This window comes from Thermomicrobium sp. 4228-Ro, assembly GCF_026241205.1.
Taxonomy (GTDB): Bacteria; Chloroflexota; Chloroflexia; order Thermomicrobiales; family Thermomicrobiaceae; genus Thermomicrobium.
Genome location: NZ_JAPFQM010000001.1, coordinates 740968 through 798638 on the forward strand (window position 1 = coordinate 740968; position 57671 = coordinate 798638).

General features: G+C 65.0%; 54 protein-coding genes, 1 tRNA gene, 1 pseudogene and 1 riboswitch (2 of these 57 only partly in view). Of the genes and pseudogenes, 28 read left to right on the forward strand and 28 right to left on the reverse strand.

Annotated elements, in window-relative coordinates; translation table 11 throughout:
• The 3 genes from OO015_RS03720 to tatA form a co-directional block, all read right to left on the reverse strand.
• On the reverse strand, nt 1-172 hold the 5' portion of the coding sequence (locus OO015_RS03720) for a DUF190 domain-containing protein (RefSeq protein WP_265939886.1). It extends 194 nt beyond the left edge of the window; the window shows 172 of its 366 coding nt (coding positions 1-172); its start codon is at nt 170-172; the stop codon falls past the left edge of the window.
• Between the two features lie 10 nt (nt 173-182).
• The gene (crcB, locus tag OO015_RS03725; protein WP_265939887.1) at nt 183-560 is read right to left on the reverse strand and encodes a fluoride efflux transporter CrcB; all 378 of its coding nucleotides are present in this window, start codon (nt 558-560) and stop codon (nt 183-185) included.
• Between the two features lie 144 nt (nt 561-704).
• Entirely contained in the window at nt 705-899 is a 195-nt protein-coding gene (gene tatA / locus OO015_RS03730) for a twin-arginine translocase TatA/TatE family subunit (RefSeq protein ID WP_265939888.1), read from the reverse strand.
• 442 nt (nt 900-1341) lie between these two features.
• Between tatA and OO015_RS03735 the strand changes: the two genes are divergently transcribed.
• Nucleotides 1342-2148 (forward strand): tyrosine-protein phosphatase, encoded by an 807-nt coding sequence (locus OO015_RS03735; protein WP_265939889.1) that lies wholly within the window; start codon nt 1342-1344, stop codon nt 2146-2148.
• Here the strand turns inward: OO015_RS03735 and hemG are convergent.
• Genes hemG through hemE form a run of 3 tightly spaced genes read right to left on the reverse strand, consistent with a single transcriptional unit; the run spans nt 2125 to nt 5592 of the window.
• The gene (gene hemG, locus OO015_RS03740; RefSeq protein ID WP_265939890.1) at nt 2125-3564 is read right to left on the reverse strand and encodes a protoporphyrinogen oxidase; all 1440 of its coding nucleotides are present in this window, start codon (nt 3562-3564) and stop codon (nt 2125-2127) included. The two genes, OO015_RS03735 and hemG, sit on opposite strands and share 24 nt — an antisense overlap.
• 4 nt (nt 3565-3568) lie before the next feature.
• The gene (gene hemH / locus OO015_RS03745; RefSeq protein ID WP_265939891.1) at nt 3569-4531 is read right to left on the reverse strand and encodes a ferrochelatase; all 963 of its coding nucleotides are present in this window, start codon (nt 4529-4531) and stop codon (nt 3569-3571) included.
• 20 nt (nt 4532-4551) lie between these two features.
• A complete protein-coding gene (gene hemE, locus OO015_RS03750) occupies nt 4552-5592 on the reverse strand; it encodes a uroporphyrinogen decarboxylase (protein ID WP_265939892.1) in 1041 nt (346 codons plus the stop codon).
• 203 nt (nt 5593-5795) lie between these two features.
• Between hemE and OO015_RS03755 the strand changes: the two genes are divergently transcribed.
• The gene (locus OO015_RS03755) at nt 5796-7637 is read left to right on the forward strand and encodes a methyl-accepting chemotaxis protein (protein ID WP_265939893.1); all 1842 of its coding nucleotides are present in this window, start codon (nt 5796-5798) and stop codon (nt 7635-7637) included.
• 180 nt (nt 7638-7817) lie between these two features.
• Nucleotides 7818-8645 (forward strand): hypothetical protein, encoded by an 828-nt coding sequence (locus OO015_RS03760; RefSeq protein ID WP_265939894.1) that lies wholly within the window; start codon nt 7818-7820, stop codon nt 8643-8645.
• Nucleotides 8646-8650: 5 nt separating this feature from the next.
• Here OO015_RS03760 and OO015_RS03765 read toward each other — a convergent pair whose 3' ends face one another.
• Genes OO015_RS03765 through OO015_RS03800 form a run of 8 tightly spaced genes read right to left on the reverse strand, consistent with a single transcriptional unit; the run spans nt 8651 to nt 14582 of the window.
• Nucleotides 8651-9454 (reverse strand): 2-keto-4-pentenoate hydratase, encoded by an 804-nt coding sequence (locus OO015_RS03765; protein ID WP_265939895.1) that lies wholly within the window; start codon nt 9452-9454, stop codon nt 8651-8653.
• Nucleotide 9455: 1 nt separating this feature from the next.
• On the reverse strand, nt 9456-10196 hold the full coding sequence (locus OO015_RS03770) for a 2-keto-4-pentenoate hydratase (protein ID WP_265939896.1): 741 nt from the start codon (nt 10194-10196) through the stop codon (nt 9456-9458).
• 9 nt (nt 10197-10205) lie between these two features.
• Nucleotides 10206-10418 (reverse strand): tautomerase family protein, encoded by a 213-nt coding sequence (locus tag OO015_RS03775; protein WP_265939897.1) that lies wholly within the window; start codon nt 10416-10418, stop codon nt 10206-10208.
• A gap of 13 nt (nt 10419-10431) precedes the next feature.
• Entirely contained in the window at nt 10432-11283 is an 852-nt protein-coding gene (locus OO015_RS03780; RefSeq protein ID WP_265939898.1) for an alpha/beta fold hydrolase, read from the reverse strand.
• 30 nt (nt 11284-11313) lie between these two features.
• Complete coding sequence (locus OO015_RS03785) at nt 11314-11865, reverse strand: flavin reductase family protein (RefSeq protein WP_265939899.1); 552 nt, start codon at nt 11863-11865, stop codon at nt 11314-11316.
• Nucleotides 11825-12901 (reverse strand): 4-hydroxy-2-oxovalerate aldolase, encoded by a 1077-nt coding sequence (gene dmpG / locus OO015_RS03790; RefSeq protein WP_265939900.1) that lies wholly within the window; start codon nt 12899-12901, stop codon nt 11825-11827. Before dmpG ends, OO015_RS03785 begins: the two co-directional genes overlap by 41 nt.
• Complete coding sequence (locus tag OO015_RS03795) at nt 12898-13824, reverse strand: acetaldehyde dehydrogenase (acetylating) (RefSeq protein ID WP_265939901.1); 927 nt, start codon at nt 13822-13824, stop codon at nt 12898-12900. The genes dmpG and OO015_RS03795 overlap by 4 nt, the downstream gene beginning before the upstream one ends.
• Complete coding sequence (locus OO015_RS03800) at nt 13761-14582, reverse strand: IclR family transcriptional regulator (protein ID WP_265939902.1); 822 nt, start codon at nt 14580-14582, stop codon at nt 13761-13763. Before OO015_RS03800 ends, OO015_RS03795 begins: the two co-directional genes overlap by 64 nt.
• Nucleotides 14583-14809: 227 nt before the next feature.
• Between OO015_RS03800 and OO015_RS03805 the strand changes: the two genes are divergently transcribed.
• The 18 genes and pseudogenes from OO015_RS03805 (at nt 14810) to OO015_RS03885 (ending at nt 35119) form a co-directional block, all read left to right on the forward strand.
• Nucleotides 14810-16345, forward strand: a complete 1536-nt coding sequence (locus tag OO015_RS03805; RefSeq protein WP_265939903.1) for a 4-hydroxyphenylacetate 3-hydroxylase family protein — start codon at nt 14810-14812, stop codon at nt 16343-16345.
• A gap of 38 nt (nt 16346-16383) precedes the next feature.
• A complete protein-coding gene (locus OO015_RS03810; RefSeq protein ID WP_265939904.1) occupies nt 16384-17364 on the forward strand; it encodes a VOC family protein in 981 nt (326 codons plus the stop codon).
• Between the two features lie 94 nt (nt 17365-17458).
• Nucleotides 17459-18808 (forward strand): ABC transporter substrate-binding protein, encoded by a 1350-nt coding sequence (locus tag OO015_RS03815; RefSeq protein ID WP_265939905.1) that lies wholly within the window; start codon nt 17459-17461, stop codon nt 18806-18808.
• Nucleotides 18809-18960: 152 nt separating this feature from the next.
• On the forward strand, nt 18961-19821 hold the full coding sequence (locus tag OO015_RS03820) for a branched-chain amino acid ABC transporter permease (protein ID WP_265939906.1): 861 nt from the start codon (nt 18961-18963) through the stop codon (nt 19819-19821).
• 13 nt (nt 19822-19834) lie between these two features.
• The gene (locus tag OO015_RS03825; protein ID WP_265939907.1) at nt 19835-20881 is read left to right on the forward strand and encodes a branched-chain amino acid ABC transporter permease; all 1047 of its coding nucleotides are present in this window, start codon (nt 19835-19837) and stop codon (nt 20879-20881) included.
• Nucleotides 20882-20955: 74 nt separating this feature from the next.
• Nucleotides 20956-21399: pseudogene (locus OO015_RS14150) on the forward strand (ATP-binding cassette domain-containing protein); the annotation flags it as partial.
• Between the two features lie 102 nt (nt 21400-21501).
• Nucleotides 21502-21657 (forward strand): hypothetical protein, encoded by a 156-nt coding sequence (locus OO015_RS14155; protein WP_416236586.1) that lies wholly within the window; start codon nt 21502-21504, stop codon nt 21655-21657.
• Nucleotides 21641-22357, forward strand: coding sequence for an ABC transporter ATP-binding protein (locus tag OO015_RS03835; protein ID WP_265939909.1), 717 nt, complete (start codon nt 21641-21643; stop codon nt 22355-22357). The genes OO015_RS14155 and OO015_RS03835 overlap by 17 nt, the downstream gene beginning before the upstream one ends.
• A gap of 101 nt (nt 22358-22458) precedes the next feature.
• Nucleotides 22459-23451: a PhnD/SsuA/transferrin family substrate-binding protein gene (locus OO015_RS03840; protein WP_265939910.1), complete on the forward strand. Its 993-nt coding sequence runs from the start codon at nt 22459-22461 to the stop codon at nt 23449-23451.
• Between the two features lie 303 nt (nt 23452-23754).
• Nucleotides 23755-24474, forward strand: coding sequence for a class II aldolase/adducin family protein (locus tag OO015_RS03845; RefSeq protein WP_265939911.1), 720 nt, complete (start codon nt 23755-23757; stop codon nt 24472-24474).
• 67 nt (nt 24475-24541) lie between these two features.
• Nucleotides 24542-25477, forward strand: a complete 936-nt coding sequence (locus OO015_RS03850) for an amidohydrolase family protein (protein WP_265939912.1) — start codon at nt 24542-24544, stop codon at nt 25475-25477.
• A gap of 166 nt (nt 25478-25643) precedes the next feature.
• The gene (locus OO015_RS03855; RefSeq protein WP_265939913.1) at nt 25644-27206 is read left to right on the forward strand and encodes a 4-hydroxyphenylacetate 3-hydroxylase N-terminal domain-containing protein; all 1563 of its coding nucleotides are present in this window, start codon (nt 25644-25646) and stop codon (nt 27204-27206) included.
• A gap of 36 nt (nt 27207-27242) precedes the next feature.
• Nucleotides 27243-28271 (forward strand): catechol 2,3-dioxygenase, encoded by a 1029-nt coding sequence (locus OO015_RS03860; protein WP_265939914.1) that lies wholly within the window; start codon nt 27243-27245, stop codon nt 28269-28271.
• 167 nt (nt 28272-28438) lie between these two features.
• The gene (locus OO015_RS03865; protein WP_265939915.1) at nt 28439-29782 is read left to right on the forward strand and encodes an ABC transporter substrate-binding protein; all 1344 of its coding nucleotides are present in this window, start codon (nt 28439-28441) and stop codon (nt 29780-29782) included.
• 368 nt (nt 29783-30150) lie between these two features.
• On the forward strand, nt 30151-31029 hold the full coding sequence (locus tag OO015_RS03870) for a branched-chain amino acid ABC transporter permease (protein ID WP_265939916.1): 879 nt from the start codon (nt 30151-30153) through the stop codon (nt 31027-31029).
• Nucleotides 31029-32804, forward strand: coding sequence for a branched-chain amino acid ABC transporter ATP-binding protein/permease (locus OO015_RS03875; protein WP_265941014.1), 1776 nt, complete (start codon nt 31029-31031; stop codon nt 32802-32804). Before OO015_RS03870 ends, OO015_RS03875 begins: the two co-directional genes overlap by 1 nt.
• Nucleotides 32797-33516 carry an ABC transporter ATP-binding protein gene (locus tag OO015_RS03880; protein WP_416236587.1) on the forward strand — a complete coding sequence of 240 codons (720 nt, stop codon included), beginning with the start codon at nt 32797-32799 and terminating at the stop codon, nt 33514-33516. Before OO015_RS03875 ends, OO015_RS03880 begins: the two co-directional genes overlap by 8 nt.
• Before the next feature lie 256 nt (nt 33517-33772).
• Entirely contained in the window at nt 33773-35119 is a 1347-nt protein-coding gene (locus OO015_RS03885; RefSeq protein ID WP_265939918.1) for an ABC transporter substrate-binding protein, read from the forward strand.
• A gap of 68 nt (nt 35120-35187) precedes the next feature.
• Here OO015_RS03885 and OO015_RS03890 read toward each other — a convergent pair whose 3' ends face one another.
• Entirely contained in the window at nt 35188-36174 is a 987-nt protein-coding gene (locus tag OO015_RS03890; protein ID WP_265939919.1) for a ribonucleotide-diphosphate reductase subunit beta, read from the reverse strand.
• 20 nt (nt 36175-36194) lie between these two features.
• Nucleotides 36195-38504: a ribonucleoside-diphosphate reductase subunit alpha gene (locus tag OO015_RS03895; RefSeq protein ID WP_265939920.1), complete on the reverse strand. Its 2310-nt coding sequence runs from the start codon at nt 38502-38504 to the stop codon at nt 36195-36197.
• A 155-nt stretch (nt 38505-38659) separates the two neighbouring features.
• A riboswitch (cobalamin riboswitch) is annotated at nt 38660-38849 on the reverse strand.
• 475 nt (nt 38850-39324) lie between these two features.
• Between OO015_RS03895 and OO015_RS03900 the strand changes: the two genes are divergently transcribed.
• From OO015_RS03900 to OO015_RS03910, 3 genes are read left to right on the forward strand one after another with little or no spacing between them, the layout of a single operon-like run.
• On the forward strand, nt 39325-40626 hold the full coding sequence (locus tag OO015_RS03900; protein ID WP_265939921.1) for a glycosyltransferase: 1302 nt from the start codon (nt 39325-39327) through the stop codon (nt 40624-40626).
• A gap of 19 nt (nt 40627-40645) precedes the next feature.
• On the forward strand, nt 40646-41788 hold the full coding sequence (locus tag OO015_RS03905; protein WP_265939922.1) for a DNA double-strand break repair nuclease NurA: 1143 nt from the start codon (nt 40646-40648) through the stop codon (nt 41786-41788).
• A complete protein-coding gene (locus OO015_RS03910) occupies nt 41785-43569 on the forward strand; it encodes an ATP-binding protein (protein WP_265939923.1) in 1785 nt (594 codons plus the stop codon). The genes OO015_RS03905 and OO015_RS03910 overlap by 4 nt, the downstream gene beginning before the upstream one ends.
• A gap of 13 nt (nt 43570-43582) precedes the next feature.
• Here OO015_RS03910 and OO015_RS03915 read toward each other — a convergent pair whose 3' ends face one another.
• The 5 genes from OO015_RS03915 to OO015_RS03935 form a co-directional block, all read right to left on the reverse strand.
• Entirely contained in the window at nt 43583-46114 is a 2532-nt protein-coding gene (locus OO015_RS03915) for a heavy metal translocating P-type ATPase (RefSeq protein WP_265939924.1), read from the reverse strand.
• Between the two features lie 20 nt (nt 46115-46134).
• A complete protein-coding gene (locus tag OO015_RS03920; protein WP_265939925.1) occupies nt 46135-46446 on the reverse strand; it encodes a metal-sensitive transcriptional regulator in 312 nt (103 codons plus the stop codon).
• A gap of 141 nt (nt 46447-46587) precedes the next feature.
• Entirely contained in the window at nt 46588-47568 is a 981-nt protein-coding gene (locus OO015_RS03925) for a CapA family protein (protein WP_265939926.1), read from the reverse strand.
• 14 nt (nt 47569-47582) lie between these two features.
• Entirely contained in the window at nt 47583-48914 is a 1332-nt protein-coding gene (locus tag OO015_RS03930) for an NHL domain-containing thioredoxin family protein (RefSeq protein WP_265939927.1), read from the reverse strand.
• 27 nt (nt 48915-48941) lie between these two features.
• Nucleotides 48942-49085, reverse strand: a complete 144-nt coding sequence (locus tag OO015_RS03935) for a hypothetical protein (protein WP_265939928.1) — start codon at nt 49083-49085, stop codon at nt 48942-48944.
• 372 nt (nt 49086-49457) lie between these two features.
• On the opposite strand from OO015_RS03935, the gene OO015_RS03940 reads away from it, so the two are divergent.
• Entirely contained in the window at nt 49458-50876 is a 1419-nt protein-coding gene (locus OO015_RS03940) for an aspartate aminotransferase family protein (protein ID WP_265939929.1), read from the forward strand.
• An 81-nt stretch (nt 50877-50957) separates the two neighbouring features.
• Here the strand turns inward: OO015_RS03940 and OO015_RS03945 are convergent, their stop codons facing one another.
• The 6 genes from OO015_RS03945 to OO015_RS03970 all read right to left on the reverse strand — a co-directional run bounded on the left by OO015_RS03945 (nt 50958) and on the right by OO015_RS03970 (nt 54323).
• Entirely contained in the window at nt 50958-51209 is a 252-nt protein-coding gene (locus OO015_RS03945) for a 4Fe-4S dicluster domain-containing protein (RefSeq protein WP_015922371.1), read from the reverse strand.
• 134 nt (nt 51210-51343) lie between these two features.
• Complete coding sequence (locus tag OO015_RS03950) at nt 51344-51553, reverse strand: hypothetical protein (RefSeq protein WP_265939930.1); 210 nt, start codon at nt 51551-51553, stop codon at nt 51344-51346.
• A 110-nt stretch (nt 51554-51663) separates the two neighbouring features.
• Nucleotides 51664-51984 (reverse strand): 50S ribosomal protein L31, encoded by a 321-nt coding sequence (gene rpmE, locus OO015_RS14160; protein ID WP_416236565.1) that lies wholly within the window; start codon nt 51982-51984, stop codon nt 51664-51666.
• Nucleotides 51981-52280: a 50S ribosomal protein L27 gene (gene rpmA, locus OO015_RS03960; protein ID WP_265939931.1), complete on the reverse strand. Its 300-nt coding sequence runs from the start codon at nt 52278-52280 to the stop codon at nt 51981-51983. Before rpmA ends, rpmE begins: the two co-directional genes overlap by 4 nt.
• 18 nt (nt 52281-52298) lie before the next feature.
• Nucleotides 52299-52622 (reverse strand): 50S ribosomal protein L21, encoded by a 324-nt coding sequence (gene rplU / locus OO015_RS03965; protein ID WP_265939932.1) that lies wholly within the window; start codon nt 52620-52622, stop codon nt 52299-52301.
• Between the two features lie 174 nt (nt 52623-52796).
• The gene (locus OO015_RS03970; RefSeq protein WP_265939933.1) at nt 52797-54323 is read right to left on the reverse strand and encodes an Nramp family divalent metal transporter; all 1527 of its coding nucleotides are present in this window, start codon (nt 54321-54323) and stop codon (nt 52797-52799) included.
• 370 nt (nt 54324-54693) lie between these two features.
• Between OO015_RS03970 and argF the strand changes: the two genes are divergently transcribed.
• Nucleotides 54694-55659, forward strand: coding sequence for an ornithine carbamoyltransferase (gene argF / locus OO015_RS03975; RefSeq protein ID WP_265939934.1), 966 nt, complete (start codon nt 54694-54696; stop codon nt 55657-55659).
• Between the two features lie 60 nt (nt 55660-55719).
• Nucleotides 55720-56070, forward strand: a complete 351-nt coding sequence (locus tag OO015_RS03980; protein ID WP_265939935.1) for a hypothetical protein — start codon at nt 55720-55722, stop codon at nt 56068-56070.
• A 273-nt stretch (nt 56071-56343) separates the two neighbouring features.
• Here the strand turns inward: OO015_RS03980 and OO015_RS03985 are convergent.
• Nucleotides 56344-56428, reverse strand: a tRNA-Tyr gene (locus tag OO015_RS03985).
• 336 nt (nt 56429-56764) lie between these two features.
• On the opposite strand from OO015_RS03985, the gene OO015_RS03990 reads away from it, so the two are divergent.
• On the forward strand, nt 56765-57671 hold the 5' portion of the coding sequence (locus OO015_RS03990; protein WP_265939936.1) for an MFS transporter. Its footprint extends 320 nt past the window's final position; the window shows 907 of its 1227 coding nt (coding positions 1-907); the start codon lies at nt 56765-56767; its stop codon lies beyond the right edge, outside the window.

A 57671-nucleotide genomic window follows, 5' to 3' on the forward strand; every position in this document is an offset into this window, starting at 1 on the left:
TATGGAGCGAGCCGCTCGCACCATAGCCAGCGATACCTCGCAAGACCGTCGCCCCAGCGATACCTTCGTGACGAAGGAGGTCCAAAATCGCTACGTAGAGCGGCTTTCCGTGCCAGTGATCACGTTCGCCCACGTAGATACGCAGCCATTTCGCTGCTCCGGCCAAGCGCATGCTCGTCTCCTCACAACGACCAAAGCCACCGAGCTACCACGCTGCCGAACCACGCGAGGACGATCCCCGCGACGAGCGATCCGCCGGCATAAGCGAGCGCTGGCAGGACATCACCGTCCTCGACCAACGCGAGCGTTTCCCAGCTGAGCGAAGAGAAGGTCGTAAAGCCACCGAGCAAACCGACCGCGAGAAAAAGACGCGCTTGACTAGAAAGGAAACCACGCACGGTCAGCTCGAGCACCATACCGATCAGAAAGCTACCGAGCAGATTGACGACAAGTGTACCCCAGGGGAAGAAGTCGACACGCTGCTGCACCCAGGCTGTCACGAGATACCGGAGCGTCGCCCCGAGCGCGCCACCGAGCGCGACCCAAAGCAGCTGCATCATCCCCGCCCTATTCGCTCATCGACCAAGAAAACACCAATGAGGCTCCTCTCAGGAGAGGAGCCTGTCTGCGTTCACCCCTTTTTGGCCGAGGAGTCCTGCCACGCGAGAACGCTGCCTGCGAGGGAGCGATAGCCACAGTGAAACTCAGGCTGTCTTGTCCGGCAGATTGGTCTGCGCCTGCTCCGCCTGCTGCGTCTCCTGTGCTTCACGAGCGGCCTGCCGGAATTCACGGATACTCTGCCCGAGCCCACGGCCGATTTCCGGCAGCTTGCTCGCGCCGAAGATGATGACGACGATGAAGAGAATGATCAGGAGTTCTTGCCAACCCAGGTTCGGCATCGCGCGCCTTTGCCTCCTCCGACGAGTCGGAACGACCGCTCACAACTAATTCAACACCCTCGGCAGCGTGCTGACAAGCGAACTCTGCACCCTGTGATCGGCTCAGAAGTCGCGCACCGTACCGCGTTGTGGGGCGAAGTGGCCCCACCAGCGCTCCCGCGAGAGGTCACGATGACTGGTCCAAGGCCACATCGGCCGTCGACCACCCTCCTTCGACAGCCCCGCGACACCACAGGCCTTCTGAACCCGGCGCCCAGATTGGTTCGCAGTCGCCTCGCCCCCCCGGACGGAGCGCTCCGCCGCAAGCGTGTCCCCGAGCGAGGCCACGCCCCGGTGCGTTCTCACTCATGCGCTGTTCTCCGTCGAAAACCCTCGCCGTCATCTCTTCACCATAAACTGACCGGCTGGCCGAAGTAGAATGGGGAGGAAAGGAGGAGAAACGGTGGAACTCCAAGAACGGACGATCCGCGTCGACCTTCACACTCATGTCCTACCAGGTGTCGACGACGGTGCGCGGGACCTGGCTGAATCGCTGGCGATGCTGCGTGTCGCCGCTGAGGACGGGACAGGCGTGCTCGTCGCGACGCCCCATGCCCGGCGATGCACGGCAGCGATGGCACGCCAGGCGGCCGAGCTTGTGCGGGAGGCGTCGCACCGCGAGGCGATTCCCGTGACGCTGGAACTCGGCATGGAGGAGCAACTTCTCCCGGATCTCCCCGAACGGCTGCTCGCGGGCGAGGCACTCCCGATCGGCGACACTGGCTGGATCCTCGTCGAACTACCCGACTGGACAGTCTGGCCAGAAGACCTCGCCGAGCAGCTCCGTACGATCCGCGCGCTCGGGTATCGTCCGATCCTGGCTCACGTCGAGCGGTATACGCCGATCCAACAGGAACCGGAGCGTATCCTCGAGGCCATCGCAGCTGGAGCGCTCATTCAGGTCAACGCCGACTCGCTTTTCGGGCAAAACGGCCCGGCAGCGCAGCGCACTGCTGCGCACTTGCTCCGTGCTGCAGCCGTGAGCGTTCTCGCGAGCGACGCGCACCGAGCCGACTGGCGAGCACCGCGGTTGCGTGCTGCCTTCGAACGCGTTCGCGATCTCGTCAGCAGTGAGCTGGCCGAGCGTCTCCACTGGGCCGCCCACGCGATCGTGCGTGGCGAGGATGTACCCCCACCGGAGCCTGACCTCCCTGTCTTGCACGCCTCACCGTCGCTCCTGGAGCGGTTACGCAGCTGGGTCGGCGTCTAGCCCGCTCGACTCGCCTGGGCTAAGACCGAGGGTCTCCAGCACGGTATCCGCAGCACGCCAACCACTGGCGATACAGTCGGGAACACCCACGCCGTCGAAGGCAGCACCCGCCACCGCGAGCCCTCGCCACCGGCGCAGTGCCAGTCGCAGTCGCTCCGTCCGATCGCGATGTCCCACCGGATACTGCGGCATGGCTCGGTCGTGGCGGGAGACGACGGCATGGAGCGGATCGGCCCGGAGCCCGACCAGACTCCGCAATTCCTGCAGCGCCAGCGCGACCAGTCGCTCCGAGGGGCCTTCGCCGCACTGCCTCGTCCCCGCTCCCCGGAAGAAGACCCGTGCCACAGACAGCCCTTCGGGGGCACGTGCCGGGAACTTGTTGGTCACCCAGGTCACGGCCGAGATCGCACGAGATTCGCGCGCTGGTACGAGAAAGCCTCGTCCACGGGCGATCGGCTCGAGATCTGCGTCGCGATACACGAACGTGACCGCCGCGCTGGATGCGTACGGGAGCGTGTGCAACCACGCTGCCTCGTCAGCGAGCACTGGTTGGAGCAACCTCACCGCGCTGGCCGCCGGTGTGGCGATCACGACGCCGTCTGCTTCCAGCACCGCTCCATCGCTCAGTACCACGCGATAGCCATGCGGCCGTGTCGGTTCCAGCGATATGGCCGGAACACCGACCAGTACGGCCGTCCGCTGGAGAGACAGAGCGAGCCGGTCGACGAGCCGCTGCATCCCGTCCCACAGCGTCAAGAACGGCGAGGTGACTCCGCTCCGCAACGAGCGGGCGGGATGGTGCCGGCGCCAGAGCGCCCGTAGCAGGCTCCCGAACTGGCACTCGAGCTGCCGGAACTGCGGATAGGTCGCGAGAAGGCTGAGCTGCTCGGCATCGCCAGCATAGATACCAGCGAGCAGCGGCTCGGCCAGACGCTCGTAGAATTCGCGCCCGAATCGCCGCCGGACGAATGCCGCTAGCGACTCGTCGTCGCAGTGACAACGAGCGGGCACGAACAGCTCACCGAGGAGCCGGATCTTCCCCGGAACGGACAGCAACGGGCTCGTCAGGATCGGCCACAGACGGGTCGGGACGAGCAGCGAGAGCCCCTCCGGCAACGGCAGGATACGCCCACCAAGGACGATACCCGTCCCCGCTCGGTCAGCACGCAACCCGACCAGTTCTGGCTCGAGTCCCAGTGCGCGAGCTAACTCGGTCGCAGCTGCTTTCGACGCGACCCAGGAATCGGGGCCATGCTCGATCAGCACGCCGTTCCAGCGTTCACTCCGGATCCAACCACCGAGTCGTTCGCTCGCCTCCACGAGCGTGATCGACACACCCGGGTACTGGCGTTCCAGCCTCCAGCAGGCTGCCAAGCCGGTGATCCCACCGCCAACGACGACGATCTGCGCAGCCATCGCCTCAACCGGTGACACTCCGCGCCTGCTGGAGTGTCCGTCGTACAGCAGTCGCGATCGCCCGGCACAGGAGCGGATGGTCGTTCAACATGGCTGGACGTTCCAAAACGATACCCCGCTCGGCCGCATACTGCTGGTGTGCGATATCGACGTCGTACAGCACTTCGACGTGGTCACAGACGAAACCGATCGGCACGAGCAGGACGCGCCGCACTCCTTCGGCCGCCAGGGCATCGAGCGTCTCCTCGACCGTCGGCCCGAGCCACGGCTCCTCGCTCGCTCCCTGACTCTGGAACGCGAACCGCCAGTGATGGTTCGGAAACTGTTGCGCGACCAACCGGACCGAGGTGAGAATTTCCTCCTCGTACGGATCGCCCCACTCGAGGATACGCGTCGGTAGGCTGTGCGCGGTGAAGAGCAGGACCACCGAGTCACGCTCGCCTGCCGGTACCGCGGCGAGCGCTGCCTCGATCCGCTCGACCCAGGCCGCGATGAAATCGGGCTCGTCCTTCCAGCTCTCGACGGCATGGACCGGCAGCGTGGCTCCGTGCTCGCGGAGGGCTTCGTCCAGGCGAGCCAGGTAGGCACCGACGCTCATCCGCGAGTAGTGCGGCGCCATCACCACCGCGACCAGGCGATCCGCACCATCCCGAAGGATCTCCGGCACGACCTCGCGGATGTAGGGATGCCAGTGCCGCATGCCCACGTAGACACGGTACCGGACGCCGTCCTCGGACTGGACCGACTCGAGTACCTGCTGGACACCCTCCGCCTGAGCACGAGTCAGTTCCAGGATCGGCGAGCGACCGCCGATCATCCGATACCGTTCGGTCAAGTCGGCCAGAAGTTCTGCCGAGTAGGGGCGACCATGGCGAACATCCGCGAGATAGGCGGGCAAATCGTCGAGACTGTTGGGCCCGCCGTAGGCCATCAGCAGCACCGCGACACGCTCCGGAACCATCGACATCTCCCTTCCTCCTGCGCTCTTCACTCCACCGTGCGCAGGGTCGACCAGGCATGCACTTCCGCGACGAGCGTGGCAACCGCGTCCGGCGGCGTGTCCGGGAGGACGCCATGACCCAGATTGAAGATATGCCCAGGACGCCTGCCAGCACGCTCTAGAACCCGCCGTACTGCAACGCGCAAGTCCTCGCGCGGCGCCAGTAGCCAGGCAGGATCGAGATTCCCCTGGATCGCTCGTGTTCCGATCAGCTGCCAGGCACGATCGAGGTCGATCCGCCAGTCGACCCCGATGACGTCAGCATCCGTCTCGGCCACGACATCCAGGAAGCCGGCTGTCCCCGTACTGAACACGATGACCGGCACACCGAGTGCCTGCACGGCGTGGACGATCCGACGCGTCCAGGGGAGGACCGCCTCGCGGTAGAGGTCGGGCGGCAGCGCACCGGCCCAACTGTCGAAGAGCTGGACGGCATCCGCACCGGCGGCCACCTGTATCGCTAGGTACCGCTCGGTCAGCTCGGCCAGGCGGTCGAGGAGTCGCTCCCAGGCGGAACGCTGCTCGAGGAGAAAGCGTTTGGTTGCGAGATAGGTGCGGGAACTTCCTCCCTCGATCAGATAACTCGCCAGGGTGAACGGTGCCCCCGCGAAGCCGATGACCGCCACACTGGACGGAAGCTCGCGCCGGACGAGGCGGATCGCCCCGCCAGTCGCCTCGAAAACTGCTTCGTCCGGTTCGGCCGGCAAGCGTTCGATCTCGCGCGGCGTGCGCAGCGGTTCAGCGATGACCGGCCCATCGCCTGGCGCGAACGAGACGCGTATACCCAGTGCTCCGAGTGGCCAAAGGATGTCGGAAAAAATGATCGCTGCATCGAGGGGAAACCGGCGAAGCGGCTGCAGGGTCACTTCGGCCGCCAGCTCCGGCTGTCGACACAAGTCGAGCAAGCTGTACCGCTCGCGGAGCGCCCGGTACTCTGGGAGATACCGGCCAGCTTGCCGCATCAGCCACACCGGCGTCCTGTCGGTCGGCCGAAGCCGGCAGGCCTGGAGGAACCGTGAATCTTGCATTCTGCTCTCCAGTTCTCGACAGCCGAGCACACACGATGCCAGTCTCGCTGCGGCATTCCAGCACGCCGCTTTCCTGCAGAGTCTACCACTGCGCAGCGGAAACGATGGCGGCCTAGTACCTACCACTCGCTGGTTTAGGAGACCTCGGCTATCTGCTCTCCGCAGCCAGGTGCCGATCGCATCGAAGGGAAAGGAGTGGAACGGTGCAGGGCGAAATGCACAGCGGTTACCGAGAGCGCTGGATCGAAGCGGGGCGCAACCTCACGCGCACGCTCCGGATCACGCACGACAACCTTGCGTTGCGGCGCATGTTCCTCCAGTTAACCCCCCAGGACATCGCGATACTCGCTCGCCTCGCCCCCTGGGCCGACCGTGTCGCTGACCGGATCGCACGCCGCTTTTACGACCACCAGTTCGGTTTCTCGGAGACCCGGCGGTTCTTCGAGCGCTACGCCCGCAAGAAGGGGATCGGTCTCGAGGAGCTCCGTCGAGGGCTCGAGCGGACACAGGTAGCCTACTTCCGCTCCATCTTCGAAGAAGCTGCCCGTGGCGGCGATTTCGGCCCGGACTACTACGCCATGCGCATCCAGATCGGTGCACTCCACAATCGCATCGACCTCCCCCTCAAGTGGTACCTCGGGAGCTATGCGCTGTACTGTGACCTGGTCCGCGACGAGCTGCGCAAGGCATTCCGTTTCCGACCAGGGCTACGGGGACGGGCTGAACGTGCCCTGTTCACTGTCTTCAACTACGATCTCCAGGCCGTGACCGAGGCCTTCTTCCTCGACTACCTCCAGACGATCGGCCTCGACCTCGACGCGATACCAGTCCACGACATGCGCGAAGACCTGACCGACCAGCACGCAGAACTCCGACGTCGGGTCGCCGCAGCAGTCAACAGCCTCACCGCCAGCTGCCAGAACGCTGTCACCTTGGGCCAGTCGCTCGCCCGGACGAGTGACGACCTCACGCGGATCACCGAACGAGTGGCCGAGGCGACGCGGATGCTCGCCCACACCGCCAGTCAGGACCAGCACCTGATCGACCGCGTCGCGGCAGCCCATGCGCAGATCGATCAAGCCGGAATGGCCATCGCCCAAGGCGCTGGACAGCAGGACGCAGTTACCCGAACCCTGCAGGAGGCGATGCGGGAGCTCGCCGGTCGGATCGAGGCGATCGTACGGCGAGCGGACGACGGTGCGACCGAAGGAAGGGATGCGCTCACCACCGCCGAGGAGGGTACCCGGGTCGTCACCGCAACGTTGCACGAGCTCCGTACACTGGCTGTCGGCATACGTCAGCTGGCCGAACAAGGGGAGCGGCTCACCGAACTGGCCGGACAAGTGGGCACGATGGGTCGCGCGATCGAAGAGATCGCCGAGCAGACGAACCTGCTCGCGCTCAACGCGGCGATCGAAGCCGCACGAGCTGGCGAGGCTGGCAAAGGCTTCGCTGTCGTGGCGGAGGAAGTGCGCAAACTGGCCGAACGCGCCAAGCACGCTACCACCGAGATCCTCTCGCTCGTCGCCACGATCACTGGATCGATCGCCGAAGCGGCTGAAACCGCCCGCGAGAGTGCCCAGCGTGCCGAGCAGGGTACGCAGCTCGCTGGCGACGCTGAACGAGCGCTCAGCGCGATCGTGACCAGGGTGCGCTCGCTCGGGGAAGCGATCGCCGCGATCGATCGCGAAGGACAATTCGTCCGGGAATCGACAGAGCGGGTCAACCGGTTGCTCGAATCGGTCTCGACCGTCACGCGTGAGCACGCTGCCGCTGCCGAGGAGCTCGAGGCCACGATGCGTTCGGTGCACGAGCAGTGGCGCGAATTGGAAGCGCACCTCCGTGCCAGTGCGGAGCGGACTGCACAACTGGCAGCCGACAGCGATATCCTCGCCGAAGTCGCACGCGAAGTCGGGCGTTTGGCAGGCCTCATCGATACTCAGTCGGCAACGCTCAGTCAGGTAGCCAGAGCATTCTCGACGTATCAACCGGCGGACACGACCGGCCGTCCCGCTCACCGGGCGATGCTCGTGGCTGCGGAGTGACACACGACTGGAACCTCCTGTCCGGGCACGACGTCTTCGTTGTGAGTTGGAAAGACACCCGGACAGGAGGCCACTCATCCGATGGGCAAGCGAGCATCGCGGTACTGCTCCGCTGGTCGATGCATCCTCCTGCTGCTCCTCTCGAGCCTTGTCCTCGGAGCCTGTACGACGGGAGGCACGATGCCAGCGACTGCGACCCCGATTCCCCATCCCACGGGACCGCACGACCTCGTCTTGCGCATCGAGACGAGCGGTGGGCTGATTCCGCCCTTCCGACTCCTCAACGAACTGCCACAGTTCTCCGTGTACGGAGATGGGACGATCGTCACGCTCGGTCCGCAGATCATGATCTACCCGCCGCCAGTGCTCCCGAACCTCCTGCAGAGCCGCATCAGCGAAGAGGGGCTCCAGATCCTGCTGCAGGAGGCAGCTGCTGCCGGCCTCCTGGCGGGCGATGCGGACTTTCCGCTCGAGGGAGTCGCCGATGCGCCCACGACCTTCTTCACCGTCAACGCGGGGAGCCGCAAGACTCGCGTCACCGTCTACGCGCTGGGTATCGAGGAGCCCGATGATCCTCGTCTCTCACCGGAGCTGCGCGAAGCTCGCCGGAAGCTGGCCGAGTTCGCCACGAAAGCGCAGGACTTCCTGAGCTGGCTCCCGCCGGAGACGATCCTCGAACGCGAGACCCCGTACCCGATCACGCGCCTGCAGCTGATCCTCTTCCCGGTCGACGCGCCGGAAGCTCCGCCGCCAGCCGAAGAGCAGCTCGTCACCACGCGACCATGGCCACTCGCCACCCCGCTCGCGAGCCTCGGTGCCCCCGCACCGTGGGCGGGAACCAACGCTCGCTGTGCGGTCATCGCCGACCGGAACGAGCTTCCGGTGGTACTCGATGCACTCCGGACCGCCAATCTCTTGACCCAGTGGGAGAGCGATGGCGAACGCTTCTCGCTCGTGGTTCGCCCGCTCCTTCCGGACGAGACGGGCTGCACGCCGAAGCGCTGGTGAGCACCTTACACGAAGCGCACCGTCAAGGGCGGCTGCCCGTGCAACTCGACGACGAAGAGATCGCCGCGTTCAGCCGGCAGCGCCCGGGCCAGGGAACCGGACAGCACGATATCGCCGGGCTCGAGCGCGACACCGAACTCGGCGAGCTTGTTGGCCAGCCAGGCGACGCATCGCGCCGGGTGACCGAGCGCGGCCGCACCGATCCCTTCGGTCGCGACCTCGCCGTTCTGGTGGATGATCATGCCGACCGTGCGGAGATCCTCGTGCAGGAGCCGTCGACTCCACGGCCCGACCGTAAAGGCACCGAAGGAGGCATCGTCCGCGATGGTGTCGGCCAGTTTGATGCGCCAGGCTTCGATCCGACTATCGACCACCTCGACTGAAAGCGCGACCGCTTCGGTCGCTGCCAGCACCTGCTGGAGCGTTACCCCCGGTCCCTGGAGGCGGCGACCGAGCAAAAAGGCGATTTCTCCCTCCACCCGCGGCTGGATGAGGAGATCCATCGGGATCTCGACGTGCCCGCCGCTCGCCGGGAAAGAGCGCGAGGCCCAGAGACTTCCGTAGTCGGGCTCTCGCACCCCGAGTTGCTCCTGCATCGCCCGGCTGGTCAAGCCGATCTTCCGTCCGATGATCCGCTCCCCGTTCTGCACCCGGAGTTCGGTCCAGCGAGTCTGTATCGCGTACGCCTGCTCGGGTGTGAGCGGTCCGAGCGTTTCGGTGAGCGGCGGAATCGTCCGCTTCGTCGTCAACGCCGCTTCCAGCTGCTGCGCGATCGCCTCCGTATCGAGCGTCACGACGTGCTCCGCCATTTCATGCCTCCAGTCGAGCCAGCAGGAGCGAACCGCAGGGACCACGCAACTCGAGCACGCCCGGCCTGGCTGGAACCGCTGCCGCTGGCGACCCGAGATAGACCAGCTGCCCAGCCTCGAGCCCGCCGACTGCCGTCGCCAGCCAAGCCAGGTGCGTGGTGATCGGCTCCAACGCAGCGAGCGGGCCGCTCGCGATACGTTCACCGTCGAGGAAGAGCGCGAGATCACCGTCGAGCGGCCAGGGCAGGGCGCGGTCACCGAGCAAGAACGCGCCACCGGACGCATTGTCAGCGATGACGTCAGCCGCGCTGAACCGGTAGCCTTCCCAGACACTGTCGAGGAGATCGATCCCGAGGAAGACCGCGCCGATCGCGAGCGCCACTCGGCCCGGCGGCGCACCAGCCGGTATGCTCTCGCGCAGAACTACGGCGAGTTCCGGTTCGATCCGTGGCTGCACGAATTCTCCGAGCGAGAATACCCCCTCGCGGAGCATCGACCGCGTGATCCGCCCGTAAATCGGGCTCGAGACGCCCATTTGGGCTTGCTTGGCTGGACTCACCAGACCCAACTTGTAGCCGATGATCTCCTGCCCCGCGAAGGACGCTTCTTGAACGCGATAGGCGCCGGCCAGATCCACACCCAGCTCCTCCGCCAGCGGTAACCGGGGCCGGCGCTCCTGTCGGGCCGCCCGAATCGCTTCCAGGAGTTTTTTCTCGGCTTCGCTCAGCATCGCTCGTGCCATCCCCCCTCGTCACCCGGGCTGGGACGACGCAGTGCGATCGCGCTCCGCCATCGTGATCGTCCCGATACCCCATTCGTCGCGGCCGACCTCGTAGATGACCGTGCGCACCTCCTCGACCGGAAGGCCGAAATGTCGCGCCGCTGCCTCAGCGAGGCGGCGGATGAGTTCGGCCTTCTGCTCCGGTGTCCGCCCCTCGACCATGGTCACTTTGAGCACGAGCATCGTCGCACCCCGCTCACAGGTCACCGCGCAGGAAGACGCGGATCAGCGCATTGAAACTGTCGCGCTGCTCGATCTGCACCCAGTGACTGCATTGCCCGAAGACATGGAGTTGCACCCGCGGCAACCGCGGGAAGAGCCAGAGGCTCGTCTCCAGCGGCACGATCACGTCATCACGCCCGTGCACGAGCAGGATGGGTCGATCCAGCTGGCGGTAGGCATCCTCCGGCAAGACCAGCGCGTCGAGATGCTGCTGGCGCGGTGGCGGGAACATCGCCTCGTAACTGCGCCGGACGACCGGATCGAGCGCGGCTTGCAGCCGATCGCGGGCGATCGCAGCGAGATCGCCACCGACCGACGCCGGATCGTAGACGAACCAGCGGATGATCTGGGCCAGTCGCTCGGCGGTCGGCTCCTCGTAGAAGCCCCATGCCACGTCCAGCTGGTGGGTGATCCGATGCGGCGCACCGACCGTACCCATCAGGACTGCTCGGTCGAACCGCTCCCGGTGACGATGCAACAGATGTAGCGCGATCGCGCCACCCATGGAGTTGCCAACCAGGTGCACCCGCTCGATGCCGAGATGGTCCATGAGCGCGATGACCTGCTCGACCCAGAGGTCCATCCAGGCGCGCACCCCGACCGGCGGTGGATCGGGATGTCCGCTCTTGGCGAATCCCCACAGGTCCGGCGCGATGCAGTCGAACAGATCGGCCAGCGCCGGTACCGCGAAGCGCCAGTTCGCCCAGGCCGTCACACCCGGTCCCGATCCGTGCAGGAAAATCACCGGCTGACCGCTGCCGGCCCGATGGAGGTGTGTCGGCCAGCGCCCCGCCTGAACGGTCAGTTCCTGTATCGTACCCGACACGTACCCTCCCTTCCCGCGTGCTACCCGGCCTCACCACCACCACATGCTGGTATCGTGCAGCTGGACTTCGAGGCAACGGAAATCGCCGCCGAAGAAGACGAGCGGCTCCCGCTCCCAGTAGTCGAGCCAGCGTACCCGACCGAGCACCAGGGTGTGGTCGCCGGCCGGAACCCGCTCCCACACGTCACAGACGATCTGTGCCACCGCCCCTTCGAGCAGCGGAACCCCCTCGACCCAGCGAAACTCCGGCTCGTAGCCCGGTTGGGACTTACCCGCGAAGTGCCGGGCCGCCTGCTCCTGGTCCCGCGCCAGGACGCTCACGCCGTAGCGCGCCGCCTCCTCCAGATAGGCGTGCATCCGCGCCCGGCGATCGACCGAGACCAATACGAGTGGCGGGTCGAGTGAAACGGACAGAAAAGCGTTCGCCGTCATCCCGTGCGGCCCCTCCGGCCGCGCGACGGTCACCACCGTCACCCCGGTCGCGAAGCGACCGAGCGTCCGGCGGAAATGCTTGGGATCGATAGCCGGAGCCGCCGCCTCCTCAGTCGGCAGTCCGCTCGGCTGCGGCCCGTTCGCGTGCATCGCTCGCTCCTTCCGCGCCGCGCTTCTTGCGTACGATGTCGAGCGCGACGTCCAAGATCCAGTCCTCCTGGCCAGCGACCGCCTGGCGGCGCCCCAGCTCGACCAGGATCTCGCGCGGATCCAAACCGAATTCGGCCGCGATGTGCCGCGCGTGGAGGAGGAACGTCGAGTAGACCCCCGCGTACCCGATCGTGATCGCATCCCGGTCGGGAATCGGCTGGTACGGCATGATCGGTGCCACGATGTACTCGGCAGCATCCATCAGCTTGAACACGTCGAGACCGGGATTGATTCCCAACTTGTCGAGGACAGCCGCAATGAGTTCGGTCGCGGCATTGCCCGCGCCAGCGCCGAGCCCGCGCAAGCAGCCATCGACCTGGTCGGCCCCCTCCTCGATCGCAGCCAGCGTGTTCCCGATCGCCAGCCCGAGATTGTTGTGGGCGTGGAAGCCGACCTGGATACTGAGTCGCTCCTTGAGCGCCGCCACGCGGCGTCGCACATCGTCCGGCAGCATCGCACCGGCCGAATCGACGATGTAGACGCAGTCCGCGCCGTACGACTCCATCATCGCGGCCTGCTCGGCCAGGAACTCGGGGGGACGCATGTGGGCCATCATCAAGAACCCGACCGTCTCCAGGCCCATTTCCTTGGCCATGCCGAAGTGCTGCTCGGAGATATCGGCCTCGGTGCACTGGGTCGCGATCCGGACGATCTTGATGCCGCGCTCGATGGCTGCCGCCAGTTCCTTGCGCGTCCCGATACCCGGGAGCAGCAGTGCGGCGATCTTGGCGCGCTTGGCCGTCTTGGCAGCTTCCTCGATCAGGTCGAGCTCGCTCGTGCCCGAAAAGCCGTATTGGATCGAGCTCCCGCCGAGCCCATCACCGTGCGTCACCTCGATGACCGGAACACCAGCCTCGTCGAGCGCAGCGACGATCGCCCGCACCTGCTCGCGGGTGAACTGGTGCCGCATCGCGTGCGAGCCGTCGCGTAGCGTGGTATCGGTCACCCGCGGCGGCTTGAGCGTCTTGGCGTTCATGCTGCCACCTCCTCGCGGATCCCGAGCAGGTGCCGGGCGAAGAGCTCGCCGACCCGCCAGGCGGCCGACGTCATGATGTCGAGGTTCCCCGCATAGGGCGGCAGGAAGTCACCGGCCCCCTCGACCTCGAGCAGCATCGCGATCACCGTCCGCTCGCCCCAGGGCGTGCGGCGTCGATCGAACACCGGCGCGTCCTTGAGCCGGTACCCCGGCACGTACTGCTGCACCTCGGCGACCATCTGGTCGACCGACGCGACGACCGCTGCCTGTTCGAACTCCTCGGTCGCCGGAATCACGTAGACCGTGTTCCGCATGATGATCGGCGGCTCAGCGGGATTGAGGATGATGATCGCCTTCCCCCGTTCGGCACCACCGATCGCCTCCAAGCCGTGCGCCGTCGTGAACGTGAACTCGTCGATGTTCTGCCGCGTGCCCGGCCCGGCCGACTTGCTCGCGACGGTCGAGACGATCTCGGCGTAGCGAACCGGCACGACACGGTTCACCGCATAGACCAGTGGAATCGTCGCCTGCCCACCGCAGGTGATCAGGTTGACGTTGTCCTTCTCGAGATGCGCCCCGAGGTTCACCGGTGGCACCACGTACGGCCCGCGCGCGGCCGGGGTGAGGTCGATGGCGATCTTGCCGGCCTCGCGGAGCATCTTGGCGTGCCGGACGTGTGCCTTCGCGCTGGTGGCATCGAAGACGATCTTGATCTCCGGGTCGTCGAGGATCGCCGCGATCCCCTCGTAGCTCGTCGGCACACCCAACTTCTTCGCACGGGCGATCCCCTCCGACTGTGGATCGATCCCGGCGAACATCGCCAGCTCCATGTGTCCCGGATTGCGCAAGAGCTTGTACATCAAGTCGGTGCCGATGTTGCCAGTTCCGAGGATCGCGACCTTGACTGCTTGCCGTTCTCCCATGGCCATGCCTCCTGGTAATACCCGAGTTCTTCCGAGACCCGTCGGGCGGCGTCGACGATCGCGGTCGTGAGTCGCTGCCGGTTGGGATAGAAGCGATAGGCCGGCACCGAGAGGCTCATCGCCGCGATCACCTGCCCGCTCTCATCGTAGATCGGCGCTGCAGCACAACAGAGCCCCACCATCACCTCTTCCTGGTCGTAGGCGAAGCCCTGCTGGCGGACACGCTCCAGCTCCTCGCGCAGCTGCTCGACGGTCCGGATCGTGTTCGGCGTAAAGCTCACGAGGCCTGTCCGCTCGACGATCCGGAGGACTGTCTCCCACGGCTGGTGCGCGAGCAGCACCTTGCCGACACCGGAACAGTGCGCCGGGAGTCGCTTCCCGACGCCCGAGAGCACGATCTCCAGCGCCCGATCGCCCTGCAGTTTTTCGACGTACAGCACCTGCCCGTCGACCAGCACCGCCAGATGCGTCGTCTCGCCCCAGCCAGCGACCAGACGCTCCATGACCGGTCGCGCCGCTCGCAACAGCGCACTCGAATCGAGGAGCGTCTGGGAGAGCTCGAACAGCGACCAGCCGAGCCGGTACCGCCCGCTCGGTGTCCGCTGCAGCAACCCCTCAGCCGCCAGCGTGCGGAGCAACGCGTGCGCGCCGGACTTCGGGATGGCCAGCGCTGCCGCGACCTCGGTCACACCCCATTCGGGCTGGCGCGGGGTGAAGAGACGGAGCACCTGTGCCGCTTTCTGAACCGTCTGGAGCATCGCGCCCTCCATGCCCTGACGATACCAGCGCGGTGCCAAACGAACAAGGACGGTGTTCAGAATGCCCGAACTCATGGGCCCGGAGGCGTCGCCTCTGCGCGGGCTGCCGAAACGAGTTCAGTATACCCGAACGCGACAATTGACAACGATCGGCCAGAGCGCTACGATGCTCGTAAAGCTTGGCAGAAACGTTCGACGTACCGAGCGAACGCGCGAGGAGATGACCGATGATGCAAACGGTACAATCGCCAGCTCGCCCGATGACGGGTGAGGAGTATCTGGAAAGCCTGCGCGACGGCCGGAAGGTCTTCTTCCGCGGCGAGTGGGTCAAGGATGTCACCACCCACCCCGCGTTCCGCAATGCCGCACGCTCGGTCGCCCGGCTCTACGACGCGTTGCACGCCCCAGAGACCCGCGATATCCTGACGAAAGTCGATCGCCACGGTATCCTGACGCACAAGTTCTTCGCACCCGCTTACTCACCCCAGGATCTCCAGGAGGCGGCCGAGGCGATCGCGGTCTGGCAGCGGATGAGCTTCGGCTGGATGGGCCGCACGCCCGAGTACAAGGCCGCCTTCATGGCCACGCTCGGCGCCGACCCGGACTACTACGCGCCGTTCGGGGAGACCGCCCGCCGCTGGTACCGCGAGTACGCGTCGCGCGTTCTGTTCATGAACCATGTCATCGTCGATCCCCCGATCGACCGCAACCGGCCGCCGAGCGAGGTGCGGGACGTCTACATCCACGTGGTCAAGGAGACAGACGGCGGCATCATCGTGAGCGGCGCCAAGCAGGTTGCGACTGCCTCGGCGCTGACCCACGGCACGTTCGTCGGTGTCAACAGCGGGAGCGCCGCCCGGCTGCAGGAGGGGCGCGACGAGGATGTGGCACTGGTCTTCTTCGTCCGCATGGACAACCCGCGCCAGTACCTCATCTCCCGTGCCTCCTACGAGCTGAACGCCGAGAGTCCGTTCGACAACCCGCTCTCCAGCCGCTTCGACGAGAACGACGCGTTCCTCGTGCTCGACGAGGCGTTCATTCCCTGGGAGGACGTCCTCATCTACCGCGATGTGGCCAAGTGCAAGCGCTTCTACGCCGACTCCGGCTTCTTCAACCGCTTCAACCTGCAGACGACGATCCGCTTCATGATCAAGCTGGAGTTCATGATCGGGCTCCTGCAGAAGGGCTTGGAGTGCAACGGGACGGCCGACTTCCGCGGTAACCAGGTACTGGTCGGCGAACTCGTGGCGCTCCGGCACCTCTTGTGGGCGATCGTGACGGCGATGGTGCACGATCCGGAGCCCAGTCTCGGTGGCTCGGTCGTCCCGCGCCTGGAGTACGCTGCCGCCGCCCGCGTGTACACCAACTTCGCCTGGGATCGGATCCGCCAGATCTACGAGCGCATCCTGGGCGGTGCCCCGATCATCAACGTGTCGAGCTACCGCGACTTCCTCAACCCTGAGGTGCGCCCGCTCCTAGACCGTTACCTCCGAGGAACCGGTATGACCGCGGAGGAGCGCAGCAAGCTTTACAAGCTGGTGTGGGACGCGGTCTACTCGGAGTTTGGCGGCCGGCACGGACTGTACGAGCTCAACTACGCGGGGAACCACGAGCAGAAATTCCTCGACCCGCTGCAGTGGGCCGAACGGCGAGGCTTCCTCAAGCAGTGGAAGGCACTCGTCGACGAGTGCCTGAGCCAATACGATCTCGAGGGTTGGCGTGATTCGACCTGGGTGTGGGAACCGAACGGTCGCGACCGGTGAGGTGTGGGGGTTCGTCTCTACGATTGGGAGGTGGAGTCATGGCTGAGACCCGCGTTCCCGTCGTCGCGCAGCTCGCGCACGTCGAGCTGTACACGCCGAAACCGGAGGAAAGCCTCTGGTTCTTCACCAAGATCCTCGGCATGAGTGTCGTCCATCGCGAAGGACAGTCGGTCTATTTGCGCGGGTACGAGGACTGGTATCTCTGGACGCTCAAACTGACCGAGTCACCACAAGCTGGGCTCGGGCACGCCGCCTGGCGAGTTTCGGCACCGGAGCTCCTCGATGAGGCAGCTGCCAAGCTCGAGGCTGCCGGGTACGGGCTCGGCTGGCAGGAGAGCGAATACGGCGGTGGGCGGGCCTTCCGGTTCCGGATGCCCGACGGTCACCGGATGGAACTCATCTGGGAACTCGAGTACTACCAGGCACCAGAGGACCAGAAGAGCCCGCTGAAGAACCGCCCGCAGCGGCGACCGCTCGATGGCGTGCCGGTGCGCCGTCTCGATCACATCAACTGTTTCGTGAGCGACGTGGAGACGCACGAGGCGTTCCTGCGGGAATACCTGGGCTTCAAGCTCCGCGAGACCAAGATCGACGAGAACGGGAAGAAGGTCGGCTCCTGGCTGTCCGTGAGCCCGCTCGTACACGAGATCGCGACGATGCGGGACGGCACCGGTCAGGGGAACCGACTCCACCACATCGCCTTCTGGTACGGCTACCCCCAGCACTGCTACGACGTCGCGGACGCCTGCCGCGATTGGGGGATCACGATCGAGGCCGGGCCTGGGAAGCACGGTACCACGCAGGCGATGTTCCTCTACGTCTTCGAACCGGGTGGCAACCGAGTCGAACTCTGGGGCGACGCCGGGTACCTCATCTTCGATCCGAACTGGCAGACGATCGTCTGGGACGTCTCGCACGAGGCAGATCTCTACTCCAGCACGGTGTGGCTCGGTGCCCCGTCGATGCCGGAGTCGTTCTATACCTACGGCACACCGGAGAAGGTGATGGTCGGCGTGTGATGTACCTTGGAGCCAGGCGGACGGTTCCGCCTGGCTCCAAGGTTGCGGTCAACTGAGGGTCGGGTGAGTAGCTCATCAGGTGAGGAGGAGAACGATGAATCGAGCCGATCGTATCCAACTGGTGGGGAGCCGCCTGCGGCGGCGCACGTTCTTGGGTGTGCTCGGCGGGGCAGCGCTGAGTGGTCTCCTCGCGGCCTGTGGTGGAGGCGGTGCTACCCCCACCCCAACGAGCGCACCACCCACGCCGACACCGGCTCGAGCGACACCGACGCCGGCGACTGCGCCGACACCGGCTGCCGCAGCCACGCCGACGGCCATCAGCTCGCCAGCTGTTGCAACCGAGCCGATCCGGATCGGCCTCATCCACGGTTATACGGGCGTGTTCGCCGCCCTGGCCGAAAACCTGACCAACGGTATCCGTCTCCACTTCGAATCGATCGACAATACGGTCGCTGGCCGCAAGGTCGAGTTCGTGCAGGAGGACGATGCCTCCAACCCCGAGCAAGGGCTGACCAAGACCAAGCAGCTCGTCGAGCGGCTTCGGGTGCAGCTTATCATCGGCTATATCCATAGTGGAGTCGCTCTCGCTTGTCGCGATTACCTGCATCAGTCGGGTATGCCGACCATTATCGACAATGCTGGTGCTGCGGCACTCACGCGCGATCCGCAGCGGCGTAGTCCGTATATCTTCCGTGTCTCGTTCGCGAACGGTCAGTACGAGTGGCCGCTCGGCCCCTATGCGGTCGAGCAGCTTGGATATAAACAAACGGTTGTCCTTGCACCAGACTATGCAGCTGGTAAGGAGAAGGCAGCAGCTTTCAAGCAGGCATTCCTCAAGGCTGGTGGGCGAGTGGTGGAGGAAATCTATCCACCGCTCGACACGACCGACTTCGCTCCCTTTCTCCAGCGCATCCAACAGATGCAAGCGGACGCTGTGTGGGCCTTCTTCGCAGGCGCTGATGCCGTGCGGTTCGTTCAGCAATACACCGACTTCGGCCTCAAAGACCAATTCCCCCTCATCGGCGTGGGTGATCTCGTCGACGAGGCTTATCTCGATCAGCAAGGAGACGCCGCGCTCGGTGTCGTGACGTCCTTGCATTACTCGCCGTACATCGATTCGCCGGAGAACAAGACCTTCGTCGACGCCTATCGAGCCAAGTACGGGCGTATTCCCAACCAGTTCGCCTATCAGGGTTACCTCGCAGGTCGCGTCGCTGCTGAGGCGCTCGCCAAGGTGCAGGGCCGGATCGAGGACAAGCAGGCGTTCCTCAAGGCCCTCAAGGACGTGCAGTTCGTCGGTCCAGCTGGCCCGTTCCGGTTCCATCCGGAGACCCAGAACGTGATCCTGACGGTCTACTTCCGACGCGTCGAGCGACTACCGGATGGGAGCCTCGGCAACGTCGTGATCGGTAAGCGCGAGAACGTCGACGACTTGTCCTTCTAGCATCTGCTGCAGGCAGCGGGTCTCGAATGGCGCCCGTTGCCTGCAGTTTCCGATTTGGCACAACACTCACCGCTTTGTATGGTTATGGCATAAACGACTATCGAAGGCGATGAGTTGCGCGAGCCGGTGCGTGGACGAGAAAGGACGGGTCTGTGCCGATCACTACTGCTAGCCTGGTCATCGGGCTCTCCTATGCCAGTTTGCTCTTCCTCGTATCGGTCGGCCTCTCGGTCGTGTTCGGCCTGATGCGCTTCGTGAACCTGGCGACTGGGTCACTCTATCTCATCGGCGGGTACGTGGCCTGGTCAGTCGCTCGTCGCACCAACAGCTTTGTCCTCGCGCTGATCGCAGGAGCACTCGCCGCGCTCGTTCTGGGCATTCTGATCGAACGCGGCTTCCTGCAACGCCTGCACCGGCAGGAACTCCTGCAGGTCGCCTTGACGCTCGGTATCGCCTACATCGTCCAGGACGTGACGCGCTGGGTCTGGGGCGGAGACCCGCTCCGCTTGCGTCCGCCCGCAGTCTTTCGTGGATCGATAGAGTTGTTCGGGTCGATCGTTCCGACTTACCGTGTCGCCTTGATCGGCATCGGGGCGAGCATGGCGATCGTGGTGTGGTATCTCCTCGAACGAACCAAGTGGGGTGCCTACGTCCGCGCTGGGGTCGATGACCTCGAGATGGTGGAATGCCTCGGTATCAATGCGCGTCGTGTGTTCGCTGTCGTCTTCGCGCTCGGCGCATTGCTCTGCGGGATCGGTGGAGCCCTCGGGACACCAGTTACCGGCGTCGCTCCTGGGACCGACATTCAGCTCCAGCTCATGGCGCTCATCGTGGTCGTGCTCGGCGGATTGGGCTCTGTCTCCGGTGCGATCATCGCGAGTATCGTGGTCGCGCTCGTCGATACGATGGTGCGGACATTCTGGCCAGAGGCTTCCTTCTTCGCCGTGTGGGCCCTTGCTGCCTTCGTCTTGATCATGCGCCCACAAGGACTGCTCGGCCGCGTCGCGTGGTAACAGGGGGCAGTGGATGAACGCGATCACGTTCGGCAAGCACTGGAAATCGGTGATCTTCGCGCTCCTTGCGCTCTTCCTCGTTCTCGCTCCAGCGATCCTGCCAACCTACCCAGTCAGTGTCTTGACGGAAATCATCATCTTCACGCTCTTCGCGATGTCGCTCAATATCCTGCTCGGCTACGGCGGGCTGCCTTCGCTCGGCCATTCCGCCTTTTTCGGGACTGGCGGCTATGCGGTCGGCTTGCTCGCCAAGTACTACGGCATTCCAGCCGCTCCGGCACTGTTCATCGCCGTGGTGGCGGGCATCATCGTTGCCCTGATCACCGGCCCCTTTGTCCTCCGAACGCACGGCGCATACTTCCTGATCCTCACGCTGTCGCTGACCCAGGTCCTGTTCGGTATCGTCTGGCTCTGGCGCAACGTCACAGGCGGCGACGATGGTCTCCCCGGTATTCCGATGGCGAAACTGCCCTTCCTGGCAGGGCGCGTGTCCGATACCGTCAACTTCTACTATCTCACGCTGCTCATCGTGGGCATCGCGATCGCGGCCATCGCCTGGATCCTCCGTTCACCCTTCGGGCTCGCCCTCGTCGGGATTCGGGAAAACGAGCGTTATCTCGAGGGGCTCGGCTATCCGACCTGGCGGATCAAGTACGTCGCCTATGCTCTAGCCGGGGGCTTTGGAGCACTGGCCGGCGGATTGTTCGCCTACTTCAAGGGATTCGTCGGACCCGGACAGCTCAGCTGGCTCCTCGCCGGCGAAGGGATGGTGATGGTCATCCTCGGCGGCGCTGGTACCTTCTGGGGACCGGCGGTCGGTGCGCTGCTCGTCTTGCTCCTGCGCTACGAGGTGAGTGCCTTCACCCAGCGGTGGGTCATGATCCTCGGTATCGTCTTCATTCTGAACGTCCTGCTGCTGCCGCAAGGGATCGTCCGTCTCCCGGAGCGCATCCGCGACGTCCGTGCACGGCTGCGTCGCGAAACGATACTCGTCCCGCCGATTCAGGAAGCCTCGGCTCCGGCAGAACGCTCTGTCGAGCGAGTCATCGAGAGGTCGTGACGATGACAACACCGGCACTGCGACTCGAGCATGTCAGCAAGGTCATCGGTGGGCTCACCATCCTGGAAGACATCTCGCTCACGGTCCAACCCGGCGAGCGGCGGGCCGTGATCGGGCCGAACGGCGCCGGAAAGACGACGCTCCTCAACGTGATCGCTGGTTTCCTCCCGGCAACACGGGGACGTGTCCTCGTCTTCGGTCGCGACGTGACCCGTTTGCCTGCTCATCGTCGCGTCGATGTCGGTCTTCTCAAGACGAACCAGCAGCCGGCCGTCTTCCAGGAACTCACGACCCGCCAAAATGTCCTGCTCGCGCTCTTGCGCGGCCGCCATCCCCTTCTGGGATTGGCCGGACTGGTCGAGCGCGACCGGGAGGTCCAGCGGCGAGCCGAGCAGGTGCTCGAGGAGTGGGGACTCCTCGACGTTGCCGACGTCGAAGTGAAGCATCTCCCGCACGGCTACCAGCGGCGCGTCGAGTTGGCTGCTCGCTTCGCGCTGCGTCCCAAGCTGCTGCTGCTCGACGAGCCGGCCGCTGGCCTCGCTGTCGACGAGATCCCGCCGTTCATCGAGCGGCTCAAGCAACTTCCGCGCGATATGACTATCGTGCTCGTCGAGCACAGTATGCGGGTCGTCTTCTCGTTCGCTGACCGGATCACGGTGTTGCACCACGGTGCCGTCCTCGCCGAAGGCACGCCCGAGGAAATCCAGGCCAACGAGGAAGTGCAAGCTGCCTATCTCGCAGGAGCGATGCGGGGGCGCGATGCTGGAGCTGCGTGATGTCTATGGTGGCTACGGTGAAGGCTTCGTCTTGAACGGCCTCTCTCTCACGGTGCAGGAAGGCCAGGTCGTCGGGCTCCTCGGCCGCAACGGTGCAGGCAAGACGACGACGATGCGTGCGATCATGGGCCTCTTGCCGCGGGTCGCCGGTGCGATCACGCTCCGCGGCGAGTCGTTGATCGGCTTGTCCCCGTACGTCATCTCGAGCAAAGGTGTGGCCCTCGTCCCGCAAGGCCGCCGGATTTTCCCCTCGCTCACTGTTACCGAAAATCTCCTGATCGGTGCCCGCACCCCTCGACCGGATCAGCGCGTTCGTTGGACGCTGGATGAGATCTATCAGCTCTTCCCAATCCTGAAAGAGCGCGGCAAGGTCCGCGGCACGCTCCTCAGCGGTGGCGAGCAACAGATGCTGACGATCGCCCGATCGCTCATGACTCAGCCGCTCGTGCTCCTCTGCGACGAGCCCTCCGAAGGCCTCGCACCCGTCATGGTCCAGCGCGTCGGGGAGATCCTGCAGCGGCTCAAGCAGGCTGGACTCTCCATCCTGCTCGCCGAGCAAAACCTCGATCTCGCTCTTTCGGTGATCGACGTGGCCTACATTATCGAGGAAGGGCGAGTCATTTGGCACGGGCCGAAGCAGGAACTTCTCGCCAACCGCGACCTGCAGGAAACCTACCTCGGCCTGCGCGTCGAGGTCTGACCGAGTGGCTCGCACCAGTACTGGCCTGCTGCGTTCGAAAGCAGCCAGACGATCGGCCATCGAAGGGTGTTCGGCAGAGGTCCGCGAAAGGACGGGACTCGGTGACGCGCCTGAGGCTCAGTTTCGCTGCAGCACCCTACGACCGGATCATGCCGTTGGTCGACGGACGCGTCTCGCCACGCGGCATCGAGTTGATCTACTTGCCGCAGGTCGTCGAGGAAACCTTCTGGCGAATGGCACGGTTCCAGGAGTACGACGTCGCGGAGTTTTCCCTCTCTTCTTATCTCATCGCCCGCGACCGGGGTGAACCACGCTTGACCGCGATACCTGTCTTCCCTTCGCGCATGTTCCGTCATTCAGCGATCTACGTGAATACGCGCACTGGTATCCGCCAACCACGTGACCTGATCGGTCGCCGCGTCGGCATTCCCGAGTACCAGCTCACGGCACTGCTGTGGGTGCGCGGCATTCTGGCCGACGACTACGGGGTACGCCCCGAGGATATCGAGTGGTATGTAGGGGGAGAGGAACGCGCCGGACGGCGCGAGAAGCTCCCGCTCGAACTTCCCTCCACCATTCGGCTGCATCCCATCCCGGAGGGGACGACGCTCAACGAGCTCCTCGTGAACGGTGCACTCGATGCGCTCATCGCCCCCCGGGCCCCCTCGTCCTTCCTGACCGGGCACCCAGCTGTGGCACGCCTCTTTCCGAATTACCGGGAAGTCGATGCCGACTACTATCGCCGGACGAGGATCTTTCCCATCATGCACGTCGTCGTGATTCGCGACGACATCCTGGAGCGCTACCCCTGGGTCGCCCGGAACCTCTACGAGGCATTCGAGCGGGCACGACAATTGGCGTTCGCCGAACTCCGGCAAACAGCTGCACTCGCGGCCATGCTGCCCTGGCTTCCGGCGGAACTGGAGCGAACCTGCGCCATTCTCGGCGATGAGTACTGGACGTACGGCGTCGACGCCAACCGGCACGTGCTGGAGACAGCCATCCGGTACGCAATCGAACAGGGGTTGATCCGCCAGCGTTTCACGGTGGAAGACCTCTTCGCCCCTTCCACCCTCGAAGAGTTCGTCATCTGAAGCCGGCGGAGATTCTCGCCCGGCCAGCCGCGGGGTACCGTCTCCTCCGCTCCCCAACCAGTTCGGCGTCGTGCTTCATGTCTCAAGTTTTCCGCTATACCGAACTGGCTGCTTGTTCCGCGCGCCATGACCCACTACGGTAGAACAGGAACGCCGATCCAGGCCAGGCAAACCGTGACGGGAGGAGAGCCATGCAGGGTTCGCGACGATGATTCCTGAGGACACTCGGGATCGGACGCGCACAGTTCCGGTTCACCCAGTCTTCCGTGATGCTGTAGTGGTACGCGCGTTCAGGAGCGATCGATGAGCGACCTGCGGGAAGTCGTCGCGCTCGGCTGCCGGATTCTCGCGCTGGAAGGGCAGGACGACTACATCTGGGGCCACGTTTCGGCCCGCGACCCGGACGGTCGCGGGGTGTGGATGAAGGCGAGCGGACTGTGGTTCGAGGAGGTTACGGCCGAAGACGTGCTCCTGGTCGGCTGGGACGGAACCGTCTTGGCCGGCTCGGGGAAACGACACTCGGAATACCCGATCCATACCGAGATCATGCGGGCTCGGCCAGATGTCCATGCGGTCGTCCACTCGCATCCGGTTCACGCCCTCGCCTTCGCTTCACGCGGCGTACCGCTCCGGCCGATCAGCCATGAGGTAACCGTCTTCGTACCACCGGATGTCCCGCGCTTCACGCTCACCGGCGATTTGATCACGACCGAGGAACTCGGTCGAGCGCTCGCCGAGGCGCTCGGTGATCGGCCAGCCATCTTCCTGGTACATCATGGGATCGTCACGGTCGGTCCCGATGTGCCCACAGCGGTCTTTCGCGCTTTGCTCCTGGAGCACGGGTGCCGGAAGCAGCTCTTGGCGATGGCAGCGGGAGGCCCGCAGACCTGGTCGAGCGACGAGGAGGCGCTGGTGAAGCGTCAGCACTGTTACAGCGCTCCGCAGGTGCACGCTGCCTGGGAACTGCTCGTTCGGCGTGTCCAGCGGCACGCTCAGCCATACCGAACCAGCCGCACGGGATGAGCCAGGCCGGCACAGAATGACAAACCGTCAGTGGATGTCTGTGGATGCGAAAGGAGTGCAACGCAGCATGATCGACTGTCACATCCATGCCATTCCCGAAGGCATGCTCGAATGGTTGCGCGCCAATGCCGAGCGCGCCCAGGCACGCTTCGAGCAGCGCGATGCGGCGAAGGCACCGTTCCTCGTCGTCGGCGGACGCTGGCCATTCGAACTCAAGCCCGTGTTCCACGACCGGGAGCTCTTCCTCCATCACCTCGACGCGGCCGGTGTCGAGCGAGTGCTCCTCTCGCCCATCCCCCAGCTGTTCTTCTACGAAGCCGACCCGGCACTGGCTTGCGAGGCGGCACGCGCCTACAACGAGGCCCTGCTCGCCTGGCGCGACGCTCATCCTGATCGGATCGAGCTCCTCGCGACCGTCCCGCTCGGGACGCCGGAGACAGCGGAACAAGAGCTCCGTTGGGCGATGGACCGCGGCATGCGCGGTGCGATCGTCGGACCGGGCGTGGGCGAAAAGCTCTTGAGCGACCCGGCGTTCGAACCCTTCTGGCAGGCAGCCAACGAGCGACAGGCGATCGTGTTCCTTCACCCGCTCCTGAGTCGCGATCCGCGGCTCGCGCGACCACAGCTGCCCAACCTGGCCGGCGTTCCCTGGGAGACGACGGTCGCCGCGATCGACCTCATCTTCGCGGGTGTACTCGACCGGTATCCCAGGGTCCGTATCCTGCTCGCGCATGGCGGTGGGTACCTCCCCTACCAGATCGGGAGACTGGACAAGGGCTACGAGGTCTGGGAAGTCATCCGGCGTCAACTGGCTGTGCCACCGAGCGAATATCTCCGGCGCTTCTGGTACGACACCGTCCTGTGGCGGCAGGAGACGCTCGCCTACCTGCGGGCTATCGTCGGGCCGGACCACATCGTCCCCGGCTCGGACTTTCCCTTCGACCTTTCCGTCTGGCCACCGGCGGCAGCACCGGAAGGAGAGCACACACTGTTTTCGGTATAAGTCGTTCGATTTAGCAGAAAGTTTTAGGCATCATCCTCGACATTTGTTCCAGTATTTTGAACACATGGATTGCAGCTCATACGGTCTTCGTGTTACATAGAGTACGAGCGAGAAGATTTTCGCCTGACTCTCCACCGCGAGCGTGCCAGACAGATAAGGAGGCGGCGTGGCCGATCGACCGTACACCGGTGCGGAATATCTCGAGAGCCTCCGCGACGGGCGCGAAGTCTACGTTTACGGTGAGCGTGTCAAAGACGTGACGACGCATCCGGCTTTCCGCAACGCGGCTCGGATGATCGCGCGGCTGTACGACGCGCTCCACGATCCAGAGCGACGACAGGTTCTGACGGTACCGACCGATACCGGTAATGGTGGCTGGACGCACCCGTTCTTCGTCGCCCCCAGGACTCCCGAGGACCTGCTCCGTGCCCGCGACGCGATCGCCGAGTGGGCCCGGATGACCTACGGGTGGATGGGACGAACACCGGACTACAAGGCCAGCTTTCTCGGCACCTTAGGCGCCAACACCGCCTTTTATGCTCCCTACGAAGAAAATGCGCGCCGCTGGTATTGCCTCGGGCAGGAACGTGTTCTTTACTGGAATCATGCCATCGTGCACCCGCCAGTCGACCGGAACCGCCCCCCACATGAAGTGGCGGACGTGTACGTCCATGTCGTGCGCGAGACCGATGCGGGGATCGTTGTGCGTGGGGCGAAGGTCGTCGCGACCGGCTCAGCGCTCACGCACCACAACTTCGTGGCGCACTATGCGACCCCGACCGTCGGCGGCCTCAAGGATCCACGCTTCGCGCTCGTCTTCTGTGTACCGATGGATGCTCCCGGGCTGAAACTGTTCAGTCGCCCGAGCTACGAGGCAGCGGCAGCGGTCATGGGCTCACCGTGGGACTACCCCTTGTCGAGTCGCCTCGACGAAAACGACGCGATCATGGTCTTCGACGACGTGCTCGTCCCCTGGGAAAATATCTTCGTCTACCAGGACGTCGAAAAGGCCGACGGCTTCTTCCCGGCCTCCGGTTTCATTCCACGCTTCGCTTTCCACGGTTGCACGCGCTTCGCGGTCAAGCTGGACTCCATCGCGGGAGTACTGCTCAAGGCCGTCGAGGCAGCCGGAACCAAAGACTTCCGGGGCGTGCAGGCACGCGTCGGCGAGGTGATCGCCTGGCGGAATCTCTTCTGGGCCCTCACCGAGGCGATGGCACGTGACCCGATCCCCTGGTGTGACGGCTACGTGTCACCCAAGATCGAATACGCCCAGGCCTATCGTGTCCTCGCGCCCACCGCCTGGTCACGCGTCCGGCAGATCATCCTGGACGATGTGGCGAGTTCTCTCGTCTATCTGCCGAGCCATGCGCTCGACCTCAAGAATCCGGTGGAGCGTGCCTACCTCGACAAGTACGTGCGCGGCTCCAATGGCTACGACGCGCACGACCGGATCAAGGTCATGAAACTCCTCTACGACGCGACGATCTCGGAGTTCGCGGGACGCCATGAGCTGTACGAGCGGAACTACGCCGGGAGTCACGAGGACACCCGGCTGCAGACGTTCCTGATCGCCGAGGCGACTGGTCTGGCGGAGCAGCTCCGCGAGTTCGCCGAGCAGTGCATGGCCGAGTACGACCTGGACGGCTGGACAGCACCGGATCTTCTCGACAACGAGGACGTCAGTTGGGTGCTCCAGCGAGTGCTCCGGCAGGCGACGGAGGCATGAGGAAGCCAGCGGTATCGACGGAGGGGAGGTGAACCCGTGACTGCTGCAGCGGACTACGGCTATATCTTCGACGTCGCACAGCTCGCGCACGTCGAGCTCCTGACGACCGACCTCGAGCGGTCGCTCTGGTTCTTCCGCGACCTGATCGGTATGGAGGAAGTCGCCCGGAAAGACGGCTCGGTCTACCTCCGGGCCTACGACGAGCGCTACCTCACCTCGCTCAAGTTGACGCCGTCAGAGACACCGGGACTGGGCCACGCAGCCTGGCGGGCACGCTCACCGCAGGCCCTCGAGCGGCGCGTCAAGGCGATCGAGGCGACCGGCCTCGGGCAAGGCTGGATCGACGGCGATGTCGGCCATGGTCCGGCGTACCGCTTCACCACTCCTGAAGGGCATCAGATGGAGATCTTCTGGGAGGTCGAGTGGTACCAGGCACCCGGTGATCTCCAGAGCCGCTTGCCCAATCGGCCACAAAAGCGGCCGAACCGCGGCGTACCCGTACGCCGGCTCGATCACATCAACCTGTTCGCGAAGGACGTCAAGCGCTGCGGGGACTTCATGATGGAGGCCCTCGGCTTCCAGCTCCGCGAGTACATCGAGGCGCGCGCTGGCGGGTACAAGGGCGTCTGGCTCTCGGTCAGTCCGCTGGTGCACGAGACCGCCTTCATGTACGACGAAGCCGGTCCGGGTGGGCGACTCCATCACATCTGTTACTGGTACGGGTACCCGCACCAACTGTGGGAGGTCGGCGACCTGTTCCGCGAGCACCACATCCATATCGAGCTCGGTCCGGCCAAGCACGGTATCACGCAGGCGATGCCGCTCTACGTCTACGAACCAGGCGGGAACCGTGTCGAACTGTTCGGCGATGTCGGATACCTAATCTTCGAGCCCGACTGGAAACCGATCCGCTGGACCGAAGACCATATCGAGCGTGCCGCCCAGGAAGGTGGGCTCCCCTGGCTCGGCGGCAGCTTCCCGCTCGAGTACTGGGTCTACGGAACACCGACGGTCGAGCAGGCGGCTCGGACAGCCCAGCCGGCCGCTCAGGCGCCAGCTGACTGAGCAGATCAGTGAGAGGAAGACGCTGAGCTCAGCGTCTTCCTCTCCGCCCCTCGCTCGTAGCTCGTATACAGGCTACAAGCCCGATGCGGGCAGGCTGTGGGTGTTCGAGAAGACGGTGCGATCGGAAACGCTGGAAACGGTTGTTGACGGATGTGAGGGAGAGACGAATGATGTACCGGTTCACGCGTCGCCAGGTTCTGTCGATCGCTGGAGCAGCCGGTTTGTCTGCGCTCCTCGCTGCCTGTGGCGGGAGCGAACCGACACCCACACCGGCCCCGCAACCGTCGCCGACTCCAGCAGCGTCCCAGCAACCGTCACCCACTCCAGCAGCGGCCACGTCTCCGGCACCCAGCACCTCGCCGACTGTGGCCGCGACCAAGCCGCAGAAGACGCTTCGCGTCGGTTTCGCGATCTCCAAGAGTGGTCCGTATGCAGCTGGCGCTGGCATCACGATCTATCCCAATTACGTGCTGTGGGCGAAGGACGTCAACGATGCAGGTGGCATCGAACTGGACGACGGCATCTACACGATCGAACTGATCGAGTACGACGACCAGAGCAGCCCGGAAGAGGCGATCAAGGCGATCCAGCGACTCGTCCAGCAGGACAAAGTCGACCTTCTGTTGCCGCCCTGGGGCACGGCGATGAACCTGGCTGTCGCTCCGGTCTTCCACCAGCTCGGCTATCCGCAGCTCGGTGTCGCGAACCTGAGCGACAAGACACCGGAACTCGTCAAGCAGTGGCCGGGATACTTCACCTTCCTCGGCACATCGAGCCAATACTCGGAGGCGATCGCTGACCTCCTGAACGATCTCGCTGCACAGGGCAAGATCGGCAAGAAGGTCGCGCTGATCCATGTCGACGACGAGTTCGGGCTGGAACTCTCGGCAGCGGCCCGGGAGAAGTTCCAGAAGACAGGCTTCGAACTCGTGTACGACCAGGGCTATCCGCTCGGTACGGCCGATTTCCAGCCGATTCTCACCGACATCAAGCAGCGGCAACCAGACGCCTTCGTTGCGTGCAGTTATCCGGCCGATACGCTCGCCCTGCCGCAGGCAGCGATGGTCCTCGACTTCAACCCGCCGGTCTTCCTGACTGCGGTCGGCACGGCATTTCCGATTTACCTGGGTCAGTTCGGAGACAACGCTGAAGGCGTCATGGGACTCGGTGGGATCAACCCGAAACAGCCGGGACTCATGGATTACTACAAGCGCCACAAGCAAGTGACAGGTCAGGACCCAGATCGCTGGGCGAGTCCGATCTGTTACGCCTCGCTCCAGGTTCTCCAACAGGCGCTCCAGCGTGTCGGCAAGGTCGACCGTCAAGCGATTACGAAAGAGATCGCTACCGGTTCGTTCGAGACGATCATCGGCACCATCAAGCTCGAGGGCAACATCTACTACGGCAACTGGTTGCTCGGGCAGTGGCGGAACGGCGAGTTCCTCGCCCTGTGGCCGAAAGAGAAGGCAGCGGCGAGTCCGGTCGTACCGAAGCCGTCCTGGAAGAAGTAGCGCGAGCGACGTGGAGCGAGAGAGGAGGAAGAAGGGCACTGCTTCCCTGGGGCATCCCGCTCGCATCCGGAGCGGGCGGGATGTCGCTTCCTCCTTCCCTCGTCCGCTGCTACGCGACGATACGACGACAGGCTGGCGATCGACCGTTTTTGCTGGCATTCCGCTCGCAGGCGGCCGATCCTGTCAGGAACGGCGTGCTGTTCCCATTCTCGATGGCCGCGATAACCGAAACTGATAACCGATTTCGCGATTCGTCTCTTGCGCACCCGTGCCGATCCGATTACAATCGGCTTGACAGCTAAACTTCCACCATTTTGCCGAACCGGACAAACTGGCCAGAGACCGCGGCCGATGGCAAGGGAGGGAGAATGACCTCGTTACTCGACGCTCTCGTCACCGGGCTCGTCTACGGTGGCGTGTATGCGCTGCTGGCCCTGGGTTTGACGCTCCAGTACGGCGTCGCGCGGATTCTCAACCTGGCCTACGGCGACTTCCTCATCGCCGCTGCCGTCTTCGCGACGCTCCTCTACCAGCGCTACCAGCTCAGTCCTCTCATCGCGCTGGTTCTGGTCGTGCCGATCAGTTTCTTCGTGCATCTCCTGGTCTACCACCTCGTGTTCGTGCAACTCGAGCGCCGGAGCGGTTCCTGGCGCGCGATGGAAGCCTCGAGCATCCTGCTCGCCTTCGGCCTCTCGTTCGTCGTCTCCGGGGCGATGCTCGCGGTGTTCGGTGGTCAGCTGTTCTCCTATTCGTATCTCCTCGTGCCGGTGCACATCCTCGGGAGCGTGGTACCAGCGAACCGGCTGCTCGCCTTCGTCCTCGCGCTGGTGTTCGGTGGACTCGCCTATCTCCTGCTGGTCCGCACGCGGATCGGGACAGCGATCCGCGCCATCGCGGTCGATCCGGACGGCGCCCCGCTCGCCGGCATCGACGTGCGGCGCTGGGCCGGCATCACGTTCGCGTTCGGCGGCATCATCTGTGCAGCCGGCGGTGTCCTCATCAGTATGTTCCAGACTTTCAATGTGCCGATGGGTGTGTCGTTTACCCTGAAAGCGCTCGTCGTCGTCATCATGGGTGGTGTCGGCAACGCTGTCGGGGCTTTGGTGGCAGGACTCATACTCGGCGTGACAGAATCGTTCGTCGCCCGCTATGTGAGTCCCGGTTTGACCCTCGCTGCCGTTTACGGGCTCTTCGTCCTCGCTGTTCTCACGATGCGCACAGGGATTCTCGGGAGGGCACTCCGGTGATGGCATCGTTCGCGCGCACGGCGGCTCTGCCACTACTCTTGATCCTGGCTGCACTCGTGCCGTTCACGAACAACGACTTCTATGTGGCGCTCGGCATCTCCATCCTGATGTACGCCACGCTCGCGACGACGTGGGGCATTTTCGCAGGTCCCACCAAGTACATCAGCCTGGCAACCGCTGCGTTCTTCGGTGTCGGTGCGTATACCGTCGGCCTTCTCTACGAGAAGGTGCCGATACTTCTCCTGTATCCGCTGGCCGCTCTCATCGGCGCGGCGCTCGCGACCTTCGTCGGCCTCACGACACTCCGTATCCAAGGGATGTACTTCACGATCTTCACCTTCGGCCTGGCCGAGCTGATCCGCCAGTTTATGACCTGGTACCAGCGGAACGTGAGCGGTTCGGTCGGTGTGTACATCTTGACGGATATCTCAGCTCGGCAGATTTACTGGAGCCTGACCGCACTCCTGGCCCTCACGCTGTTCGGGAGCTGGCTCTTGAGTCGGTCCCGCTGGGGACTCGCCCTCCTGATGATCGGTGAAGACGAGCTGGCTGCTCGCCATAGCGGTGTGCGCACCACTGCCGTCAAAGTGATCACCCTCGCGGCCACCTCGGCAGTGATGGCTGTGGTAGGTGCCATCGTCGCGCCACGCTGGACCTACCTCGACCCAGGTATCGCTTTCAATCCGACGCTCTCTTTCATGCCTGCCGTCATCGCCCTCCTCGGTGGCATGCAGCGGTTCTGGGGACCACTGGCCGGCGCCATTCCGCTCGTCATCCTGTTCGACCAGCTCAATGCCCGCTACCCGACCAGTTACACGTTGATTCTCGGCCTTCTCTTCATGGTCATCGTCTTCGTCCTCCCGGACGGTATTCTCGGCTTGCTCCCCAAGTTGCAGCGGCTGCGCGCTCCGGCCGCCACCTCAGTGGCACCGTCACCAGCCACCGGTAGGCTCAGCGAACCGGTCACGCCAGCTGCGTCAGCCCGCCAGGTGAGTCCCAGTGTCGACGGCACCAGTGGTGTCGTGACGACGCATCCCACCACCGGCACCACGGTGCTCGAGGTGCGTGACCTCCGCAAGACATTCGGCGGGATCATCGCCGTCGACGGTCTCTCGTTCGACATCCGCGAAGGGGAAGTGTTCGGCATCATCGGCCCCAACGGCTCGGGCAAAACGACCGTCCTGAACCTGATCTCGGGTGTCTATGAGCCGGATCGCGGCGACATCGTCTTTCTCAGCCGGCCGATCACCGGGAAACCACCGGAGGACATCGCTCGCCTCGGCATCGCGCGGACGTTCCAGCTCGTCCGCGTCTATCCGGCGCTCACGTGTCTGGATCACGTGATTCCCGCAGCCCTCTTCGGTGGCCATGCCCGGACACTCACGGAAGCGCGGGATCATGCTGTGCACATCCTCGAGGAGCTGGGCATGGGCGAATTCCTGCATGTCCCGGCCGGTCAGCTCAATTTCATCGATCAGAAGCGACTCGAACTGGCCCGCGCGCTCGCCCTCCGTCCCAAGCTGCTGCTGCTCGACGAGTGGCTCGCCGGCCTCAATCCCTCGGAAATGGCCATCGGCATGGAACTCATCGAGTCGCTGCGCGGCCGTGGCATGACCATCGTCCTGATCGAGCATTTGATGCAAGCGGTGCGCCGGCTCTGTGACCGCTGCATCGTCATGAGCTTCGGCCAGAAGATCGCCGAAGGTGTCCCCGACGACGTGTTGCGGGATCCGGAAGTCGTTCGCGTCTACCTCGGAGAGGCTGATGATGCTTGAGATCCGCGAACTCACTGTCCACTACGGGTTGCACGAAGCGCTACACGAGGTCTCGCTCGCCGTCGCACCGGGGGAAATCGTCGTCGTGCTGGGGGCGAACGGCGCCGGGAAGTCGACGCTCCTCAAGGCGATGATGGGTATGCTGCGACCGACGCACGGCCATGCCACCCTTGACGGACTCGATCTCACCAGCCTGATCCGGCGCCGCCTGACGCACCAGATCGTCGAGCAGGGACTGGTGCTTGTCCCGGAACGCGGTGGGACATTCACCGACCTCACCGTCCAGGAGAACCTGACACTCGGTGCCTTCCCACGGCGCGCGCGAGCGCGCGAGGGCGAATTGCGGGAGTTCGCACTTGAACTGTTCCCGCGCCTCAAGGAGCGCCTCCACCAGCGGGTGGGGACGATGAGCGGCGGCGAGCAGCGGATGGTCGCAGTGGCGCGCGCGTTGCTTTCGGCACCCCGGTTCCTCCTTCTGGACGAGCCGACGCTCGGCCTCGCCCCGGTGCTCGCCAAGCAACTTCTTCGGGTGCTCCCGCAGATCGCCGCCGAGGGAATCGGCATTCTGCTCGTCGAGCAGAACGCCCAGCTGAGTCTTTCGGTCGCCCAGCGCGGCGCGGTATTGAGCAATGGCCACCTCGTCCATGCGGCGAGCGCGGCCGAACTGCGCGACGATCCCGCAGTCCGCGCTGCCTATCTCGGGAGCGAGTGAGCCCGTTCCACAGCGGATCGCATTGCGTTCAGCATATCGGAACGCCTGGTTGCAGCCACGACGGTTTTCCTTTAAACTGTACTGCAAGTAGCACAGTGTATCTCCTGAACTCACCACTCTGCCGAATGAGTGGTATAGGCACCCGTGCAGCCTATGTTCCGAGAGGGGGTGTCGAAAGGCACATTCGAAACCTGCTCAGCGAACTCCGCGTGGTAGCTCTGGGGTGTGATGCGACTCGAATGGGGAGGAGAAGATCATGCGTGTTTCGCGACGGCACTTTCTCGTGACAGCTGCAGCGTTCGGAGTGTCTGCGCTGCTCGCTGCCTGCGGTGGCGGTGGTGCGACTCCGACACCAGCGCCGCAACCGACTCCCACGACTGCTCCCAGTGGTCAGCAACCCGCAGCCAGCCTGACGCCGGGCACCGCACCCGCGGCATCCCCCACCGTCGTCTCGACCCAGCCGACCAAGACGCTCCGCTTTGGATGTGCGGTTTCGCTCAGCGGGCCGTTGGCGGCTGGTGCCGACGTCACGATCGTCGCCAGTTACAAGCTCTGGCAGAAGGACGTCAACGACGCGGGTGGCATCCAACTCAGTGATGGCCGCTACATGATCGACATTATCTGGGCCGACGACCAGAGCAATCCGGAAGAGTGCATCCGCCAGACCCAGCGCCTGATCACGCAGGAGAAGGTCGATTTCCTGATTCCTCCCTATTCCACCGGTATCAATCACGCTGTGGCACCGATCTACCACCAGAACGGGTATCCGCAGGCCGCAGTGGCGACCTGGGTGACAGCCGAAGACGCAAAGCGGTTCCCCTATTTCTTCAGTTTCCTCGGTAATCCCGATGTCTATGCGGTCGACGGCATCGTCGGCCTGCTCAAGTACCTGAACGGACAGGGCAAGATCGGTAAGCGCGTTGCCATGCCGTACGTTGACGCCGAGTTCGCGCTCGACTTCGTCAAGCCGCTGCGCCCGGCGCTCAAGGACGCCGGCTTCGAAATCGTCTACGACCAGGGTTATCCACAGGACGTCAGCGACCTCCAGTCGGTCGTCACCGAAATCATGCGCCTCGAGCCGGATGCAGTCGTCGGGATCACCTATCCGAACGACACGATGCTCTACGTCCCACCGATGAAGGTGCTCGGCTTCAACCCGCCGATGCTGTTCCTCGCCAACGGCCCGAACTACTACTTCTTCTACGGAACCTACGGCGACGATGCCGAGGGAGTCATGGGCCTCGGCGGTATCGACGTTCGGAACAAGCAGATCGTCGATCTCTACAAGCGCTTCGCTGAGTTCAACGGCAAGGAGGCCGACCGCTGGGGCGGACATGTCTACTATATGGTCGGCCAGGTGATCCAGCAAGCGTTCGAGCGCGTCGGGAAGGTGGATCGCAAGGCGATCGGCGAGGAGATCAAGAACGGCACCTTCGACACAGTCATGGGGCCGGTCAAGCTCACCAACAACGTCTTCCTCGGGCACTGGCTGATCGGCCAGTGGCAACGTCAGCCGGACGGCAAGCTCGAGTACGTGGCGGTCATGCCACGTGACCGGGCTGGAGCCGAGCCGATGGTCCCCAAGCCCAACTGGAAGAGCTGATCGGTGCAGGTACGGGGAACCGGGGGGCGGGTACCGTCCCCCGGTCCCCTCTCGCCTGTTCCGGCGCTTCACGCCCGCTCGCGGCCGACCTCGTAGTGCACGTTCCGCGCCTCGAAGAAGTTGACGATCTCCGGTACGTCGATCTGTGTCACCATCCAACGCAGCGGATTGGGATCGCCGAACGCGACCGGCAACCCCAGCTCTTCCAGGCGCCGGTCAGCGATGTACCGGACATACCCGTTGAGCGATTCGGCATCCAGGCCGATCAGCGGTCGCGGCAGGACAGCCCTGTTATACGCTTCCTCGAGACGCACCGCCTCGAGAATCAGCTCGCGCACCTCGTGACCGAACTCCGGTGTCATCAGCTCGGGATGTTCCTCGAGGATCGTCGTGATGAGGTGGATACCGAACGAGAGGTGCAACGACTCGTCCTTGAGTACCCAATCGACGATGCTGCACAACCCGCGCAAGAGATTGCGCTGGCGGAAGGCCAAGGCCAGAGCGAACCCCGAATAGAAGAAGATCCCTTCCAGGACGACGAAGTACCCGACGAGATTGCGCACCAGTCGCTGCAACCCGTCGACCGTCTCGACCTCCGGCGCTACGAGCCAGGCCTCGGTCAGGCGCCGCTGGAACGCCTCCTTCGCTGCCACCGCAGGATGGTCGAGGTGCAATCCGAACACGCGCTGCCGGTCGACCGGCAAGGTCTTGATGACGTATTCGAACGCCATGACATGGTTCGCTTCCTCCCATGCCTGCCGAGCGAGATAGAGACGGGCTTCCGGCGCGGTGACGACCCGGTACAGACTGAGGAGCAGGTTGGTCGTCACCAATGACTCCATCGGATTGAAAAAGCCGAGGAACATTTCGACCGCGCGCTTTTCCTCGTCTGTCAACCGCTCGTGCCAGTCACGCACGTCGTCGTGGAGCGGTACTTCCTCCGGGAACCAGGTGTTGTGCTTGGCCTGCTGCACGTGCGCATACGCCCAGGGGTGACTGAGCGGGAATAGCTCGACTGCTGCCAGCGGGTCACCGCCGAGGAGTTTCCGTCCCATCACCTTCCTCCGTCCCGAGGCTATTGGCAACTCTCGCAACTGCTGTCGAGGCCACAAGCTGCACCCGCCTGGGCCAGAACCTCCTGCTCAGCCAGCTGTACCCACTGTGGCCGACGGCGCGCCTTGTTCACCGCAACCGTCGACTGCTCCACCTCCATCCGTGGCCGGACGAAGCAGTAGTAGGTACTCTTGAGGCCCTTCCACCAGGCAGTGAGATAGACAGCGCTCAGTTGGCCGGGTCGATCGGCTGCGTGGTAGAGGTTGCGGCTCACCCCCATGTCGACCCACTTCTGCACCCGGGCAGCCACCTCGATGGAGGCCTCCGGCGGGATCTGGTACGCGGTCGGGAAGCGTTCGACGAGATCCGGCGGGCAATCCGGAACGGCGCGGAGATCACCGCGTGCGGCGATCAGATCCGGGAGGAGCCGCTCCCACAGTTCCCGACGCTGCAACTCCTCGACGAGCACCGGATTGACTTCGAGGAACTTGCCGGACAGCGTCTGGCGGCTGAAGACGTTCGCATAGTACGGATCCAGGCTCGGCGTCGTGCCTGCGATCAGGGCGATCGTCGCCGTCGGTGCGATCGCCATGACGGCCCCGTTCCGCATCCCCTGTCGCACCCGTTCCCGCAGACTTTCCCAGTCGAGTGTCGACGAACGATCGACGTCTACCGGGAAACCGCGCTCCCGTGCCAACTCCTCGAGCGTATCGATCGGCAGGACACCGTCCGCCCAGCGGGAACGGGCGAAGTTCGGGAACGCACCGCGCTCCTCAGCGAGCTGGGTGCTGGTCAGGATCGCGTGATAGCTCAGGAACTCGGCGATCCGATCGGCCAGTTCCGCTGCTCGCGGATCGGCGTAGGAGAGACCGCGGCGGGCCAGCAACTCGGCGAATCCCATGAGCCCCAGCCCCACCGGGCGGTTCCGCTGGTTGGCTCGCGCTGCCCGCTCGGACGGATAGAGGTTCAGGTCGATGACGTTGTCGAGTGCCCGCACGGCCAGCCGTACTGTCTCGGCGAGCTTGTCCCAGTCCAACTGGCCGTCCGGCGTGCAGTGCCGCGCCAGATTGACACTCCCGAGGTTGCAGACGGCGACTTCCTCACGGTTGGTGGGGAGAAAAATCTCGGTGCAGAGGTTGCTCGAATGAATGGTGCCCACACCACGGAGCTGCGAGCGGAGATTCCCGGCGTCCTTGAAGGTGATCCACGGGTGGCCCGTCTCCATGAGGCTCGCCAGGATGGCCAGCCACAGTTCACGAGCTGGCAGACGACGCCAGGCCCGCCGGGGCAGGAGACCAGCCTCGGCCTGGGCGCAGAGGTCGCGATAGCGCCGCGTGAACTCCTGTCCGTACAGGTCAGGCAGCTCCGGGGCGATCACTGGGTCGAAGAGGTACCAATACTCGTCGGTTTCCACACGCCGGAGGAACTCGTCGGGGATCCAGAGCGCGGTATTCAGCTGGTGCGTCCGCCGATACGGATCGCCGGCGTTACGGCGCAGATCGAGGAACGCTTCGACCTCGAGGTGCCACGGCTCCAGGTAGACGCACATCGTCCCGCGCCGCCGTCCGCCCTGGCTGATCGACGCGATCAGCGCATCGTAGAGGTGCAGGAACGGGATGAGACCGCCGCTCGTCCCGTTGATGCCGCGCACCGGCGCACCGACCGCGCGGATGCGACTGACCGCTGCGCCGATCCCGCCCGCGTATTTGGCCAGCATCCCGAATTCAGACGCCGAGCCCAGGATGCTCTCCAGACTGTCCTCGACGTCGGCCAGGTAGCACGAGGCCAGCTGGTGATGCGGCGTTCCGGCGTTGAAGAGCGTCGGTGTACTCGGCAAGTAGCGCAGGCTGCTCAGGAGGTCGTACCAGCGGAGCGCCCAGGCCGTCCGCGTCTCCGGCGGCTCGGCGAGCGCCAGTCCCATCGCGACGCGCATGAAGAGTGCCTGGGGACGTTCCAGGATCTGCCGGGTTTCAGGGTCTCGGACGAGGTACCGGTCAGCTAGCGTCACCAACGCGCTGTACCCGAGCAGCCGGTCACGTGCCGGGTCGAGCGCCCTCGCCAGCTGCGCCAGATCGAACTCGCGCAACCGGGGATCGAGTGCACCGCAGGCGATGCCGCCCTCGAGGAAACGACGGAAGTGCTCCGGATAGGGCAAGACCTGGCCGTCATCGGCCTCGTCCGTGACCAGCGTGAGCAGCAATGCAGCCGCTTCGCGCTCCGCCTCCGGGCGTTCGGGAAGCTGCTGGAGCGCTGCCAGGATCCGCGCTTCCAGAGCGGCGCGTCGATCACCACGGTGTCGCAGGTCGAGCGTGCTGGAAAGAGCTGTTACCATCGCGTACCACCCTCCGCATCCACATCGCTCGCGTCCGGGTGCGAGGGCGGAACGCGACGGACACGGTGCTCCCCCGGGTCCGAGCACCTAGCCAGGAACCGCTGGCCGAGCGGCTCCACACGTCGCTCCGGCCCGCACCCACCCGCGAGGCGCGGAACCACTCTCCTGGGACGGGTCGGTCTTCGGGCTCGCGGATCGTCCTACTCGCTGCGCCTTCCCAGCAGGTGTGCCGCCAGTGGCTTTCCTGATCCTTGCGACCAGGTGCAGCGTTCGTCCCCGCTCACCGCTGCGGGGCAGCGCCGGATTCGCACCGGACTTCCCGGCACCCGTCCCGATAACCACGAGATCTTGTTGTGCCCTCATATCGGCACTACTAGATCTCGTGGTCTCACCGAGAGTGTACGGACGAACAGGCTGGCTGACAAGATGTTCCAGGGAGGCACAGCCGCCGCGGTCGGGCATTCCGCTCTGCGAACCGGCGGGTTGCGAGCTGGATGCTGCACGTCTCTGGTGCCGGATCACGCGGGCGGATACGGCCTCGTTGCACACGGTGATCGCGCCGTTCCCGCTCGCGAGGAGCAGCGCTGCCCGTTGTCGGCCTCCTGCCCGGGTACAGCACCGTACTCGCCCCGGCGACACGCGCATCGCCCACCGGGTCGTGCGCGCCCGCGACCGGTGGAGGCCTCTGGTCACCCACACCCGTGCGGATACACCAGCCGGCTCGCGTCGCGTGCCTCTGCCGGTGCGACGAGACATGGACGGCACGATCCTGCTAAGATGACGGTAACTCTCGAAGTCGAGCAAGCGATGGAGGAGGACGATGAGTCAGCCGACAGTTGTCTTCTTTCCCGAAGGCGCCTATGGGCCGACGAACAACTGCATCGGGATCGGGCGAGCGCTCCAGGAACTGGGCATCCGCGTCGTTTTCGTTGTCGAAGAGTCGTTCGCTGGGACACTCGAAGCCAAGGGGTTCGAGGAACGCCTCATGCGGCTCACGCCACCGCCGGAGCAACCAGAGGAGCCAGGGCAGTTCTGGAAAGATTTCATCGCGAACACCGCCCCGCACTTTCGGGAGAGTACGTTCGAACAGATCCGGACGCTGATCGCCCCGATCTGGGAATCGTTGATCGACGGCGCACTCTACGTCGAGCCACGCCTTCGCGAGATCTTCGCTGAACTCCAGCCTGACGTCATCGTCGTGGACAACGTCGTCGCGTTTCCGGCAGTCGTGACCGCCGGCGTCCCCTGGGTCCGCATCGTCTCCTGCAACCCGCTCGAACTACCCGATCCGGACCTCCCGCCGGCGCTGAGCGGGCTACCGACCGGTGATCGCTCGCAGTGGGAGGCATGGCGCACCGAGTACTGGGCAACGGTCGGTCCGCTCCACGCGAAACTCGATGCGTTCTGTCGCGAGCAGGGCGCACCGCCGCTCCCTCCACGCGAGTTCATCTGGGAGAGTCCGTGGTTGAACCTCTACCTCTACCCCGCTGAACTCGACTACCAGCGGTCTCGCCCGCTCGCACCCACGTGGCACCGGATCGATTCCTCGGTGCGCGATACCGAACCGCCCTTCGAACTGCTCGAGCACCTCCGTGATCCGAGACCACTGCTCTACGTGAGTTTGGGCAGTCTCGGTTCGGCCGAGCCGGAACTCATGGGCCGGTTGGTCGATCTGCTCGGCCGTACCGACTACCGGGCGATCGTCAGCCTCGGCCCCCAGAAAGGGAGGCTCACGCTGCCCGAGAACGTGTGGGGTGACGAGTACCTCCCGCAACCGTCTCTCCTGCCACTGGTCGACGCCGTCATCACCCACGGTGGCAACAACACGACGACGGAATGCATGCACTTCGGCAAGCCGATGCTCGTCCTCCCGCTCTTTTGGGACCAGCACGACAACGCCCAGCGCGTCCAGGAATGCGGCTTCGGCTACCGCTTCCACCCGTACCGGTTCTCCGACGGCGACTTCTTCCGCGCCCTGCGCGACCTGCTCACCGACGAAGAGCGCAAAGGACGGTTGGCCGCAGCGAGCGCACGCATTCAGGCAGCCGATGGCCGTCGCCGGGCGGCCAGGTTGATCGCCGAACTCGCTCGCACCGAGCAGCCAGTGTTCCGAACCGACTGACCTGCCACGAGGCCGGGCGATGGTGGACACCTTCGTCGACCTTCCAGCAGCACTGGTCGAGGAGCTCCTCGGGAAGACGCCGGTACTCAGCCGCACCGTCGTCGCCCAGCTCGCCGCTCGTCGAGCGCAGCGCGAGCGCTTGCGGGAGTGCTTGTCTGCTCGCGGCCTGCTCGGCGCCATCAGCGAGCTCCCGAGCGTTCCCACGGGGACGAGTTGCGGTATCGATGGGTCGGTCGCTGTCGAGCGGCTGCTGGCGCACGACTTGCTCGTCGCTGGTGCGCTCGCTGTCGAGGGGCTGACACCACCCTCGAACGAGCGACACTGGCCCGAGCCGCGCCATGAACTCTGGGTCGAGCTCGAACCACACGCCGATGCCAACGATGTCGTGGCGCGGGGTGTCATGGCAGCGCTCGAGGTCGAACTCGCGACCCGCGCGCCGCACGATGTAGTCTTCCTGGACGGTTCGCTCGCAACACCGCTCATCGCGTTCGATCAGGCGTTACGCGCGATCGCCGAGTTTTCCGAACCGACCCCGAGCAGCCGGTTCTTCCTGACGCGCTTGCCAGAGTGGCTCGCAGCCCTGCTCCGCATCCTCGAAGCCCAGTCCCCTCAGCAATGCTGGATCGGCATACCGAAATACACGTCGCGCCGCGAGATCGCCAGCATGCTCGGTGTCGACGACCCGATCGACGATCGCGCGCTCCTCACAGCTCTCCTCGACGAAGGGGAGTTCACGCGCCCCGTTCCGCTGCACGCACGTCGACCGCATGGGTTCGGGATCGCGCTCTTCCCGCCGGAGCAACGGGCGACGGTGAGCACACTCGTGGCACGCCTGCTCGCGGTCGTCACCGAGTTGCGGGTCATCTACGTGCGCCCGCACCGCTGGCTCCCGGCGCTCCGGCTGGAACTCCACCAGACGATCGCCAGCGATCCGCAGCGGCTCGCTCGCGTCCTCGAGGTGGTCCGTTTTCAGTGCGCGCGGGGAGCACTCGTCGAGCCCTTCCCGCTGTTCCTGGCCGATCGGATGGTACGGCACCTGCGACGCGCGACGCGGACGCTGCGGCATGCGATCCGCGAAGCAGCGGCCCGCGAGTACCCGCTCCTCGAGGATGTCTTCGTCATGCTCGAGAGCTATCGGAGCGAAGGGTATCGCACACCATGAACGACGACTCGCTCCTTCTCGACGATAGCCTCGAACCGATCGGCGTCGTCGGTTCTCCCTCGTCGACGGGACACATCACGCTCGAGTTACTCGGCTCCGCGACACGCCGCAAGCTGGTCGGCGAGCTCGTCTTGCTGCCGTTCACCCAGGACGGCATCAGACACTATGCTCTCGGGCAGATTACCGAAGTCGTGCTCCGCAACGTCTGGCACGAAGATCCGACGATCCGGAGTCTCGTCCGGCAGCGCGGTCGCATCGACGCGGTGAGCGAGCGACAAGATACCCACCAGGGGATGCTCGAGATCAGCGCGGTGTTCGCGGTAGAGCGGGACCACATCCGACCCGGTGTCCTGGGTACCGTGCCACCGACGGGTACACCGATCTACGCGGTCAGCGACGAGGTGCTGGATCGGCTCTTACGTCACGCGCAGGCGGACTTGTTCTATCTCGGCCGCGTCTACGGTTCAGGGCCGAAGCTTCCGCTCTGGTTCAAGCATTTCGGCATCGGTCCAGGTGGCGCTGGCGAGGCTTATCACATCGGTATCTTCGGCAAGACCGGCTCGGGAAAGTCGGTTCTCGCCAAGATGCTGCTGGTCGCCTACGCACGGCATCGCCCGATGGCCATACTGGTCATCGATCCACAGGGCGAGTTCAGCAAGGATCTGCGCGGCCAACCTGCGCCGGGCGGTTTCGCGTTGCCGCTCCGCGCGGTGCTCGAGGAGGCTCTCGGCCGAATCGTCGTCGTCCTGTCGGTCCGGGACCTCGTCCTCGACACGTGGGAACTCTTCGAGGAACTCCTGACCACGTCGCAACTCTTCGACAAGCTCTCGTTCGGTGCTGCGGAGAATCGGCAGCTGGCGGCTCGCGAGATCGTGCAGCGGTTGCGCAAGCACGGCCTGACGCTCGAGAGCATGCATGACCGCCACGCATTCGACCGCGCCTGGGAGACGTTGTGCGATCCGAACGTCCAGCGCATCTTCTACCGCTCGGAGCCAGCACGAGCCCGCCTGCAATGGATGATCCAGCGTGCCGACCCTGCTGCGCTCTATAGCGAGCACTGGCGACCGCTCGGCCTCTTGTTCAGCGAGCGCAACAATCCACGAGCCCGCACGATCGAGCGGACGCTGCGCGGGCTCTTCCGGCCACAGGATCGGCTGATCATCGCCTTGAACCTTTCCGGCAGCGAGGCCGGCTCGCCCAGCCAAACGCCAGTGCTGTGGAACGAGACCATCCAGGAGATCGTCATCCGCCGGCTGCTCGAAGGCATCCGGGCAGCAGCCGAGCACGCCTACCAGCAGTCGGAGAATCTCAATACGCTGATCCTCATCGACGAGGCACACCGCCTCGCACCCGCCGGCTACCTCGAACCGAACTCGGTCCGTGCCCAGATACGCGACCTCCTCAAGGACGCCGTGCGCACGACGCGGAAATACGGAGTCGGCTGGTTGGTCATCAGCCAGACCCTGGCCAGCCTGCACCCCGAGATCATCTCGCAACTCCGCATCGCCTTTTTCGGCTATGGCCTCGGCCTCGGGCAGGAATACCGCGCGCTCGAGAGCTTCGCGGGCGGCGACGAGCACGCGCTCGCGCTCTACCGGCTCTTCCGCGACCCCCACTCGAGTTTCGATCCCACCAGCCGCGTCTATTCCTTCATGACGGTCGGGCCAGTCTCACCGCTCTCGTTCGCCGGCACACCGCTCTTCTTCAATGCGTTCACCGACGTGGCGGAGTTTCTCGCGGCCAACCGGCTCGCGCTCTCCCTGCCGACCGCTGCACCGTAGACGCACCCGGCGCTCACTGCACCCCAGCTGGCTGCGTCCGGCCACTAGCTGGTACCACGCCCGCCGCGTCTCCGGCCGCCACCGAGGGCCGGAAGCGCCGCAGCCGCAGCGAGTTCGAGACGACGAAGACCGAACTCATCGCCATCGCGAGACCCGCCAGCATCGGGTTGAGGAGGCCGAGCGCCGCGACCGGGATGAGGACGGTATTGTAGGCGAACGCCCAGAACAGGTTCCAGCGGATCGTCGCCAGTGTCCGGTGCGCGAGCTCGAGTGCAGCGAGCACGCCGCGCAAGTCCGGTCGTACGAGCACCACGTCTCCTGCCTCCAGCGCGACGTCCGTCCCGCTCCCCATCGCGATTCCGACATCCGCCGCTGCCAGCGCCGGCGCGTCGTTGATCCCGTCACCGACCATGGCGACGACCTCGCCCGCTTCCTGCAAGGAACGGACGACGCTCGCCTTCTGGTCGGGCAAGACTTCGGCGCGGACGTCGTCGATGCCGACGGCACGGGCGACGGACTGCGCGGTCGTCGCGTTGTCGCCGGTCATCAGCACCACGCGCAGGCCTCGGGTCCGCAGCGCCTCCACCACGGCCCGCGCCTCCGGGCGAGGTCGATCGGCCAGCGCGATGAGGCCGGCGACCACACCGTCGACCGCCACAGCCACGACGGTCTTCCCCTCGCGCTCCAACTCCGCGGCACGGTTGACGACTGGCTCCAACGCCACACCACGCCCGGTGAGGAAACGCGCGGTCCCGACCAGCACCGTGCGGCCAGCGACGACCGCCTCCACCCCGCCACCCGGCACCGCCTGGAACCGCTCGACCGGCAGAAGCGTGCCTGCGGCAGCCTCGACGATCGCTCGGGCGAGCGGATGCTCGCTGCGCGACTCGGCTGCAGCCGCGAGCGCGAGAAGGTCAGCGCGCTCCCAACCGGTGAGTGGCACGATATCCGTCACACTCGGGCGCCCTACCGTGACCGTCCCGGTCTTGTCGAAAACGAAGGTCGTCAGCCGCTCCATGCGCTCGAAGACGTCCGCCCGCTTGACGAGGATCCCCAGCTCGGCACCACGGCCCGTCCCGACCATGACCGCCGTCGGGGTCGCGAGTCCCATCGCGCAGGGGCACGCGATCACCAGCACCGCGACGGCTGGCAAGAGCCCACGCAGCGGATCACCGGTCGCCAGCCACCAGGCGGCGAACGTGACGAGCGCCACCGCGATGACGGCCTGCACGAAGACGCTCGCGACCCGGTCGACCAGCGACTGGATCGGTGCCTTCGAGCCCTGCGCCTGTTGTACGAGACGGACGATCTGGGCCAGTACCGTCGCTTGCCCGACCGCCGTCGCTTGCAGGACGAACGCACCGGTCGTGTTGAGCGTCCCGCCCCAGACGCGGTCGCCCGGCCCCTTCTCGACCGGCACGCTCTCGCCGGTCAGCATGCTCTCGTCGACAGCCGAGTGTCCCTCGACGACCACACCGTCGACCGGTATCCGCTCACCTGGCCGCACGATGACGAGGTCGCCTGGCAGCACCGCGCTGAGCGGGATCTCCTGCTCGACACCACCGCGCCGGACGCGCGCTGTCTTCGGCTGGAGACCCAGCAGGCGGCGCACTGCCGCCGAGGTCTGTCCGCGAGCCCGTCCTTCGAGATAGCGACCGAGCAGGATCGCCGCGATCACGACCGCCGCGACATCGTAGTAATAGTGCGTGCTGTGCAGGTGCGGCGAGAGCCAGGCCTGCAGCGTGCTGGCGAGAGACGAGAAGAAGGCGGCGCTCGTCCCGAGGCTCACCAGCGTATCCATCGTGAACTGCCGGTGCCGGAGGTTGCGCAACGCCGCGAGGTGGAAGCGCCGGCCGAACCAGCCCCAGACGGGCACAGTCAACCCGAGCAGGAGCAGCCCCGACCACGGCGAGGCCGGCAAGAACATGTTCAGCACGACGACCGGTACGGCGAAGAGCCAGGCCAGGAACACCTCGCGCCGCAAGCGGGCGAGCTCGGCAGCCCGGCGCTGCTCCGCTTCGTCACGCTCCACTTCCAGGCCCGCCGCGTGACGTTCCACAACGTGTGCGCGGTACCCTGCTTCCTCCACAGCGTGGAGGAGCGCGTCGAGGCTGGCGACCCGCGGGTCGTACCGCACCAGTGCCTGCTCCGTCGCCAGGTTGACACTCGCCTCGGCGACACCGGGGACACGGGTCAACGCCCGTTCGACCCGTCGGACGCACGAGGCGCAGGTCATCCCCTCGATCGCGAGCTCGACTGTCGCCTCGTTTTCCGGCTCCGCGACGGTCTCGAGCCCGAGCGGTCGCGCCTGATAGCCGGCCCGCTCGATGGCCGCGGCGAGTTCCTCGACCGCGATGTCCGGCCGCGCGAGCGTCACGCGCGCTTCCTCGGTCGCCAGGTTCACGTCTGCCGCAACGACGCCCGGGACAGTAGCCAGCGCACGCTCGACGCGGCGGACGCACGAAGCACAGGTCATCCCCGCGATCGCCAGGCGGACGACCGGCCCCGTCTCCGTCGTCTGTCCATGCTGCTTCGTCTCGCTCATCGTCATGCGCACTCGTCCTCTCACCCGACGCTCCGGGTGAAGCGCTCGATCGCCTCGGTCAGCTCCTGGATCGCTGCTTCCTTGTCCTCGGCATTCAGGACACAGCCGCGAATGTGGTCTTCCAGGAGCACCAGCCCGACGCTCCGCGCTGCCGCGATCACCGAGGACAGCTGGATCAGGATGTCGACACAGTAGCGATCTTCTTCGACCATGCGGATGATGCCGCGCACCTGCCCCTCCATCCGGCGCAGGCGCGCGAGAATCCGCTCCTTGTCCGCGCGGTAGGAATCGACCCGCCGCTCGCAACCCGTCTCGTCCACTCGCTCGTCCATCGCACCCTCCAGATACCCCTCCCGGGTATGCAGGGCAAGCATACACCAGCTGGCTTCGCTCGGCAAGACCGGACGCAGTGTGGCGTTGCCTGGACTGACAGCTCTCCGGGAAGCCACGCGATGGACCACCGAGAGCCGTGCTCAGGGGAAGACGCGCAGCCCTTCGGGAACGAAAGCGGAACGGGTGCCAAGTTCAGCGCACAGCCTGCGCATCCGTTCGCACTGGCGAGCTGCCCGGAGCGGATCGGAGCGGCGAGCCTGGAAGTCGGCGATGACGGTGGGAACCAGCACGAATTCCACGAGCGTCCTGCCTTCGAGCATCGCGACGAACACGAACGACTCGTCGTTGCGCTCCACCTCGTCGACGGCATAGTCGTCGACGAAATCGCCGCAGCTGTAGAGAATGGCACCGCCGAGATAGAACTCGATACCACGCGTCACGTGCGCACTGTGCCCGTACACGATCCGCGCACCGGCAGCGATGAGCGCTCGCCCGGCACGGACGTGTTCCGGTAACGGCCGTTCACCCCAGTTCGGTCCCCAGTGGTAGGAGACGATGACGAGGTCATGCGTCGCGGCAGCCTCCTCGACGATCGCCAGCAGCACCTGGAAACGCCCGTCGGCCAGGTCACAGGGAGCGAAGAAGATGCCCGGCTCCGTCGGGCTCGCTTCCCAACCCGGCTCGTTGTCCGTTACCGCGACGAACGCACAGCGCAAGCCCGCAAGAGTCAAGGTGGCTGGACGACACGCGTCGTCCAGGTTGCGCCCCGCGCCCGCATGCGCGATTCCAGCTGCATCGAGCGTCTCGAGCAGGTCGCGCAGCGCATCGTCACCGAAGTCGAGCACGTGGTTGTTGGCGAGCGAGAGGGCGGTGATCCGGGCGGCCTGCAAGACTGCGACGTTCTTGCGGTCGCTCCGGAAGACGAAGCGCTTGCCCGGCCACGGCTCACCCCGGTCGGAGAGGACACACTCCAGGTTGGCGAAACACGCATCGGCTCCCCTCAGGACAGGGAGAACGTCGCCCCAGATGGAGGCTGGGGGCCGAGTCCGTAGGACACGGTTGACGAGCCGCCCCAGCATCACGTCACCTATGAAGGCGATACGGTAACGACTACTGGACATCGCGCACGACTCGATCAGTGCGCTGGCGGACCCAGGCCCCGCAGCTCGAGCGTCGCGACCGTCCCACTCGCTCGATCGACGACCCGCACCGCATGGTTGTTCGTATCTGCGATGTAGACAGCATCTCCTGCGACAGCCAACCCGCTCGGTTCCCAGAAGCGGGCACGGTCGGCCGGCCCGTCCTCGTGGCCCGGCTGACCGTCACCGAGCCAGGAACGGCAGACGCGGGTCGCCGGGTCGAGTCGCTTGACCTTGTGGTTGTAGGTATCGGCCACCAGGAGCTCGCTTCCCGTCCAGGCGACGTCGAGCGGGTGCTGCAGACGCACCTCGTCACCAGCCCCGTCACGATCGCCGAAATCGAAGAGTCCTGTGCCGACGAGCCGCCCGACCTTGGGATTCACGGCACCCGGCAGGTCGACAGTCCGCACCGCACTCGCCTCCGGGCAAGCGACGTACAGCACGCGCCCGTCGCTCGACAGCCCGGAGGGCTGGGCGAACCAGGCCCGCTCCAGCGGGCCTCCCTGGATACCCTCCATCCCCGAACCAGCGTACGGTTGGAGGAGACCGCTCGCCAGGTCGAGCACCCAGATCTGATGACTCCCGGCCATGGCGATGAAGAGCAGCCCCTCGCGATACCAGAGTGCCCAGGGGGAGCGGAGGTCGAGCTGACGTGCCGGCCCCGCCTGCGGATAGCTGTGGCCGAGCCGTCCGGTTCCCGCGACCGTCTCGACCGTCTCGCGTTGGAAGTCGATGCGCCGGATCGCGTGGTTCCCACGGTCAGCCACGTAAGCCACCTCGCCCACCATGACGACGCCCTGCGGTTCGCAAAAGCGGGCTGCCTCGAAGCGACCGTCGCGGAGTCCCGGTGTCCCGTCACCGATGAGCCCTGTCACCGTCCCGTCGAGCCGGGCGAGCACCAGCCGGTGGTGCCCGCTGTCGCTGACGACGAGGAGGTCACGGCCCGGTTCGGCGGCCAGCTTGCCCGGAAACGCCAGGGGTGTCCTGGGTCGCGGCTCGGGCGCAAGCCACTCGGGCAGCCCTGCCAGTGCGACGCCAGCTCGCTCGAGCAAGCGTCCGACGGCACGCACGAGACTTTCGGCCGGAATCTCTCCCTCGTGCACGCCGAGAATATGCCCGTCAGGGCCGACGAAGACGAGCGTCGGCCAGGCACGGACAGCATAGGTGCGCCAGAGACGCAGCTCGGGATCGTGCACGACCGGATGCGTGATCGCTTCGCGGAGGACGGCCTGGCGGACGTTCGCTGCTTCTCGCTCGTTCGGAAACTTGGGTGAGTGCACCCCGATGACGATCACCTGGTGGGGATAGCGTTCCTCGACCGCCCGCAACGCGGGCAGGACGTGCAGGCAGTTGATTCAACAGTAGGTCCAGAAGTCGAGGATCACCAGCCGCCCGGCGAGGTCGGCGAGCCGGAGCGGCCGCTGCACGTTGAACCAGACGAGTCCAGGTGGGAATTCTGGAGCATGGACTGGCCCGTAGGGATCATTCCAGCGCTGCACGGAAGCCTCCTCGAGACGAAACGAACTCGAACGCATCCAATCGTAACCCGGAGCCTGGATCAGGGGAGTGCCGAGCGACGCATCAGCTTCTCGGACAACACACCGCCTGTGGTTATCCGCACACCCCATTCGATCACCTGAGGAACAGAGCTCTCGAACGCTTGGCTACGAAACTCGCCGAACCGTACCGTTCTTCGCGCTCGGTTTCCCGTTTCGGCCCCTTGACAGCCCCCCGGGGGACTCGCTTAGACTCCAGACGTGCGGTCCACTCGTGACGGTGCCCCACCGTCTCACCCACCGTCAGGTCGGATACGCCCGGGCGTGGCTGCCCCCGTCACTGCGCAGCCATCGGCGCGAAACTGGAGGGACTGTATGAGTACCGATCTTTTGGTGGGCGATGCGTATTTCGCCCGCAGCCGGCAGCTGTTCGAGCGGATCAGCCGCACGATCGCCGGTGGCGAAAGCTCCTATGCACGACTCAAGAAGGGTCTCGAGCTCTGCTTCGACCACGGTGAAGGTTCGCACTTCTGGGACGTCGACGGTCACGAGTACATCGACTACTCCCTCGGCTACGGCCCGCTGATCTTCGGTCACAAACCGCGCCGCGTGATCCAGGCCGTCCTCGAAGCGATCGAACGCTACGGGACCATCTCGACCTTCCCGTACGAACTCGATGCCGAAGTCGGCGAGCTGTTCACCGAACTGGTACCAGGAGTCGATCTCCTGCGGTTCGCCAACTCCGGTACCGAGGCGACGATGGCAGCAGCTCGCCTGGCACGTGCCTATACCGGTCGACCGAAGATCGTCCAGATGGAGGGAGCGTATCACGGCTGGGCCGACACGCACTTCTGGTCGAGCCACCCCGACGTCTGGCGCCCACAGCTCCGACCGTATAGCCCGCGTCCGATCCCCGGTTCGCGCGGTATCCCCGAGGTCTACGGGGAGGCGCTCCTGATCGCCCAGTACAACGACCGTGCGAGCCTCGAGCGCCTGTTCGCCGAGCACGGCGAGGAGATCGCGGCTGTCCTCGTCGAGCCCGTGCAGTGCAACTCGGGTGTGATCCTCCCTGAGCCGGGGTATCTCGAGTTCCTGCGGGAGATCACGCGGGCCTACGGTGCGCTGCTCATCTTCGACGAAGTGATCACCGGTTTCCGGCTCGCTCCCGGTGGAGCACAAGAGCGTCTGGGCGTGATCCCCGACATCGCGACCTATGCCAAGGCACTCGGTGCTGGCTTCCCGATCGCCGCTTTCGGCGGCTCACAGGAAGTCATGCAGCTCGAGGCCACGAACCAGGTCATGCATGGCGGTACTTACACCGCCAACGTCGTCGCGCTGGCGGCAGCCCGCGCCGTGCTCAGCGAGATGAAGACCCGGCGGGAGGAGCTGTGGGCCGTCCTCGACGGGTTCGGCGAGCGCGTGCGCGAGGGACTCCGGGAAGCCTGCGAGGCAGCTGGACTGCGCTGCATCGTCCAGGGCATCGGGCCGGTCTGGCACATCTTCTTCGCCAAGCCGGATGCGCCGGCGCTCGACCGGATCCGGAACTACCGCGAAGCGCACGCCTACGCGAGCATCGACATCTACGACCGGTTCAACCGGGCGATGCTCAAGCGTGGCGTCTACTTCCATCCGTATCACCTCGAGCGCTGGTTCATCTCGACCGCGCACAGCGAGGCGGACGTGCAAGCGACGCTCGAGGCAGCATACGAGGCAGCGCTCGAAGTTGCACGCTCGCTCCGTGAACAGCCGGTCGCCGATCCAACGAACCTGGCGATGCCGGGTATCGCCCAGTAAGACGCCCGGTGAGCGGTGTGCTAACGGAAGGCGGGCGAGGGTCCTCGCCCGCCTTCGTTCTTATCCGCGTCGGCACTCCGACTAGACGCGCTGCTTCTGGAAGTACTCGCGGTTCTTCTGGAGGTAATGCCGCCACTGCTCGGGGAGGTCGTCTTCGAAATAAATCGCCTCGACCGGACAGACCTCAGCACAGACGCCGCAGTCGATGCACTCGTCCGGGTTGATGAAATACTGCTCCGCCTCGGGATCCGACTTGATGCAGTCGACCGGGCACACTTCGACGCAGGACGCGTCCTTCACCCCGATGCAGGGTTCAGCGATCACGTACGTCATCCGCTTCCTCCCTCAGCTTCACCGGCGCCCTCGCCGGTACTCGCTAACCGCCGTTGGTTGCGTTGCCAGTATACACACCGACCGGGAATCGAAAAGCGGGGCGCCTCATGCGCCCCGCGCCGTTCCGCGCTGCGTCAGCGCGGGATCGCGCCCCGCGAGTAGAGCCACTTCACGAAGCGCAGTCGATGCCACTGCTTCCGGGAATCCATGTATTCGATGTAGGGATACATGTCCCGCAGCTCGCGCAGCCGAGCGATCTGCTCAGGCGTGAACCCGAGCTGCTCGAGGCGCAGCAACTCGGCCTGCTCTTCGGGGCGCGGCGTCAATGCCTTCGAACCGGTCATGACCGCCTCCCTCAGTTCACGCGCCCCTCTGGGCGGTGTCGCGACGTATCCGATCCAGAAGATCGGACAGTCCGCACCGCAAGTATAGCATGCCGCAGCTCGCCGCAGAATCAGCCCTCGCCGCCCTCGGAAGCCTCGACCGACTCTTCTCCTGCCTCCTCGACGAGCAAGGCACGGCGCTCCAACCGCTTGCGTCGCCGCTCCTCGCGCTTCTTCCGCGGCTGCGCCTGCGCCTTCTCGAGACGACGCATGAACCGCTCGACCTGCCCGGCCGTGTCCACGATCTTCTGCTCACCCGTGAAGAACGGATGGCAGTTCGGGCACAACTCAATCCGCAATACCGGCTTGGTCGAGCCCGTCGTCCAGGTATTCCCGCAGGTACAGATCACCGTCGCCTGCGGGTAGTATTCCGGATGAATTCCTTTCTTCATGCTCCGACACCCCCAGCAGCTGCCGGCAGGGTCCGCCCGACTAGCTCGGGGTAGACACTGACGCGCCGCTTGTCTCGCGAGATCGGCTCGAACTTCACGTAGCCATCGATCAAGGCGAAGAGCGTAAAATCACGCCCTATCCCGACATTCCGCCCCGGGCGGAAGACCGTCCCGCGCTGGCGAACCAAGATGCTGCCCGCCCGCACGAATTGACCATCGAAACGTTTGACGCCGAGGCGCTTCGCGTGACTGTCACGCCCGTTCCGTGTCGAGCCGCCGCCCTTCTTGTGTGCCATCGTTCACCCCCTCTGTGCTCACGAGACCGCGCCGGCCTCGATCGCCTCCACCTGCAAGCGGGTATAGCGCTGCCGATGCCCCGTCTTGCGGCGATAGCGCGTCTTCGGCTTCATCTTGAAGACGATCAGCTTCGGCCCTTTGACCTGGTCGAGCACCCGCGCCACCACGCGCGCTCCCGGCACGGTCGGCGTGCCCACCGTCACCGCGCCGTCCTGCTCGACCAGCAGGACGTCTTCGAGCGTCACTGACTGCCCCGGCTCGACTGGGAGCTTCTCGACTTCGATGATATCGCCGACGCGCACTCGGTACTGCTTACTTCCGCTGCGGACGACCGCGTACACGTCACTTCCTTCCCCGGATCGCAGGTCATACGCATCGATCGTGGGTTACACACCCACAGATGGTAAGCCTAGCGCGAACGCGTCACGCCGTCAAACCGAGATACCTTTGTGCCCCGAGCGAAACCGGCCCGGGATCGCGGTGATCCCAGGCCGGAACGTCCTGACCGCTCCGACTCAGAACCGCACCAAGGGCTGGTCGAAGATCTGCACCCACAGGAAGTTGACGAAGAAGAACCCGAAGAACACCGTGTTCGCCACCAGGATCACGTAGGACCACCACCGCAGTCGTGCCGGCTGTGGCAGACGTCGGTTCAAGTACATCAGCAGGAACGGGAAGACGAGCGCGCCGAGATTCGACATGTTCGCCGAGATGAGAATGAGTTCCGTGGGCAGAGCCTGGAAGATCAGGAAACTGATCACCGCGAGAAGCACCAGCATGAACGGGTAGTAGAAGCGACGCGGGTCACCGGCGATCGCACGCCGGAAGGCCGGGCTCAATCCATACAGTGCATCCGACATGTTGCGAACCAAGGACTCGAAGATACCCAGCTGGGTACTGAACAGGATGAAGAACCCGACGATGAGCGCCCAGGTGTAGAGGAACCCTCCGTATTCACGGCCGAGCACGTCGGCTGCGAAGGTGGGCATCGTCGCGCGGGTCGGTTTCTCGATGCCGGGCAGATTGACCAGGTGATACACGAGCAGCGTCGTCAAGTACATACCGAGAATCGCGCCACCGAAGAAGACCACCCACTGGTCGAGCAGGAGGAGCCGGAACCAGCGCTTCCACCGTCGCTCGTTCTCAGGCGTGTGCGGGAATGTCACACCACTCGACAAGACCTCTTCTTGCTTCCCACCGACGAGGCCAGCGATGAAGCCGACGCGCGCACCCATCCCGTAGCCATGGTCACGGTAGTAGTTCATGTTGTACCAGTTGAGGCCCGACGCCAGTGCGGTGTACCCGGCAAGACCTCCGAGGAGTGTCGCATCGACTCCCGAAGGCGGCAGGGCTGGTGTGAGAAGACCACGCAGCGCTTCCCACCATGTATCGAAAGGCACGATCACCAGGTTCACGATCAGCAGCGTCACGAGGATGAACCCGACCACCACCCAGTTGACGAGCTCGAGCGTCCGCGCGATCTTGCGACCGAACAGCACCAGCAAGAACACCACGGCCATCAAGAGCACGGCCAGCCAACGCGCCGCCGTCCGTTCACCCGGCTGGTCGACCAAGTTCCCCGTCAGCAAGACGTAAAGCCCCTCGCCGGCCCCGGCAGCCCAGCCACCCCAGATGTTCGCGAAGTAGACCATGAGCAAGGCGACCGGCACCCACAGCCACCAGCCCGGCGGCACCCGCGCCCAGCCTAGCACCGGCACCTCGCCGGTCGCCATGATGTAGCGCGTGATCTCGACATTGTAAAAGGTCTGGAGCAGCGCCGAAAGGAGAATCACCCAGCCGATGCCGACGAACCCGTACTGCGAGACCGCGAGCGGCCCCAGCAACCATTCGCCCGAGCCGATGGAGAGACCGAGCGCGATCAGGCTCGGGCCGATCACCAGCGTGATCACCTCTTTGACCCCGATGCGGGGGACTTTGAACACCTCTTCTGGTTCCGGCAGATCCACCAGCGGAAGCGGTGGACGCCCGGTCCCGAGCTGTACCGCCTCCCGGACCGCACCACCATCACCGACCGTCTGCACGATCCCCTCCTTTCACTGGACACTACCTCCCCACGGTGAGCGACTCCGGGCGATGACGTCCGGCTAGGTTCTCGCACGCATCGAGTCGTTCTCTCGCAAAGACTCCTGTCGAGTGCGTGTTCTTCGGTTCATCAGGACATCTTCAATCTAACGGACGTCCTTCTCCGTGTCAAGCTCCCGCGTCGAGTCTCGTGCCAACGATCGCTTGACACGCGAAGCGGCTTGTGCGATAGTGGCAGCGATGATGTGGAGTCGTTGGAATTCTCTAGGAGGAAGGGACAGTGCACCTCCGCATGAGGCACAGGTCCAGGTCGAGGTCTCACGGATCCGTCCGCGGCTGGATCGTGTGCTGCATGACGAGGAGGATGCCATGGCTGTCCCGGTTGTCCGCAAGCAGTTCCATCTGCTGACCGACGACGATCTCTCCCCTGAGCAAGCGGTCGCACTGATCGATTTCGCCGCCCAGCTCAAGGCCCAGCACCGTGCCGGCGAACCGCACCATCACCTCTTGCGCGGCAAGACCCTCGCCATGATCTTCCAGAAGCCTTCAACCCGGACACGCGTCGCCTTCGAGGCTGGCATGGCCCAGCTCGGTGGCCACGCGCTCTACCTCTCGACCAACGACCTCCAGCTCGGGCGCGGCGAAACGATCGCCGACACCGCGCGCGTCCTCTCGCGCTATGTCGACGCGATCATGGCGCGTGTTTTCCGCCATATCGACGTCGTCGAATTGGCGACGCACGCGACAGTTCCCGTGATCAATGGTCTCTCCGACCTGGCACACCCCACCCAGGGACTGGCTGACATGTTGACGATCAAAGAGCGGTTCGGCGGTTGGAGCGGCCGCGTGCTCGCCTACCTCGGCTGCGCGAACAACATGGCGCACTCGCTCGCGCTTTCCGGTGCCCTCGTCGGACTCTCGGTCCGGATCGCCACCCCACCGAGCTGTCGCCCCGACCCGGAAATCGTCGAGCGCGCGCGCACGATCGGTGCCCGCACCGGTGCGACGATCGAACTTCTGAGCGACCCGTTCGAAGCCGTTCGGGACGTCGACATCGTCTACACCGATGTCTGGGTCTCGATGGGGCAGAATGTCCCGGAGGAGACGCTCCGGGAACTGGAAGCCTACCGCGTGACACCGGCGCTGATGGCCGTAGCGGCACCGCACGCGATCTTCATGCATTGTCTCCCGATGTTCCGTGGGCAAGAGGTGACGGCTGAGGTCGCCGACGGGCCACAATCAGTGATCTACGACCAGGCCGAGAACCGCTTGCACCTGCACAAAGCGCTCTTGGTCGAGCTTCTCAGCGATGCTGGCCCGGGCGTTCTCCGATGACGGAGAGGGACTCCCAGAGCTGTCCGACCTTTCCAGGCGAGTCTTCGGGAGGGAACGACCATGACCGGCACCACTGGTGCACCAGTACAGCTTCCGCGCGAGATCGCCGGATGGGAATGCCTGTGGGAAACGAGCGCGAACCGGCTCGAGCTGGCAGCACGTCGCATCGACCGGCGCGCTGCGACGATCGGCCAGGCACTGGCCGGGCGGGTCATTGTCCAGCGGGACGGTGTAGGCTGGGCGGTCGAAGCACGCCTCTGGATCCTCGAAGATCCAGCCGAGCACCAGCGTCTCCGAGTCCGGCGCGGGCACGTCTCGACTCCGGGTGAATTGCATGACCTTCTCGTCGACGCTGGTCTCCCGAGGGAGCTGGCCATCTCCATCGGTGAGGCAGTCACAGCCCTCCGGTAGTACCGGCGTCTCACAACGCGAGTGGCGAACACCACACCAACGGCATGCTGCAGGGGATCCGGCTGGCGATCCGTCTCGACAAAGGAAGCGCAACGGCACGCTCGCGATCGACCGTCGCGGAACACCGGGTCGGCTCGGCGAGGACACACGACACAAGACAGCAACGACCGGGCGAGTAGGAGTACTCGCCCGGTCGTCTTCCGTTCTCGCGCTTCCCTTGCGCCGCAAGTGACCGCTGCCCGTGTGTACCTCGCAGGGGGGATCGAGAGCAGGTGGGGAGAGAGGGATTCGAACCCCCGACGCGCAACAGCGCACCGATTTTACAGACCGGCCCCTTGAACCACTCGGGCATCTCCCCACGACATGGACCCCTCACGGACCTACGTCGACAAGTGTATCACGGTTATTCTGTCAAGTTCAACCGACCTCAGTGACCCGCGCTTACCCTCATCGAGGCTGACCTGCCCCTTCGCAGAGCGCGCAAGAGCGACGGTGGATGGCACCGGGCACCGCCCTACCACCACCGAACCCGTGTTGACCTGGAAACGAAGCACAGGCAGCGAGCCTGGCAATGCACGGACCCTGTCACGCGAACGGCACGAACGCACCGGGCCGTCAGTCGGTTGCCAACCGACCGATCGCTTGCATTCGCTCCGACTGGGTGCGACCATTCCACCGGAGTACGGGGGCTACGGTGCGCACGACGCGCGATCTCGTCCTGCCAGTCTATTTGCCGACCATCCTGCTCGCCTTCGGCCAGGGAGTCATGGTACCGGTGCTCCCGCTCTTCCTGCGCGAGCAGGGAGCGAGCTACTCCGTCACCGGGATCGCCATCGCAGCAGCTTGGGTCGGCACGCTCGTCGCCGACGTGCCGGTGGGCACGCTGCTGGGGCGTGTCGGACACCGGCGTGCCTTTCTCCTCGGTTGTGTCGTCTATGCCCTCGCGACGCTCGGTGTCGTGCTGGCCGGCACGCTCCCCCCGCTGCTCGTCCTCTTCCGTTTCGTCACTGGCGTCGGCATCGCGCTCTGGGGCCTTTCGCGTCACGCCTACCTCGCGACGGTCGTCCCGGTCGAGCAGCGCGGTCGCGCTATCGCCCTCTTCGGCGGCATCAACCGCATCGGTTGGTTCCTCGGACCAGCGCTCGGCGGCTGGGTCGGGACAGTTCTGGGACTCCAGTGGGCTATCGTGGTCACCGCCCTCGTCGCGCTCGTCGCGCTCGCGGTCGCTGGAGCCGCCTTCGAGCCGGTCGGCAATCCGACACCGAGCCATCACGCCCCGCTCGCAGCGGTCGGCGACGTCCTTCGGCTGCGCTGGCGAGCGCTGGCGAGCGCCGGCACCGCGCAACTCTTCGGCCAGATGCTGCGGCAAACCCGTCAGGTAGCGATCCCGCTCTACGGCGCCGATGCACTCGGGTTGAGCGCTGCTGCGATCGGCCAGATCATCAGTCTTTCGGCTTTGGTCGACATGGGACTCTTCTGGCCAGCCGGCTGGATCATGGACCGTTGGGGCCGCAAGGCAGCAGCGGTACCTTCGTTCCTGCTGCTCGGTCTCGGGATGGGGCTCGTCCCGCTGACCTCCAGCTATATCGAACTCCTGCTCG

Coding starts and splice junctions, on each gene's coding strand:
- OO015_RS03905 (WP_265939922.1), top strand. CDS start 40,646: ATGGTGGACACCTTCGTCGACCTTCCAGCAGCACTGGTCGAGGAGCTC.
- OO015_RS03895 (WP_265939920.1), bottom strand. CDS start 38,504: ATGGTAACAGCTCTTTCCAGCACGCTCGACCTGCGACACCGTGGTGAT.
- rpmA (WP_265939931.1), bottom strand. CDS start 52,280: ATGGCACACAAGAAGGGCGGCGGCTCGACACGGAACGGGCGTGACAGT.
- OO015_RS03845 (WP_265939911.1), top strand. CDS start 23,755: ATGAGCGACCTGCGGGAAGTCGTCGCGCTCGGCTGCCGGATTCTCGCG.
- hemG (WP_265939890.1), bottom strand. CDS start 3,564: ATGGCTGCGCAGATCGTCGTCGTTGGCGGTGGGATCACCGGCTTGGCA.
- OO015_RS03890 (WP_265939919.1), bottom strand. CDS start 36,174: ATGGGACGGAAACTCCTCGGCGGTGACCCGCTGGCAGCAGTCGAGCTA.
- OO015_RS03865 (WP_265939915.1), top strand. CDS start 28,439: ATGATGTACCGGTTCACGCGTCGCCAGGTTCTGTCGATCGCTGGAGCA.
- argF (WP_265939934.1), top strand. CDS start 54,694: ATGGCTGTCCCGGTTGTCCGCAAGCAGTTCCATCTGCTGACCGACGAC.
- OO015_RS03980 (WP_265939935.1), top strand. CDS start 55,720: ATGACCGGCACCACTGGTGCACCAGTACAGCTTCCGCGCGAGATCGCC.
- OO015_RS03825 (WP_265939907.1), top strand. CDS start 19,835: ATGAACGCGATCACGTTCGGCAAGCACTGGAAATCGGTGATCTTCGCG.
- OO015_RS03770 (WP_265939896.1), bottom strand. CDS start 10,196: ATGGCACGAGCGATGCTGAGCGAAGCCGAGAAAAAACTCCTGGAAGCG.
- OO015_RS03950 (WP_265939930.1), bottom strand. CDS start 51,553: ATGACCGGTTCGAAGGCATTGACGCCGCGCCCCGAAGAGCAGGCCGAG.
- OO015_RS03880 (WP_416236587.1), top strand. CDS start 32,797: ATGCTTGAGATCCGCGAACTCACTGTCCACTACGGGTTGCACGAAGCG.
- OO015_RS03885 (WP_265939918.1), top strand. CDS start 33,773: ATGCGTGTTTCGCGACGGCACTTTCTCGTGACAGCTGCAGCGTTCGGA.
- OO015_RS03835 (WP_265939909.1), top strand. CDS start 21,641: ATGCTGGAGCTGCGTGATGTCTATGGTGGCTACGGTGAAGGCTTCGTC.
- OO015_RS03900 (WP_265939921.1), top strand. CDS start 39,325: ATGAGTCAGCCGACAGTTGTCTTCTTTCCCGAAGGCGCCTATGGGCCG.
- OO015_RS03870 (WP_265939916.1), top strand. CDS start 30,151: ATGACCTCGTTACTCGACGCTCTCGTCACCGGGCTCGTCTACGGTGGC.
- OO015_RS03850 (WP_265939912.1), top strand. CDS start 24,542: ATGATCGACTGTCACATCCATGCCATTCCCGAAGGCATGCTCGAATGG.
- OO015_RS03875 (WP_265941014.1), top strand. CDS start 31,029: ATGGCATCGTTCGCGCGCACGGCGGCTCTGCCACTACTCTTGATCCTG.
- OO015_RS03815 (WP_265939905.1), top strand. CDS start 17,459: ATGAATCGAGCCGATCGTATCCAACTGGTGGGGAGCCGCCTGCGGCGG.
- tatA (WP_265939888.1), bottom strand. CDS start 899: ATGCCGAACCTGGGTTGGCAAGAACTCCTGATCATTCTCTTCATCGTC.
- crcB (WP_265939887.1), bottom strand. CDS start 560: ATGATGCAGCTGCTTTGGGTCGCGCTCGGTGGCGCGCTCGGGGCGACG.
- OO015_RS03940 (WP_265939929.1), top strand. CDS start 49,458: ATGAGTACCGATCTTTTGGTGGGCGATGCGTATTTCGCCCGCAGCCGG.
- hemH (WP_265939891.1), bottom strand. CDS start 4,531: ATGTCGATGGTTCCGGAGCGTGTCGCGGTGCTGCTGATGGCCTACGGC.
- OO015_RS03915 (WP_265939924.1), bottom strand. CDS start 46,114: ATGAGCGAGACGAAGCAGCATGGACAGACGACGGAGACGGGGCCGGTC.
- dmpG (WP_265939900.1), bottom strand. CDS start 12,901: ATGAACGCCAAGACGCTCAAGCCGCCGCGGGTGACCGATACCACGCTA.
- OO015_RS03795 (WP_265939901.1), bottom strand. CDS start 13,824: ATGGGAGAACGGCAAGCAGTCAAGGTCGCGATCCTCGGAACTGGCAAC.
- OO015_RS03765 (WP_265939895.1), bottom strand. CDS start 9,454: ATGGCGGAGCACGTCGTGACGCTCGATACGGAGGCGATCGCGCAGCAG.
- OO015_RS03775 (WP_265939897.1), bottom strand. CDS start 10,418: ATGCTCGTGCTCAAAGTGACCATGGTCGAGGGGCGGACACCGGAGCAG.
- OO015_RS03945 (WP_015922371.1), bottom strand. CDS start 51,209: ATGACGTACGTGATCGCTGAACCCTGCATCGGGGTGAAGGACGCGTCC.
- OO015_RS14155 (WP_416236586.1), top strand. CDS start 21,502: ATGCGGGTCGTCTTCTCGTTCGCTGACCGGATCACGGTGTTGCACCAC.
- hemE (WP_265939892.1), bottom strand. CDS start 5,592: ATGCAAGATTCACGGTTCCTCCAGGCCTGCCGGCTTCGGCCGACCGAC.
- OO015_RS03920 (WP_265939925.1), bottom strand. CDS start 46,446: ATGGACGAGCGAGTGGACGAGACGGGTTGCGAGCGGCGGGTCGATTCC.
- OO015_RS03785 (WP_265939899.1), bottom strand. CDS start 11,865: ATGCACGCGAACGGGCCGCAGCCGAGCGGACTGCCGACTGAGGAGGCG.
- OO015_RS03910 (WP_265939923.1), top strand. CDS start 41,785: ATGAACGACGACTCGCTCCTTCTCGACGATAGCCTCGAACCGATCGGC.
- OO015_RS03760 (WP_265939894.1), top strand. CDS start 7,818: ATGCCAGCGACTGCGACCCCGATTCCCCATCCCACGGGACCGCACGAC.
- OO015_RS03810 (WP_265939904.1), top strand. CDS start 16,384: ATGGCTGAGACCCGCGTTCCCGTCGTCGCGCAGCTCGCGCACGTCGAG.
- OO015_RS03925 (WP_265939926.1), bottom strand. CDS start 47,568: ATGTCCAGTAGTCGTTACCGTATCGCCTTCATAGGTGACGTGATGCTG.
- rpmE (WP_416236565.1), bottom strand. CDS start 51,984: ATGAAGAAAGGAATTCATCCGGAATACTACCCGCAGGCGACGGTGATC.
- OO015_RS03805 (WP_265939903.1), top strand. CDS start 14,810: ATGATGCAAACGGTACAATCGCCAGCTCGCCCGATGACGGGTGAGGAG.
- OO015_RS03800 (WP_265939902.1), bottom strand. CDS start 14,582: ATGCTCCAGACGGTTCAGAAAGCGGCACAGGTGCTCCGTCTCTTCACC.